Origin of the sequence: Exiguobacterium sp. s142, assembly GCF_018618455.1 — a bacterium.
Classification (GTDB): domain Bacteria; phylum Bacillota; class Bacilli; order Exiguobacteriales; family Exiguobacteriaceae; genus Exiguobacterium; species Exiguobacterium aurantiacum_A.
In genome coordinates this window covers 57,407-115,077 of record NZ_JACSMB010000007.1, presented here as the reverse complement: position 1 = coordinate 115,077, position 57,671 = coordinate 57,407, and the positions used below count along the sequence as shown (strand labels likewise).

Sequence of the window (57,671 nt, the reverse complement as noted above, 5' to 3'; positions counted from 1 at the left end):
AACGCGGCGTTGAAAAAGGCATGGCCGTGACGGCCGCCGGCGGCATGGTCGGACGCGTCATTCAAACGAGCGCCTATACGTCACAAGTTCAGCTCCTGAGCGACAACAACCGGACGAACAACGTCTCGGCGGTCGTCAAGGATGCGGACGGTAAAGCGGCGTACGGAACGATCGACGGCTTCGACAGCGAGACGAACGAACTCTTTTTCACAAAGGTTTCGAACAGCGTCAAGTTGAAAGAAGGCGAGATCGTCTCGACGTCAGGGCTCGGCGGACGTTATCCGGCCGGTCTCGTCATCGGTAAGGTGAAGTCGATCGAGACCGATGAATATGGTGTGTCTCAAGTTGCCCGCATCACGCCAGAGGCGGACTTCAACGAGTTCTCGCAAATGTTTGTCATCGATCGAACGCTAGACGAACCGTTTTTGACGGGTCCCGAGGAAGGAGGAGCAGCGGGTGAGTAACATGAAAGTGTTCATCGCCCTGTTCCTCCTCTTTCTTATTGAAGGGACATGGGCTGCCATCTTTTCATGGCACTACGCGACGCCGTTCGTGTATTTGACGTTGATTGGGTTAATGTACGTCGGTTTGTATGGCCGGTTTGAGTCGGCACTCGGATTCGGTCTCGTATTCGGGTTGTTGTATGACATCGTCTACACCGACTTGCTCGGAATTTACTTATTTACTTTTTCACTCATTCCTCTCTTAGTCAGCTTCGTGTTAAAATATATAGGTGAGAACTTCTTCTCGGTCGTCATCACGTTCACGTTCATGATCCTCGTCTTCTCCTTCGGGATTTACGGTATCATGGCAGCGGTCGGTGGGACGACCATGACCATACAAACACTATTAGTTGAACAGATTCCAGGGACGCTCGTCGTCAATGTGATCGCCGTCGCGATTCTTTATTATCCGATGACGCGATACGTGGCGGTGCGCCCTGTAGCGAAAAGAGGGTAGCCATGATGGAGCGTAAACGACACATTACGATAAAAGGACATCGCAACGGTATTGCAATCCACTTCAATCCACGGAGTGGCGTCGATGAGGTGCTCGGAGAGCTTGAGGCCACGTTACAAGAAATGGAGCCGCCCTCTGGGGAGATTGCACTCAAGTTGCACGCGGGTACTCGTTATTTGGACGAGGAGCTGTCACGTCAAATTCGTGAAGTCGTTGCTCGTCATGGCGTTTTTTATATCGAGGAGCTGTCGAGCGAGGTCATGTTGACCGAAGAGGCGAAAGCGACTTACGGGAAAAAGACGTTCCATTATCATAGCGGGACGATCCGCAGCGGGCAAGTGCTCTCATTTGAGGGTTCGGTGCTCATTATCGGCGACGTCAATCCGGGGTCTGAAGTTCGGGCGACAGGAAGTATCTATTGTTTAGGCACGATACGAGGAAATGTCCGGGCCGGTGTCGAAGGATGGGAGGACGCAGTCATTACCGCAAGTCTGTTGCATCCGCTGTTTCTAGCGATCGGTGAGCACGTGCTCACGCCAGACGACGATACCGAGATGCCAGAGATCGAGATGGGCTGCGCGTATCAGACGAATCATGGCATTGAAATGACGCGTCTCCGCCAAGTCATGTCAGGGCTTAAAGACGCATATGCAATGGAATTACAGAGAGGGTGAGTTTGATGGAGCAAGTAGTAGAGCCTGTACATACAGCAAAAGAAGTGAAGAAAGGTCGGGCCATCGTCGTGACGTCGGGGAAAGGTGGCGTCGGCAAGACGACGACGACCGCTAACCTCGGGACGGGTCTCGCATTGTCCGGACACTCGGTCTGTCTCGTCGATACGGACATCGGTCTACGGAACTTGGATATCATCCTAGGACTCGACAACCGGAGCATCTATAACCTCGTCGACGTCATCAACGGGCAGTGCAAGCTGCACCAAGCGCTCGTCCGTGACAAACGGTTCGAAGAGATGTATCTGCTGCCGGCGGCCCAGTCAAAAGACAAGACGTCGGTCCAACCGGAGCAAGTCAAAGAGATCATCGACCAGTTGAAAACGGAATATGATTTCGTCTTGATCGACTGCCCGGCCGGTATCGAGCAAGGGTTCATGAACGCCATCGCCGGTGCCGACGAGGCTATCGTCGTGACGACGCCTGAGAAGGCGGCCGTCCAAGACGCGGACCGCATCATCGGTATGCTCGAACAAGCGGAACACGTCGCGCCGCCTAAACTCATCGTCAACCGCGTGAAGAATCATCTCGTCGCATCGGGCGACATGCTCGACATCGATGACATCATGCGCATCCTGTCGATCGACCTGCTCGGCGTCGTCGTCGATGATGAAGAAGTCATCGCCGCGGCAAACCGAGGTGTCCCGGTGACGATGAACCCGGACAATAACGCCGGACAAGCGTATCGCAACATCACGCGCCGTATTCTCGGTGAGTCGGTGCCGCTCATGTCCATCCAGACGGACCAACAACCGACCGGATTTTGGGCACGACTCTTATTGAAGTTTGGAATGAAAAAAGCCTAAGGCAACGAAAGTTGCCTTTTTGTGTCGAAAGGAGTGCTCGTATGAAACTCATCTATGAACGGACCCCGTCGATCGAGCGGGCCATGCTCGTCGACGGCGAGCGTCTGCTTGAAGTCGAGGAGCGCTTTGTCGACCAGCTCTCGGTCGGGACGATCCTTGAAGCTGCGATCGAGCGGATCCATCCGTCACTCGGCGCCGCTTTCCTCGTCAACGGCGAGACAACGTTTTTCTTGCCGATCGCCGAGACGCTCCGGGCGCTCGCTGTCTACCCGGAAGTACTGGGCATCGGTCAGGCGGCCGTCGTCGGGGAGAAACGTCTCGTCCAAGTGACGAAAGAGGGCATCGGGGGTAAGCACCACAAAGTGACCGAGAACATTCGGTTCGGAGGGCGCTATCTCGTCTACTTCCCGTATGGACGGCGCCAGTTGTTCAGCCGTAAGCTCGACCTCGCTACGCAGGACCGGTTATCGAAAGTGTTCACGCTCAATGAGGCGGAAGGTGTGTTGTTCCGGACCGAATCAGGACAAGCCAGTCCTGAGGCGCTTCGCGAGGAGCTGGCCTTGTTGCGGGGCCGGGCTACTGACGTCGAGACGGCGCGCCGCGGTCAAGACGAACTGCTCTGTGAGCAGTTCGTCCGGCGCCATTCGGTCGAGTCGGTACTGTTGAACGATAAAGAGGCGCAAGAACGTTTGAAGCGGCTCGACGTCCCGGTCGAACGCCACGTCGGCAAAGGCCGGATGAAAGAAGCCGCGCGTTTAGACACAGCGATCGAGAAGCTCGAGAACCGTGTCGTCTGGCTCGAAGGCGGGTCTTACGTCTTGGTCGAACAAGTCGAGACGATGACCGTCATCGACGTCAACAGCGGCAAGAACGTCGCCGTCAAAGATAAAGGGCGCGCCGCCGACACGATCAATGAGGCGGCACTGTATGCGGTTATGGAACAGCTCCGCCTACGCAATATCGGCGGCATGGTCGTCATCGACTTTTTACGCGGGTCAAAAGATGGACAAGACCGACTTTTGAAACGAATGAAAGAACTCGGGGCCCGTGACCCACGTCGTGTCGAAGTGTACGGCTTCACACGGATGGGACTGTTCGAACTATCGCGCGAGCGGACCGGACGTTCGATTCAAGACCGGATGACGTATAACGGTGCACCGTCGAAGCTGGCCGTGTTCTCACGGCTTGAGCGCACGCTCATGGAGCTAGACGGAAAACAGGAGGCGGTCGTACTGTCGCTTCCTTCGAAGTGGCAAGACGGGGCCTGGGACGCGTCAGGTCTTCATGTGTTCTTTATAGAAGGAGAGCCCGACGTCGCTTTTCATGGTACACTCGAGGAATGTGAGAACTTCGTATCTCGTCATTGACAAGCTTCGCGCGAGAGTGGTAATATCTATAACGTTAGTTCGTTTGGAAGCACCCAAATGGCTACAACCGCACAGAACGGGTTGAAACGGTTTCGCCCTGCCCTGGATGGCGAGTCTGAGTTTAATAAGGAGGTGCACGTATATGTACGCAATCATCAAAACTGGTGGTAAGCAAATCAAAGTTGAAGCAGGTCAAGAGATCTACATCGAAAAACTCGATGCTGATGTCGAGGGTACTGTAGAATTCGGTGAAGTTCTTTTCGTTGGTGGTGACGATGTTAAAGTCGGAGCTCCATTCGTAGAGGGCGCTAAAGTAGTAGCAACTGTCGTTAAACACGGTCGCGCGAAAAAGATCACTGTCTTCAAAATGAAAGCTAAGAAAAACTACCGTCGTAAGCAAGGTCACCGTCAGCCTTACACGAAAGTTCGCATCGAGAAAATCGAAGCGTAATTTCTATGATTCAAGTAACGGTCAGACGAGACGAGACGAAGTCGATTCGTTCCGTCGAAGTGACAGGTCACGCCAACTTTGCTGAACCCGGTTCTGACTTAGTGTGTGCCGGCGTTTCCGCTATCATTTTTGGGGCGTATAACGCTGTTGAGGTACTCGCAGGCCAGTCGCTTCTTGTAGAAATGGCAGACAAAACAGAGGGTGGTTACTTTTATGTCGAGACATATCCTGAACTATCACCGCAGGATATGACTCGCACCCAGCTGTTATTAGAAGGGATGCTCGTGCAACTAGACACGATCGCCCAAAGTTACGGTGATTATATCCAAATTGAACAATAGGAGGTGGACCTCATGTTACAATTGAACCTTCAGTTCTTCGCATCGAAAAAAGGAGTTGGATCGACTAAAAACGGTCGTGACTCGATTTCGAAACGCCTCGGCGCTAAACGCGCTGACGGACAGACAGTTTCAGCTGGATCGATTCTCTACCGTCAACGCGGTACGAAAATTCACCCAGGTGAAAACGTCGGCCGTGGTGGCGACGACACATTGTTTGCTAAAGTTGACGGCGTAGTACGCTTCGAGCGTCTTGGTCGCGACAAGAAACAAGTGAGCGTTTACCCAGTTGCGTAAGTAGAACCACGCAAAAGACTCTAGCCACTTATTTGGTTAGAGTCTTTTTTACTAGGAGAGGATCAAATGGACTCACAGGCAACGCTGAAATTATTATCGACCGTCCGTCACGAATGGATGAATCGGCTTCAGATGATCTCCTTGTATGCGGCGCTCGAGCCTGATAGACTCGAGGAGCTGTACGAACGTTATCGTCAGCACGCCGACGAGGAGAGTGCGCTCGTTCGCTTAAATATGCCGGCGACTAGTCTCGTCATCATACAGGCGAATTGGGAAGGGCGGTTGACCTATAAGGTATCGACCGACCGTGCGTCGTTGGACGACGCACGCGTGGCGGATAAACTTGTCCGTCTTCTGTCAGGAACGGATGGACCGATTCATGTGACGTTCACGGACGGACTGGCGGTTCGCGTCTTCGGCAACGTGCCGGGAGATGTGTTCACGTCAGACGAAGTGCACGAACAGACTGTAGAATGTTCTACGTTTCGTTTAAAAGGAGGGAATTAAATGTTTGTCGATCAGGTGAATATTTTTGTAAAAGCTGGAGACGGTGGTAAAGGAATGGTCGCGTTCCGTCGCGAGAAGTATGTTCCAGACGGTGGACCAGCAGGTGGTGACGGTGGTCACGGTGGCGACGTCGTCTTTGAAGTAGAAGAAGGATTACGGACGCTCGTTGATTTCCGCTTCTCGAAGAAGTTCATCGCCTATAACGGTGAAAAAGGAATGTCGAAAGGGATGCACGGACGTAAAGCGAAGCCGCTCGTCGTCAAAGTCCCGCCAGGCACAATCGTCTTCGATTCAGTGACGGATACTGTCATTGCCGACCTTACCGAGCACGGCCAACGGGCCACGATCGCTAAAGGCGGCCGCGGTGGACGCGGAAACTGTCGATTTGCGACGCCGTCGAACCCGGCACCAGAAATCGCTGAAAACGGGGAACCAGGCCAAGAGCGCGAGTTGCGTCTTGAACTGAAACTCCTCGCCGACGTCGGTCTCGTCGGATTCCCGTCAGTCGGGAAATCGACGCTCTTGTCGGTCGTCTCATCGGCACGTCCGAAAATCGGAGCGTACCACTTCACGACGATCACACCGAACCTCGGTGTCGTCAAAACAGCTGACGACCGTGACTTCGTCATGGCCGACCTTCCTGGACTTATCGAAGGTGCGAGCCAAGGCGTCGGTCTCGGTCACCAGTTCTTGCGTCATATCGAACGGACGAAAGTCATCGTCCATATGATCGATATGAGTGGGATCGAAGGACGTGACCCGTTTGAAGACTACACGACGATCAACCGTGAGCTCGAGTCGTACAATTTACGTCTCCTCGAGCGTCCACAGATCGTCGTCGCCAACAAGATGGATATGCCGGATGCGCCAGAACTTCTTAAAGAGTTCCAACAGAAAGTCGGAGATGACGTCAAAGTCTTCCCGATTTCGGCACTCGCGAAAGAAGGACTTCGCAACTTGCTTATCGAAGTAGCTAATCTCGTCGACGCGACACCTGAATTCCCACTCGAAGAGCTCGAAGCGAAAACGGCCACACCACGTGTCGTCTATCGTTACGAGAAGGAAGAGAAAGGGTATCAGATTCATGTCGATGAGTACCAACGCTTCGTGATCACGGGGCCGCGCATCGAGAAACTATTCAAGATGACGAACTTCGATCACGATGACTCGATCAAACGATTCGCCCGTCAGATGCGTCAAATGGGCGTCGATGAGGACCTTCGTAAGCTAGGTGCTCAAGATGGCGACGTCGTTGCGATCTCTGATTTTGAATTCGAATTTGTCGAATAATTTTTTAAATAGGAAATGGAGTGTGAAGTAAACGTGGACCCTGTGCCCTCGTCTAGTTTAATTCTTTATGCAGTTTTGATTCTTTTGTCAGCTTTCTTCTCTTCAGCAGAGACCGCGCTCTCGAGCGTGAACCGCGTCCGGATGATCCGGATGAGCGAGGATGGGGATAAGCGTGCTAAGCGCGTCCTCCACCTCGTCGACCGGTTTGACGACACGCTCTCGACGATCCTCGTCGGGAACAACGTTGTCAACATCGGTTCAGCGACCGTCGCGACGGCGATTGCCACGTCAATTTTTACCGGTGGGACGGGGTTGTTGATCTCGACGTTCGCGACGACGGTGCTCATCTTGATCTTTGGTGAGATTTTGCCGAAGTCACTTGCAAAAGAGTTTGCAGAGAAGTATTCGCTCTTAATTAGCGGAACGCTCGTCTTCCTCGTCAAAGTGCTGAAACCGATCACGATTGTGTTCACCGGCCTCAAGCGCTTGACGCTTCGCATGATCGGGATGGCCGACAAAGAACCGTCGGTGACGGAAGAAGAGTTGAAAGTGCTCGTCGATATGGGTGAAGAAGAAGGAGTCCTCGGTGAGAAAGAAGCCGAACTGGTGCATAGCGCCTTCTCTTTCAACGACATCACCGTCGATGATGTGTTGACGCCGCGGATCGACATCCTCGCCGTCGACATCGACGATACGCTCGAAGAAATCAAAGACACGATCTTTAGCGGGGGGCATTCTCGTCTCCCGGTGTATAAAGACTCGATTGACAACGTCATCGGGGTGTTGTCGGAACGTGACTTCCTTCGCTCGATGATGCGAGATGAAGTGACAGATGTGCGGGCGCTCATCCGTCCGCTCACGTACGTGTCACCGCAGACAAAATTGATCGAACTGCTTCCAATTCTGCAGCAAAAACAATCACACATGGCTGTCGTCCTCGATGAGTTTGGTGGGACGGCTGGTCTCATCACGCTCGAGGATATGCTTGAAGAGCTCGTCGGCGATATTTGGGACGAGCACGACGAATCGATCGTCTACTTGAGACGGCTTCGAGACGGCGTATACGAGTGTATGGCCGACATGGACGTCGATCAGTTCGCTGACGAGATGGGGATTAAAGAACCTGAAGTAGATGCCAACACGATGGGTGGTTGGATCGTCGAGCTGCTTGGCGACATCCCAGAGAAAGGTGCGCGTGTCACGTATGACGACATGACGTTCACCGTTCTCCACGTCGAAAAACGACGCATTCGCAAACTGTTAGTCGAAACGAGTCAATCCGAATCGGCTGAACAGGCATAAGAAAAGGAGATCGCCACGTGGCGATCTCCTTTTTGTTTAGACGGTATGGTGGCGCTCGACGCGCTCGAGCAACTCGTAAGGACGAACCTTGTAGATTGCGTGCGGGATGTACGTCGGGTCGATCGCATCAATGAGACGCATCTGGAAGTGGTCACGTTTGATGTAGTCCGACACGTTCGACGCATCGATCGGGAAGAAGCCGACCTCGTGTGTCTCGCCTGCTTGCGGACGAAGGTCGCCCGAGACGTAACGCCCATGGAACGAGACGCAGAGGACGCGTGACGACACGTTTTGATAGATCCCGATGATGCCGTCGATCTCGATGTCGGCCCCGGTCTCTTCTTTCACTTCACGATGGATCGCATCGATGATTGATTCGTGTTCTTCGACCTGTCCGCCCGGCATCTCGTACGTGTCGCTCCGGTGCGTGTTTTTGACGAGCAGCACCTCGCCGTCATCGTTCGTGATGTAGGCGGTCACGGAGACGATCGTGCGCGGCGGGGTGTAGTGCCCGGTCGGCATCATGAACTCTTCGCTCGACTTGATGTATAAGTCTTTACCGAGACGGGCCCGCTTCTTCATCGCCTCGCGACGGAGTGCGCTCGAGCGGTAATCGCGTTCGACTTGTTCATAGTGCTCACGGTCGCGGTATTCCCAAAGTGCCATGACCTCGGTTTGGTCCTCGGTCACCCAACGGCCGACGAGCCGTGCGCCGTGCGATACCTGAATCGGATACAGGTATGTATGGAAAAACTCAGTGAATTCTTGCAAGCGTTCGGGACGGATCGTATACGTTTTTCGACGATGGAACATGAAAATTCCTCCTTTGACGGTTGCTGTCTCTGTGCTTTAGAAATAGATTGATTTCCTCACTATGACGTATTCGCCATACGTATCAGTTTACCCTCTATTTAAAAAAAGTCAGCCCGAACTTTTGTTCAGGCTGACTTTTTCATGAAGTTCGGATGTGAGCGGATATAGCGGGCGACAAAGAAGATGCCGATGCCGAGCCCGATATAAGGAAACAGGCCGTGTGTGTATTCGCCGATATATCGCCAATTACTGCCGAGCATCATGCCGACTTTGACGAAGACGAACGACCAGACCGCGAAGACGATCGTTGTCATCGTCAGGAATTTACGGAACGACAACCGCATCACGCCGGCGCTGATGGCGAACAATTGACGCCAAATCACGCTGAGGCAGACGATCCACGCCCCGTACTTCTCAAACCACGACTCGGCTTGAAGCTGTTTCTCCTGCTTGATCCGAAACGAGCGATACAATCGCAGGGCGACCGGTCGTCCGCCGTAGCGGCCAATCCCATACAATGCGACCTGGGTCACGACGAAAGCCGACCAAGCGAGCAAAAAGATGAACAGGAATGACGCGTCAAGGGAACCGACGAGATAACCGCCGTATGCGAGGACGAGCTCGTTTGGGATGACTTGGATGAAGATGCCGAGCGGGATACTGAAGACGCCGCATCCGGCCAAGAGTTGCTCGAGGAAGTGCCACATGACAGATCACTCCTTTCAATACGTAGTAGGGAATTTGTTCCATCCATCAGTATAACGGACAAACTAGGAAAGCAAAAGAAAAGATGTCACAAAGGCGTGACATCTTTTAGTCGAGTTCGGAAACGAGCACGCCGAGGCGCTCAAGTTCAGAGACGGCGGCATCAATCGCGTCCGCACTGTCGGCTTCGAGCGTGTGAATGTGCAGCCCACCCGTCAAATGGGACAGTGGGGCAGCCTGGTTGGCCTCGACGCGTTCGAGGAAGGCCCGGACGTCGCGCCGGCTCTTCACCATCAACTGACCAGTCAGCGACCCGTAGACGGGGTGATCGATGATGACGTCACGAATCGTGACACCTTCGTCGACGATGGCGTTCATCTCGGCTTCCATGTCCTCGGCTTCGTGCCGACAGACGACTTTTCGTGTGTAGGCGGACGGTGACGCCTCGCCGGGTAGATAGACGTAGCCGCGGGCGGTCGCGACGATTTGGTGGCCTTTCGCCTTCAAGAGCGACAAGTCTTGGACGATGACTTGGCGGCTGACCGCGACGCGGCGGGCGAGCTCGGAACCGGTGATCGGTTCCGTACTCGCTTCAATCAATTCCAATAAAGTGCGCCGGCGTTCTTCACCGGCTAAACGTTTGTTCATGGTGTTCAACTCTCCTTGCTAAAGTGACGATGGCATCGGCGAGTGCCGCCGTGGCTTCGGCGGTTGTCTGTTCGCCGAAGGAAATCCGGACGAGCCCGTGGCAGGCGCTCGTCTCATAGCCGAGTGATTCGAGCATGCGGTTCGGTCCGTTTTGACCGGCCCGGCAAGCCGAGCCGGCCGACACTTGGAAGCCGAGTGCGTCGAGTTCGGTCATCCACCATTGGCCGTCTCGTTTGTCCGAGACGAATGAGAGGATGGCCGGACTTTGGTCGTCGAACTCGAGCCAGTCAACATGTGACGATGTCTTCTCTTTCAAGATAGCACGAAACGCTAAGAAATTTCTTTCGTGACGTGTCCGATTCTCGTGCCGATTGGTGAACGCCTTGACGAACGCAGAGATGCCGGGCACGTCAATCGTCCCGGGACGGATGCCGTACTGATGGTGACCCGGGTAGTAGGGTGGAGGCAATAGACGTTCCATATAGAGACCGCCGACTCCTTTCGGCCCGCCGACTTTATGGGCGCTGAACGAGTAAGCGTCGATCCCGTCGACCGAGACCGGTATTTTTCCGAGCGCTTGTACTCCGTCGATATGGAGCAGTACTTTCTTATATTTAAGTTTACAGAGGATGTTATGGAGCGGCAAAATCCAGCCGGTGTCCGAGTTGACGTGCTGAAACGTGACGAGTCCGATATCACGATCGAGCAAGTGGAGGAACTTGTCGTGGTCGAACTGGCCGTCTTTCAGCTTGAGGCGATGGACGATCACACCTTCAGCTTCCCACTCGTCGAGGAGGAGCGAGACCGAGTCGTGCTCTTGCCAGGACGTGATGACCTCGCTGCCTTTCATGCGTTTGCGCAGACTCGTCAGCGCGATGTAATTGCTTTCCGAGCCGCTCCCGGTAAACAACAGCTTCCCTCTCAGCATATCGAGACCGAGCGCCTGCTTGACGAGCCGGCGCGCCTCTGTCAAATAGTCCTCGGCTATGAACCCATGCGTATGAAGCGACGAGGGATTGCCGGGGACGCCTTTGGCCATGGCGACGTAATGGTCAAGGGCGGGTTGGGTCATCGGGTGTGTCGCCGCGTAGTCAAAGTAACCGTTCATCGAAGTATCCCCTTTTCTCATGTTGTCTTCTTCACAAAATTATGCGAAACTAGTTTACAAGTCAACATTACATATGAAATACAGGTGATATACAAATGTCTTTACAGTTAAAACAAGTCGATGTTTTGATTATCGGGGCGGGGTTGGCCGGGGTCACGGTGGCGCTCCATTTGCCGGAGACGTACCGCGTCCTCCTCGTCTCAAAACGTGACGTGACCTCCTCGAACTCTGACCTCGCCCAAGGCGGGATCGCGAGTTCATATTTGGAGCCGTCGAGTCTCGATCACGCACACGATACGCTCGTCGCTTCCAAGATGACGGCGCAAGCGGACCGGGTCGTCACGCTCGTCGAGGACGGCCGTGGTGTCGTTTCAGAGATGGAGCGGTTCGGTGTCGTGTTCGACCGGGACGAGTCCGGGTATAAGATCGGCCGAGAAGGTGCCCACGGGAAACATCGGATCTACCACGTCGGTGGTGACGAGACGGGACGTCATGTGATGACCGCGTTACGAGAACGGCTCCCGCAAAACGTTGAAGTGATGGAACACGTCTTGATCGACGGACTGACAAAAACGGGCGGCCGAGTCGTCGGTGCGACCGGTTTCCAAGGTGACGAACGAATCCATATTCAAGCGGGCGCGGTCGTCTTGGCGACAGGTGGCATCGGCGGGCTCGTCGATTGGACGTCGAACTGTCGGGCCGTGACGGGGGATGGACTCGTCTTGGCGAGCGCTGCCGGTGCCGAACTTTCCAACTTGACCGAGATCCAGTTTCATCCGACACTGCTAGCGGTCGAGACGCCGCACCTCGTGACCGAGGCGCTGCGAGGTGAGGGCGCGGAACTCGTCGATGAGGACGGGTGTCACGTGATGCGGCACCATCCGCTAGGCAGTCTGGCGCCCCGTGATGAAGTGGCGGCCGTGCTCACGCGTCACTGCGGCCCGGTCTATCTCGATACGAGTCGCGTCAAAGACATTGCGGCAAGGTTCCCGAAATTGTGGGCGACGTGTCAGGCCGAACGGATCGACGTCGCTCGCGTCCCGGTCCGGCCGGGTCTGCATTTTCATATGGGCGGGGTGCGGGTCGATGAAACCGGGTCGACGGGTGTGGCCGGGCTTTATGCGGTCGGTGAAGTCGCCGACACGGGTGTTCACGGGATGAACCGGTTGGCTTCTAATTCACTACTTGAATGCTGGGTGTTCGGAAAACGGGTCGCCGCATCGGTGCGACTTGAAGAAGGGCCGTTCACGGTGACTGAAGTGACCGCTTATGAGTTATCGAAGGAGACGTTTCAAGCGTATCGTCGGCGATTAGGCAACTGGCTGACAATCTCGCCTGAGTTTGGAGAAATGAGAAGTTTCTTAGAAAATACCCAACAACTGGCACGGACGAAACACGTGACAAGACAATTGGCAGAACGAACATTACAACTTGAGGCGGGCCGGATTTTAGCACGCTCCTTTATGAGAACGGAGGAGTTCCATGAACAGAACGTTACTGCGCGAACAGCTCACACAATTTCTAAATGAGGATATCGGATTTGGAGACGCCTCGAGCGCGCTCATCGACCCGATCGACGTGGCGACAGCCGTCGTCACCGCCAAGACGGACGGGGTCTTCTCCGGTGTTGACGTCGTGATGGAACTCGCGGCGATGCAACGGCTCGTCGTCGAACAGTGCCGTGACGATGGGACGGATTTGAAAAAAGGGGACGTCATGTTCGCTTTGCGCGGCAAGACGCGGACGATCCTCGAGACGGAACGGATACTGCTCAACCTTGTGCAACATATGTGCGGCATCGCCACGCTGACAAGGCGCTGTGTCGAGGCGCTCGCCGACCCATCGATCCGGGTCACCGACACACGGAAGACGACGCCGGGACTGCGGATGCTTGAAAAATACGCCGTCCGATGTGGTGGGGGATACAACCATCGGCTGCGTCTCGACGACGCCGTCATGATCAAAGACAACCATATTGCGGCACTCGGGGGCATCACGCAGGCCATCGAAACGGCGAGAACTCAAAACGGGCATACGACACCGATCGAAGTCGAGGTCGAGACGATCGAGCAGTTGCGTGAGGCGATCGCGGCAAGTCCTGACATCATCATGCTCGATAACCGGTCACCGGAAGAGTTGAAGGCGTGGGTTGCGCTCGTGCCGTCCCACATCACGACGGAAGCGTCGGGTGGGATCACTGTCGACACAATCGCCGCCTACCGCGGTACGGGCGTCGACGTCATCTCGGTCGGACAGTTGACGAATTCGGTGACGGCTCTCGATTGCAGCTTAAATCTTAAAGGAGGGGTCAAATATGCAGTTACTCGGAACGATGCCAGCACAATACGCTAATATGACGATCGAACAGATGGAAGCACGGATCGAAGCCATTAAAGCACGGCTCGGCAGCCGGCTGTTTCTACCGGCACATCACTATCAAAAGGATGAGGTCGTCCAGTTCGCGGACGCGACCGGAGATTCGCTCCAGCTCGCACGACTCGCCGAACAAATGAATGGGGCCGAGTTTATCGTCTTTTGCGGCGTCCATTTCATGGCCGAGACGGCCGACATGCTGACACGCGACGACCAACTCGTCATCTTGCCGGACATGCGGGCCGGTTGTTCGATGGCGGATATGGCCGATATCGACCAGACCGAGATTGCTTGGGAGGAATTGACCGACTTGTTCGGTGACGACATCATCCCGATCACGTATGTCAATTCGACGGCAGCCATCAAGGCGTTCGTCGGAAAGAACGGCGGTGCGACCGTCACGTCGTCAAACGCACACGACATCGTCCGTTGGGCGCTCGAGACTGGCGAACGGATTATGTTCTTACCAGATCAACACTTAGGGCGCAACACGGCGTTTGATCTCGGTGTACCGCTGGCGGCGATGGCCGTCTGGGACCCGCTTCGTGAGCGTCTCGACTACGAGGGCGACATCGAAGACGTACGGGTCATCCTCTGGAAAGGGCATTGTTCGGTCCACGAGAAGTTCAATGTCGCCCAAATCGAGGCGTTGCGGAAGCATGACCCGGAACGACGCATCATCGTCCATCCCGAGTGTACGTTTGACGTCGTGCAGGCGGCGGACGAGGCCGGGTCGACGTCGTATATCATCGACCAGATCGAGGCGAGCGCTCCGGGGACGAAGTGGGCCGTCGGGACGGAGATGAACTTGGTCAATCGACTAGCAATGACGCATCCCGAGCAAGACATCGTCTCCCTCAACCCGTACATGTGTCCGTGTCTGACGATGAACCGCATCGATTTGCCGCATCTGTTGTGGGCGCTCGAGTCGCTCGAGACGGATCCGGTCAACATCATTCGTGTCGATGAGGAAACGACGAAATGGGCAACGCTCGCCCTCGAGCGGATGTTAGCGAGATAACGGACAGGCGATCGCCTGTCCTTTTTTCACGGCGTTTTCTATGGTACAATGAATGCAGTTTTCCTATGAAGAGGAGATAACAAAGTGATTGAATTCGTAAAAGGATCCGTCGCCTACGTGTGTGCGGAATATATAACGTTGGATGTTTCGGGCGTCGGCTACAAAGTACATGTGCCTAACCCGTTTTTTTATCGTGAACAAGACGAACATGTAATCGTGTTTACGCACCATTACGTCAGAGAAGATCAACAGACGCTGTACGGTTTCCGGTCACGCCGGGAGCGCGAACTGTTCAATAAACTGCTCGGCGTCAACGGCATCGGACCGAAAGGCGCGCTCGCCATCGTCGCCTCGGGCGACATGGACGCGTTGATTGACGCGATCGAGACCGAGAACGAGAAGTACTTGATGAAGTTCCCGGGCGTCGGCAAGAAGACGGCCAAACAAATGGCGCTCGATTTAAAAGGGAAGTTGTCAGAGCTCGCACCGGACTATGTGCCGAACACAGGCCTGTTCGCACAAGGCTCGTCAGAACTTGACGAAGCGTGTGAAGCGCTCGCCGCCCTCGGTTATTCGGAACGTGAGATCACACGTGTCCGCAAAGAACTGAATTCAGAAATATTGACGACAGACGCTTACATAAAGCGCGCCCTGCAATTGTTGTTGAAATAAGGAGGAACCTATGGACGAACGATTGTTGTCACAATCCCACCAACAGTATGAAGACTCTGAAGAGTGGAGCCTGCGTCCGCAACGGTTCGAGCAGTATATCGGACAAGAGAAGGCGAAAGGGAACTTATCCGTCTTTATCCAAGCGGCAAAAATGCGAAGCGAGACGCTCGACCACGTCCTCCTTTACGGGCCACCTGGTCTAGGGAAGACGACGCTCGCACAAATTATCGCCAACGAGATGGGTGTCGGCATCAAGACGACAGCCGGTCCCGCCATCGAACGCCCAGGTGACTTAGCAGCAATCCTGTCGACGCTCGAGCCGGGGGACGTCCTGTTTATTGACGAGATCCATCGGCTCAGCCGGACGATTGAAGAGATCCTGTATCCGGCGATGGAAGACTACTGCCTTGATATCGTCTACGGACAAGGCGAGATGGCGCGCAGCGTCCGCATCGACTTGCCGCCGTTCACGCTCGTCGGCGCGACGACACGGGCCGGCATGTTGTCGGCCCCGCTCCGTGACCGTTTCGGGGTGACGCTCAAGCTCGAGTATTACGAAGCGCACGAACTCGCGGCCATCGTCAGCAGGACGGCCCAGCTGTTCCGTCTGTCGATCTCACCGGAAGCGAGCGGCGCGATCGCCAAACGCGCACGCGGGACGCCACGGATCGCCAACCGGCTGTTGCGTCGTGTCCGTGACTTCGCGCAAGTGGAAGGGACGAAAGAAATCGACCCAGCCATGGCATCGAGTGCGCTCGATCGCCTGCACGTCGACGCCCTCGGGCTCGACGAGGTCGACCATCGGCTCTTGCGGGCCATGGTCGAACGGTTCGGCGGCGGTCCGGTCGGGCTCGAGACGCTCGCCGCGACAATCGGTGAAGACGCCCAGACGATCGAGGACGTCTACGAACCATACTTGTTACAACAAGGCTTCCTCCAGCGGACACCGCGAGGACGCATGATCACACAATACGCTAAGACGCATTTTGGATACGAAGAGGAGTAAATGATGCAAGATATTCAATTGAACGTAAACGACTATGATTTTGACTTGCCAGAAGAACTGATCGCCCAAGTCCCGCTCCTTGATCGGACGAGCTCACGTTTGCTCGTCCTCGACCGGGACACAGGTGACATCGAGCACCGCCACTTCCGTGACGTGCTCGACTATTTACAAGCAGGCGACGCGCTCGTCGTCAACGATTCACGTGTCTTGCCGGCCCGTCTGTTCGGGGCGAAGCAAGAGACGGGCGGCAAAGTCGAGCTGCTGCTCTTGAAGCAGACCGAAGATGACGTCTGGGAAGCGCTCGTCAAACCGGCGAAGAAAGTCCGCGTCGGCGCCATCGTCGAATTCGGGAACGGATTGCTCCGGGCCGAATGCGTCGAAGAGCTCCCGGAAGGCGGACGCCGCTTCAAGTTCGAGTATGACGGGATCTTCTATGAGATTTTAGACGAGCTCGGCACGATGCCGCTCCCGCCTTACATCCGCGAACAGCTTGACGATCAAGACCGCTACCAGACCGTCTACGCCCGCGAACGCGGCAGTGCGGCCGCACCGACGGCAGGTCTTCATTTCACAGAAGAATTGCTCGAGGCTGCCCAGGCGAAAGGGGTCAACTTGATCCCGCTCACGCTTCACGTCGGGCTCGGGACGTTCCGCCCGGTCACGGCCGATACGATCGAAGAGCATACGATGCATAGCGAGTACTTTGAACTGTCCGAGCAATCGGCACGGGCGCTCCGTGACGTCCGCGCGAGCGGAGGCCGCGTCTTCGCGGTCGGGACGACGTCGACACGGACGCTCGAGACAATCATGCGCGATCACGGGGATTTCGTCGAGTCATCGGGCTGGACGGACATCTTTATTTACCCTGGCGTCGAGTTGAAGGCGATCGATGGACTGATCACGAACTTCCATCTGCCGAAGTCAACGCTCGTCATGCTCGTCTCGGCGTTCGCGTCACGCGACATCATCTTACACGCCTACCGGATCGCGGTGGAAAACGAATACCGCTTCTTCAGCTTTGGAGACGCGATGCTCATTACGAGGAAGGAAGAAAACAAATGACCAAACATGCAGTCACATACGAACACATCCACACGTGTAAACAATCAGGAGCGCGGCACGGGATCGTCCATACGCCGCACGGCTCGTTCGAGACGCCTGTCTTCATGCCGGTCGGCACGCAGGCGAGCGTCAAGACGATGGCACCTGAACAAGTGAAAGCGATGGGTGCGAACATCATCTTGTCGAACACGTACCACCTATGGATCCGTCCCGGACACGAGGTCGTCAAGCAAGCGGGCGGACTTCACAAGTTCATGAACTGGGACGGCGCGATCTTGACGGACTCAGGCGGCTTCCAAGTGTTCTCACTCGCTGACCTGCGTAACATTCAAGAAGAAGGCGTCCATTTCCGTAACCATTTGAACGGGGACAAGTTGTTCTTGTCACCAGAAAAGGCGATGGAAATCCAAAACGCGCTCGGTGCGGACATCATGATGGCGTTCGATGAGTGCCCGCCGTTCCCGGCGACGCATGAATACATGAAGAAGTCGGTCGAGCGGACGAGCCGTTGGGCCGAACGTTGCCTCGCGGCGCACGAACGTCCGGAGGACCAGGCGCTGTTCGGCATCATCCAAGGTGGCGAGTACGAAGACCTTCGCCGTCAAAGCGCCGAAGACCTCGTCTCACTCGATTTCCCGGGTTATGCGGTCGGCGGTTTGTCGGTTGGCGAACCGAAGGACGTCATGTATCGGGCGCTCGAGTTCACGACACCGTTCATGCCGGAAGATAAGCCGCGCTACTTGATGGGCGTCGGATCACCGGATGCGTTGATCGAAGGTTCGATTCGCGGGATCGACATGTTCGACTGCGTCTTGCCGACACGGATCGCCCGTAACGGCACGCTCATGACGTCTAAAGGTCGCGTGACGATCAAACACGCCAAACATAAGACGGACTTTGGCCCAATCGATGAGAAGTGCGATTGCTATACGTGTAAGAACTATTCACGGGCATACGTGCACCATTTGATCCGTGCCGATGAGATGTTCGGTCTCCACCTTTGCTCGACGCATAACCTTCATTTCCTCGTGAATTTGATGGAACAAGTCCGTCAAGCGATCCGCGAAGACCGTCTCCTCGATTTCAAAGAAGAGTACTTCGAAGAATATGGATATAACAAACCGAACGCCAAGAATTTCTAATTCTCTGACAGCGATTATGTGACAACGAATCGGTTTCACGGTATAATGAACCTGATATTGAAGGAAAGGGTGAATTCTACAAATGGAAACTCTCGTAGCACTATTACCGATGATCCTTATTTTCGTCGTGTTCTACTTCTTGTTGATCCGTCCACAGACGAAGCGACAAAAGCAAGTACAAACGATGCAAAATGCGCTTGAGCGTGGCGATCATGTCGTGACGATTGGCGGCCTTCACGGTGTCGTCCATCAGATCGAAGACACAGAAGTCACATTGAAATGCGACCAAGCACTTCTCAAGTTCAATCGCAGTGCGATTGCTGAAGTGACGAAAAAAGGAAACTCTTCATTCGCTGAGTAAGCAAATGACGCCTGACCAGTATATGGTCAGGCGTTTTTTCGTGCGGGTAATAGGCGAGGAATGATACGACGAGCCCCTTCTTGCCCGCCGTAGATGGCACGAGCGAACGGGCCGACGATCAAGTCGGCGTAAGCGCCAGTCATGTAGAAGTTGTCCGTCCAAGCGAGTGAGGCGTCGAGTACCGGTGTGCCGCATGGGGTGAGCGGTAAGTCGAGCTGCTCCATGAGCGGCCGTAAAAACGTCTCTTTCGGATGGAGCGGGCGGATCCCCGTGCAGCAGACGATCTCGTCAGACGGCAACGCAATCCCGTCGACGAATAACTGGTCACCGTCACGGACCGCTTCTCCAATGATGTGTCGAATTTCACCAAGTTGCACGAGCCGCTTCACTTTCAAGACGAGGTCGTTCGGGGACGTCCCAGGCTTTCGTTCTTGCTTGACGAAGTCACGTTTCTCGATCCAGTTGTCTTCCAACTGATGGAAAGCGCGTAACCCTTTTGGACCCATGAAACTGCGGTCGGCGTCGAACTGGCTCACCTCGAGCGGGCGCTTCGTGACGAGCGTGACGTCATGGCCTTTACTATGACGCGATATCGTATAATGTAACGCCGTGATCCCGCCGCCGACGACGGTAACGTTCGATTGTTCCGGCTGATCGTTAGCTGAAAAGACGTGTCGGCATGTCGGGATGTCCGCAAAGCCCGGTAGATGCATCGAGCTCGATTGACCGGTCGAAACGATGACCGTCTCGGCGGTAATCCGTCGAGTCGATGTCGTCACTTCGTAGACGTTGCCGGACCGTTTAATCGAGGAGACGGGTTGATTGCCTAAAAAACGAGAATGAAGATTAAAGTCCGCAATCACTTGATCACAGTGATCGTTGAACAACGCTAAAGACGGCCGGCCGAACGTATCCTTGAAATGATAAGAGCCATAGTCGTTCGCCGCCGCGAACTGTTTCAACGCGTATGGATTAGACGATATATGATGGACGCGCGTCGAGCGCAAATGTGACATTTCAATATGAGCGGTTTGAGATTTCCAGTTCTTGAGTAGTTGATCGTGAGCGTCAATTAGCAGAAGCTCTTCTAACGCACCGCCTTGTTCTAAATAAGATACAGCGAGGGTCATACCGTGAACGCCGGCGCCGATGATTAATACCCGTGTTGACAGATCAGTCATGCTTCCACCTCTTAAATAGTAATAGTTACGATTTGTATCATAGGGTAAGTGTCTGCTTTTTGTCAAACTTCATCAATCCCTCGAATCATCGACCTCATTTCCAAAAATCAAATTGATTAGTGAAAACGTTTGCATTAATGTCAAGTTGAGAAGAAATTGGAAATGAGGAAACGGACATGGACGTTAAACGATTATTACAACCGATTAAAAAATGGCAAGGTTGGGCTCGCGTCAAACGACTGAAAGGACGTTCGTCGATCAAACGAACGAAAGGCCGTTCATCGATGCGACGGAAGATGGCGATCGCGCTCGTGCCGACAATCATTGCCTTGCTCCTCGTCGGTGCGCTCGGTTCTTATCAATTAAAAAATGCCACTGCTGAGTACGATCGGGTGTTGAACGAAGGCCTCCGTGACATGTTGATCGCCGAAGATTTGGCGTTGACCGTCACAGATGCCGAGCGCTACTTGAATTATTATTTACTCGTCTCGAACCCGAAGACGTTAATCAGTTTAGAAGCGTCGCAACAAAAGCGCGACGAATTGATGGATGCACTTAAAAAGTCTTCATCTGACGACAAAGTGCTCAGCTGGCTTGGGGATCTAGAGAAGTTTAATCAACTGCTCGACACCGAGATGGCACGTGCCATCGAACTGCGCCAACAACAAGATGAGATCGGATACAAGACGGTACTCAACACGAGCGTGACCCCGACGACCGATCGGGTCCGGATGACGGTCACCGATCTCGTCGCCCATCAAGCGGAGATGCTAGACGATGAGACGGCGGCGGTACAAGCAAACGCCGGCACCTCGATCGTCTGGATGATCATCATCAGTATTATCGGTGTCGCAATCGGGCTGTTGTCGCTCTATGCGCTCCAAAAACTGTTCTTAACACCGATCAACCGTCTCGTCCGTGAAGCACGGGTCGTCGCGGAAGGGGACTTGACCGGGGAGGACATCGCCGTCGAATCGAATGATGAGCTTGGTGATCTCGTGACGGCCTTTAACGAGATGAAACACAACCTCGTCGGGTTGATCCGCCAGGTCGGAGCTGCTTCGGATAAAGTGACGGCGTATTCGGAAGAGCTATACGCGAGCACGGACCACGTCGCGACGACGACTCAAGGCGTGGCTGGACTGTTCGAAGACATGAATATCGCGGCCCAAGTGTCGGCCAAGCGCGCCGAGGAAGGGACGTCTGGCGTCAATCAGGCCGTCACCGGCTTGAATCAAATCGCTGCCGCCTCCCAAGGTGTGAATGAACAGACGATTCATACACTTGAGGCTGCGAGCGGCGGACTTGAGACGATTCAGTTGGCCGAGAGTCAGATGCAAGAGATTCAACGGGCCAACGACCTGACCCAACAGATGGTCGAACGTTTATCGAACCAATCGCTTGAGATTGAAAAGATCACCCGGTCGATCACGGCCATCACCGAACAGACGAACTTGCTCGCTTTGAACGCCGCCATCGAGGCAGCGCGGGCAGGGGAGCACGGGAAAGGGTTCGCGGTCGTCGCCGCTGAAGTCCGAAAACTCGCCGAAGAGTCGAAACAATCGGCCAAGAAGATTCAAGCGGTCGTCGTCGATATCCAACGGGACACGAAACAAGTTGAGGCGGCGTTTGACGTGACGAGCGGGCATGTGACGAACGGCGTCGCCCAAATGGGTGAAGTCGCCGGGGCGTTCCGTGAAATCGTGTCGGTCATTCAAGAGACATCGCGTCAGATGAGTGAAATTGCCGCAGCGACAGAGGAAGTCAGTGCGAATACGACCGAAGTCGCGGTCTCGGTCGAGGACATGTCGACGAACGCGGTCTCGACGCAACGCAGTGTCGAAGAAGCGGGGGCGAACGTGGAAGAACAGCTCGCCGCGATTCAAGAAATCAATGGCATCGCCGAGACGATGAGCCATATGTCGGTCGAGTTGAAAGATCTCGTCCACTTGTTCAAAACAACATGAACGACAAAAATGTCCCTCCGACACGAGTCGGTGGGACATTTTTAAGTGCAGTCACATTAAAAGGATGAGGCTCGCTGCCATGACCATCATTCCGGCGACCATGCCGTAAATCGAGTGATGGGCCCGGCCGTATTCACGGGCGGCCGGTAACAGTTCATCGAGCGAGATGAATACCATGATCCCGCCGACTGATGCGAACAACAAACCGAAGATTGTATCGTTCAAGAATGGCATCAAAATCAAGAAGCCGACGATGGCACCGACCGGTTCCGCTAGACCTGACAGGAACGAGAGTTTTAACGCTTTCTTCCGCGAGCCGGTCGCATAGTAAATCGGCACCGACACGGCAATCCCTTCCGGAATATTGTGCAAGGCGATGGCAATCGCGATGGCGATACCGACGGCCGGATCATCGAGCGCGGAGATGAACGTGGCCAGTCCTTCAGGGAAGTTATGAATCGTGATGGCGAGCGCCATGAACAGACCCATTTTGTGAAGCCGTTGCTTCGTCTCCTGATTTAGCGGAGCGGGCTCATCCTTAGTTGCGGTCGTGGCCAGTTCTTGAGACGATGGGTCGTTTTGCATCGTCTCGACGAACTTGACTTCATGCGGGTTTTCAGGGGAAGGGATCAACTTATCGATTAACGCGATCAGGAGCATCCCTCCAAAAAATGCGAGCACGGTATAAATTGTGCCGGCCTTTTCCCCATGGGCACCGACGAGTTCGACAAGCGCTTTCGGGAAGATTTCAATGAACGAGACGTAAATCATGACCCCAGCCGAGAAGCCGAGCGAGATTGACAGAAAGGCTGTGTTCGTCCGCTTCGCGAAGAAGGCAATCATGCTTCCGATCCCGGTCGCGAGCCCAGCGAATAGTGTCAACAAAAAGGCGAAAACAATTGTACTATCCATTGTAGAGGACTCCTTTGCAAACGTAATATATTTTCGATAATCATAGCATAACGCAAGTTTTGCCCTAATGCAACTTTTAGTCGTTCGGGCAAAAAAGCCAGAAAATCTCGAGGTTGATGTTACAATTTTAGGAAAACGATTGATAAATGTTTAGAATATTTGTAATGTTAACGGGAGAAGTTTTATATAGAACACGTATCTAGAAAGGAAATAGCCGTATGTACAAAAAAGGGAATATCGCGATTTTTGCGGTCATCATGATCGCAACGATCTTGCTCGCCGTGTTCACGACGCCATGGGTCGTCAAGAACACGAACCTTGGACTCGACTTAAAAGGCGGGTTTGAAGTGCTGTACGAAGTCCAGCCACTCGAAGATGGTGATGTCATCGACCAATCGGCGATGAATGCAACCGTTCGCGCTATCAACAACCGTGTCAACGTCTTAGGTGTCTCTGAACCGGATATCCGGATCGAAGACGAGAATCGCATCCGCGTCCAACTCGCGGGCGTATCGAACCAGAACGATGCGCGGGAAGTGCTGTCGTCGACAGCGCAGCTCACGTTCCGTGACATCGATGACAACGTCCTCCTCGATGGGAAAGACCTCGCACCGCGTGGGGCTGCCATCAGTTATGACCAACAAGGGAACCCGGTCGTCGAGTTGACGCTTCAGTCAGCGGAACAGTTCGGCGAAGTGACGTCGCAAATCGCAGAGCGTCCAGCCCCAGAGAACCGTCTCGTCATCTGGTTAGACTTTGAAGAAGGCGATTCATATGAAGAAGAGATTCAAAAAGAGAACTCGAAAATCGTCTCAGATGCTTCGGTCAACGGACCAATTCTATCTGACAAAGCGATCATTTCGGGCGGCGATATCGATGCCGAGAGCGGACAACGCTTAGCCGACATTTTGAACGCCGGCGCGCTTCCAGTCAAGCTTGAAGAGATTTACTCGACGTCAGTATCAGCCCAGTTCGGACAAGACGCGCTCGATAAGACTGTCTTCGCTTCGCTCATCGGGATTGCAGCTGTCTTATTGTTCATGCTGTTCTTCTATCGTTTACCTGGACTCGTCTCGATCATCACGCTCATCTTGTATATCAATTTGATCATGTTGTTCTTCAACGGCATCAACGCCGTCTTGACGCTGCCAGGGATTGCCGCTCTCGTCCTCGGGGTCGGGATGGCAGTTGACGCGAACATCATCACGGCCGAGCGGATTAAAGACGAGCTTCGTTCAGGCAAGTCGGTACTGTCGGCGTTCCGCGCCGGTAACCGCCGTTCGCTCAGTACAATCATCGATGCCAACTTGACGACGCTCATCTCAGCCGCTGTGTTGTTCTACTTTGGGACAAGCTCGGTTCGAGGGTTCGCCATCATGCTCATGATCTCAATTGCGATGACGTTCATCTCGAACGTCTTCATCTCACGTTATTTGATGCACCTCCTCGTCGCTAGTCGCTTGTTCGACAAACGTAAAGGTTGGTTTGGTGTGAAGGAGAGTGAAATCCGTGAACTTTAAGCTCACTGAATTAAACTATGTGAAACATATGCGCACGCTGTTCATCATCTCGTGTGCCGTCGTTATCATCGGTCTCGGTATTTTGTTCTTTCGAGGGTTAAACCTTGGAATCGACTTCGCGTCAGGGACGCGTGTCGAAGTGCAGACGGAGACACAAGTGTCACAACAAGAACTTGAAGCCGCCTTTACCGAAGCGGGCGTCGACGAGTCGATTTCTTCGATTCAGTACGCCGATGGCGGGTCGCTCGCGAACGTGACGTTCGTCGGTCAGCTCGGCCAGGATGAAGTCGCTTCAGTCAAGACTGTATTCACGGAAACGTTTGGAAGTGATCCGAATATTAGTACCGTTTCAGCCGAAGTCGGCCGCGACATCGCCCGTAACGCCATCTATGCGGTCGCCCTCGCGTCGCTCGGAATCATTCTCTACATCACGTTCCGGTTCCAATTCTCGTATGCGGTCGCGACCGTCGTCGCGATGCTACACGATGCGTTCTTCATGATCGTCGCGTTCTCGATTTTTGGGATCGAAGTCAACTTGTACTTCGTCGCCGCGATCTTGACGATCATCGGGTACTCGGTCAACGATACGATCGTCACGTTCGACCGGTTGCGCGAGAATATTCAAGCGTACGAAAAAGAGCGGAAGATCAAGTCGATGGACGTCTACCGCGACATCGTCAACACGTCGATTCAAGAGACGATCGTCCGTTCGGTCAACACGGTCATCACCGTGCTCGTGACTGCGCTCGCTTTGTACATCTTCGGAGCCGAGTCGATTCGCGGCTTCGCGGTCGCGCTTCTCATCGGACTTGTCATGGGGATGTACTCATCGATCTTCATCGCGTCATACCTCTGGCTCATGCTCAAAAAATTAACAATCAATAAAAAGAAACAAGCCACACCCGCCCCTGAGGCGTGATGAGAAGGTCTTCCGATTCGTTCGGAGGACCTTTTTCATATGTCAAGACGGCAAAACACGTCCCCGTTCTGATATAATCAACAGTTGATTGGAGTGAAGGATATGTATCATGCAAAGAAACGGTGGGTGTATCCGGAGACGGATGCGGCCGCGATCGAACAACTACAGACAGAACTAAATATATCGGAACAACTCGCGACGTTGCTCACGCAACGGGGCCATCGAGAGCCTGACGCAGCGAAGGCGTTCCTCCAGATCGAGGACGAACTCGAGTTCCACGACCCGAACTTGTTCGAGCAGATGCCGAAAGTCGTCGAGCGCTTGAAGCGAGCGGCTGACGAAGGCGAGATGGTGCTCATCTACGGGGATTACGACGTCGATGGGGTCAGTGCCTCGGCCGTCATGTGGCATGCGTTGACTGAGATCGGGGTCATGGCCGAGTGCTATATCCCGAACCGGTTCACGGAAGGCTACGGGCCGAACAAAGAAGCGTTCAGTTGGGCGGCAAGTGAAGGGTTCACGCTCGTCATCACGGTCGACTGCGGGATCTCGGGGATCGAAGAAGCGGCGCTGTTGAAAGAACTGAACGTCGACTTGATCATCACCGACCACCACGAGCCGAAAGCGACGCTACCTGACGCGTTTGCGATCATTCATCCACACATCGATCCGTCGTATCCATACGACAAGCTCGCCGGAGCCGGAGTCGCCCTTAAAGTGGCACACGCCGTGCTCGGGCGGATGCCTGACGAGCTGCTCGACTTGGCTGTCCTCGGGACGATCGCCGATCTCGTACCGCTCGACGGAGAAAACCGTCTGCTCGCGAAGCTTGGTCTCAAGGCGCTCGATGAATCGAAGCGGCCCGGGATTTTAGCGCTACGCGAAGTGTGTGCCTTGACGGACAGCACGCTCAACGAAGAGTCGGTCGGGTTCGCGTTCGGTCCCCGCATCAATGCGGCCGGACGACTTGACTCGGCGATGCCAGCCCTCCAGATGCTGCTCGCCGAAAGTGTCGAAGAAGCACTCGTCTTAGCGAATCAACTCGATAAACAAAACAAAGAGCGTCAAGACATCGTCAAGACGATCGCGAAAGAAGCGACCGAACTCGTCGAAGCATCGATGACAGACGACCGTGTCCTCGTCGTCGCGAGCGAACGTTGGAATCCGGGTGTCGTCGGCATCGTCGCCTCACGTCTCGTCGAGGCGTACTATCGACCGGTCATCCTGCTCTGCCACGATCCGAAGACGGGGAAAGCGAAGGGTTCGGGCCGCTCGATCGATGGTTTTGACTTATTTAAAGAGCTTTCTAAAAACGAAGATATTCTCCCGCACTTCGGGGGACACCCGGCAGCGGCCGGGATGACGCTCATGTCAGAGAATGTGGCGGAGCTGAGACGACGCTTGAACGAGCAAGCGGAATCGATTCCGGACGAGACGTTCGTCGCCCGCGTGAACGTCGATTTGAAGCTCGACGTCAGTGACGTATCGCTCGACTTGATCGCAGAGATCGGCAAGCTCGCCCCGTTTGGGATGGGCAACCCGTCACCGCGCGTCGTCGTCGCGGACGCGAAACTGCGCGATATCCGTCAAATCGGGCGCGACAACACGCATCTTAAAGTTCAGCTTGCTGGAGACAAGCGCGAACTCGACGGCATCGGCTTCGGGTTCGGTCACGTCGTCTCGGAAATCTCGAAGATGGCACTCGTTTCGGTCATGGGGAGTCTCCAAGTGAACGAATGGAACGGGATGCGCAAGCCGCAACTCATGATTCAAGACATCCGTGTTGATGGGTTCCAAGTGTTCGATTATCGAGGCAAGAAAAACTCGATTGATGAATTGAGACAGCTTCCGAGTGACGCGACATCGTACGTGTCGTTCAGAGGCGAGTCGAACGAATTTTCACTCCACGATTTCAAAACGCCGGTCAAACGGTTCGTCGTCTTGCTCGATTTACCGGACGACGAGACGGCGCTGTCCGACCTGCTCAACGAAGACGTCGAGCGCGTCTATTGCGCGTTCGGCCAAGCGGGCAATTCGTTTTTCGAGAAATTGCCGAGCCGGGAAGATTTCCGAACGTATTACGTCCATATGGCCACGTGCGAACGGAAACACCTGCGTGAAAACTTGATTCGTTTGTCAATCGAACGAAAATGGACAAAAAATACGATTCAATTTATGCATCAAGTATTCTCTGAACTCGAATTTCTTGTTACAATGGAAGACGGACTGCCTGGAGTGAATCCAGAAGCACCGAAACGTGATTTGACCGAAGCGCCTTGTTACAAACGTCGCGTCGGACGAGAACAACTCGAAGAACGTTTCGTCTATGCGTCGTTGGCAGAGCTGAAAGAGCGGTTACAATCATTGCGATCGAACAAGATGCAGGAGGCTTACACATAAAATGGATTTCAAACAGCATATTAAAGAAGTAGCGGATTACCCGAAAGAAGGGATCAGCTTTAAAGACATCACGTCGCTTATGCAAGACGGACCTGCCTATAAGAAAGCGGTCGACGAATTGATCGTCTACGCGCAGGAACGTGGCGCTGAACTCATCGCCGGACCAGAAGCACGCGGGTTCGTCGTCGGATGCCCGGCGGCTTACGCCCTCGAACTCGGCTTCGTCCCGGTACGTAAAGAAGGCAAGTTGCCGCGCGAGACGGTTCGCGTATCGTACGGTCTTGAATACGGCACGGACATTTTGACGATGCACAAAGATTCAATCAAGCCAGGTCAGCAAGTCGTCATCCTCGACGATTTACTGGCGACGGGTGGTACAATCGAAGCGACGATCAAAATGATCGAACAACTCGGTGGTGTCGTTGCTGGAATCGGGTTCTTGATCGAACTCGACGGCCTCGGTGGACGCGAACGTCTCGAAGGATACGACGTGTTCTCGCTCATCCGCTACGAAGACTGAGGAAACGGGAAGCTCATGCTTCCCGTTTTTTGAATAGTTTTTGAGGAAAACAACCTACAACCTTTGACAGTTCGTCAGATTTTTTTGATAATGGTAATAAAAAATAGAACAACTTGTACGCAAACTACTACCATGCTGCGACGAATCCGAGACGTTGGGAGCGGTAAGAAAAAGGGTGTCGAATGTTATGACCAAAAAACAAATCGTAAGTATTGAGGATCTTCTCGACGCGCTCGGGAAGTATATGGATGAGCATGATGTTGCCGAAGTGAAACGCGCTTACGAATACGCAAAACTTCATCATACCGGTCAGTTCCGACGTTCAGGTGAACCCTACATCCTGCACCCGGTGCAAGTGGCCGGTATTCTCGTCGACATCGGCTTAGATGCGACGACGATTGTCGGTGCCTTGTTGCACGACGTTGTCGAGGACACGGATGTCACGCTCAAAGAACTAACTGACGAATTTGGGGTTGAAGTCGCCATGCTTGTCGATGGTGTGACGAAGCTTGGGAAGATCAAGTATAAGTCAAAGAAAGAAGAACTCGCGGAGAATCACCGTAAGATGATCATCGCGATGGCTGAAGACGTGCGCGTCATCTTGATCAAACTCGCCGACCGCTTGCACAACATGCGGACGTTGCAGCATATGCCGAAAGAGAAGCAAGTCCAAAAAGCCGAGGAGACGCTTGAAATCTTTGCGCCGCTCGCGCACCGGATGGGGATCTCGACGATCAAGTGGGAGCTCGAAGATATTTCGTTACGCTATATCAACCCGCAGCAATACTATAAGATCGTCTCGATGATGAAACAGAAACGGACAGAGCGTGAAGCGCTCGTCTCATCGGTCATCACCGAAGTGAACGCCGTTCTCGATGAAGTGAGTATCGAAGCCGATGTCAACGGTCGACCGAAACATATATACTCGATTTACAATAAGATCGTGAAGCATAATAAAGAGTTCAATGAAATTTACGACTTGATGGCGGTCCGGATCATCGTTGATTCGATCCGTGATTGCTACGCTGTCCTCGGGATCATTCATACGCAGTACAAGCCGATGCCGGGTCGTTTCAAGGACTATATCGCTATGCCGAAACCGAACATGTATCAATCGCTTCACACGACGGTGATCGGACCGAAGGGTGAGCCGCTCGAGGTGCAGATCCGGACGAAGGACATGCACTTCATCGCCGAGTTCGGGATTGCCGCGCACTGGGCTTATAAAGAAGGCAAAAACGTCGCGACGAACGGGTTTGATGAAAAAATCGCCCATCTTCGTGAAATTTTAGAGTTGCAAAAAGATACGACCGACGCCGAAGAGTTCATGGAGTCGCTCAAAGTCGACTTCTTCAGCGACATGTTGTACGTCTTCACGCCAAAAGGTGACGTGTTCGAGTTGCCGAAAGGCTCGGTCCCAATCGACTATGCGTACCGCATCCATACTGAGATCGGTCATCGGATGACCGGTGCGAAAGTGAACGGACGCATGGTGCCGCTCGACCATAAACTTGAGACGGGTGACATCATTGAGATCATCACGTCGAAACATAGTTATGGACCGAGCAAGGACTGGCTCAAACTCGCCGTCTCGAGTCAGGCGAAGAATAAGATCCGCCAATGGTTCAAGCGCCAACAACGTGAAGAGAACGTCGAGAAAGGCAAAGAACTCGTCGACGTCGAGATCAAGAAGCTCGGCTTCGAACCGAAAGAAGTCATCGATGACCAGTCGATCAGTATCGTCGTCGAGAAGTTCAACTTCGGGAACGAAGAAGAGATGTACGCCGCCGTCGGCTATCACGGCATCACCGCGGCCCAAGTCGCGCACAAGTTGACGGAGAAGCAACGGAAAGAGCCGAAACTCGAACTGTCTGACGCGATCAACGAACTAAAAGTCAGCCAGTCACCGAAGAAGAAGACGGCCGAGGCCGGCGTCTCGGTCAAAGGGATCGACAATATGCTCATCCGGATGAGCCGGTGCTGTAACCCGGTGCCGGGCGACGAGATCGTCGGGTATATCACCCGCGGTCGCGGCGTCTCGATCCACCGGAAAGACTGCTTGAACATCATCAACGAGCAACACCCGGAACGCCTCTTGACCGTCGAGTGGGAAGCGGGCCAGGCGAAAGAGAAGAACTACAACGTCGATATCGAGATCACCGGTTATGACCGGTCGGGACTGTTGAACGACGTGCTCCAAGCCGTCTCAGCGACGAACACGAACATCATCGCCGTCAGCGGACGTGGGGACCAAAACAAACAAGCCCGCATCTCGATGACGATCTCGATTCCGAACGTGAACCATTTGCAAAAAGTCGTCGACCGGATCAAACAGATCTCGGACGTATACTCGGTCAGCCGAGTCATGATGACGTAACGAAAGGAAGATTTTAAGTGCGTGTATTGTTGCAACGAGTGAAGGAAGCATCTGTCAAAGTCGATGAACAGACGGTCGGACAAATCGACGCCGGCTATCTGCTCCTCGTCGGGGTGACCCATGAGGATACCGAGCAGGAAGTGAACTGGCTCGCCGATAAAGTGGCGGGGCTCCGTGTGTTCGAAGACGCGGACGAGAAGATGAACTTGTCGATTCAAGACGTCGCCGGCAAAGTGTTGTCAGTGTCGCAGTTCACGCTGTACGGCGATACGTCGAAAGGCCGCCGTCCCGCGTTCACGCAGGCTGCGAAACCCGATATCGCCGAACGTCTTTACGAACAGTTCAACGACCGTTTGCGGACGCACGGACTCGTCGTCGAGACCGGAAAGTTCGGGGCGATGATGGACGTCGGGCTCGTAAATGACGGTCCGGTCACGCTCATGCTTGAAAAAAACGCTTGACAGAAGGCGCCAAAATTCGGCATCATGAACCATATAACCTAACACCTACGATAAAGAGAAGTACGGTCACCCCACCAGCAAAGAGAGCGATGCCGAGGCTGAAAGCATCGACTGGATGATGACCCGAACGACACTTTGGAGGTGCTTCCTTGAACGTTTAGTAGGGGAAGCCGTTTCATCGGGCGTTAACCGATTTCGAGTGGCAGAGTATCGATTTTGGCTCTGCAACGAGGGTGGTACCACGGGAAACTTTAACAGGCTCTCGTCCCTTTGCGGACGAGGGCCTTTTTGTATTCTAAGGAGGGAATTTTGATGAAAGCACCACGCGGTACACAAGACCTGCTCCCGGGCACGGTCGAGACTTGGCAGTATGTCGAAGACAAGTTACGCGACATTAGTGCCCGCTACAACTATAAAGAGATTCGCACACCGATTTTTGAAACGACGGACCTGTTCACACGCAGCGTCGGCGAGACGACGGACATCGTCCAAAAAGAGATGTTCACGCTCGTCAAAAAAGGCAAGGACGAGTACACGCTCCGTCCGGAAGGAACGGCCTCAGTCGTTCGCGCTTTCGTCACGAACAAACTGTTCGGCAGTCCCGATCAACCGACAAAGCTGTACTATATGGGACCGATGTTCCGTTACGAGCGTCCGCAAAAAGGCCGTTTCCGCCAGTTGCACCAGTACGGTGTCGAGGCGATCGGCAGCAGTGACCCGGCCGTCGACGCCGAAGTGATCAGCCTCGCCTACACGATCTACAAATCGTTCGGCTTACAAAAAATCAAAGTCGTCGTCAACTCGCTCGGTGACGCCGAGAGCCGTAACGCCCACCGCGAAGCGCTCATCCGTCACTTCGAGCCGGTCGCACACGAATTGTGCCAGGACTGTCAGACGCGCTTGCACCAAAACCCGCTTCGCGTCCTCGACTGTAAAGTCGATCGCGATCACCCGGCGATGAAGTCGGCACCGTCGATTCTCGACTTTTTGAACGAAGAGTCGAAAGCGTACTTCGACAAAGTGCTCGAGCACTTGGACGCGCTCGGTGTCGCCTACGAGGTCGATCCGACACTCGTGCGTGGACTTGACTACTACACGCACACGGCGTTTGAAATTATGTCAGAAGCAGAAGGATTCGGCGCCATCACGACGCTTTGTGGCGGCGGACGTTATAACGGGCTCGTCCAAGACATCGGTGGCCCGGACATGCCAGGTATCGGATTCGGCATCGGGCTTGAGCGACTCATCCTCGCGCTCGAGAACGAGAACGTGCTCCCTGAGCTTGCGACCGGGCTTGATGTCTTCGTCGTCGCCCAAGGCGGTAAAGACGTCGAGACGACGGCGACGCGCTTGTTGCAACTCCTCCGTATGGAAGGGTTCAAAGCCGATCGCGATTACCTCGGACGTAAGTTCAAAGGTCAATTCAAACAAGCCGACCGCTTAAATGCGGCATTCACCGTCATCCTCGGAGACGATGAAGTCGAACGCGGCTCGGCCTCGCTCAAAGTCATGGCAACTGGAGAACAAGTCGACGTGCCACTCTCGGCCGTCGCAGACAAAATTCGTGAACTATCGGAAGGAGCAGGACAATGATCGGACGCACACATATGAACGGCCGCGTGACAGAGTCACTGATCGGCCAAGAAGTACAATTGAAAGGTTGGGTCCAAAAACGACGCGACCTCGGAGGACTCATCTTCATCGACCTTCGTGACCGCACAGGCATCGTCCAAGTCGTCGTGCGCCCTGAGAACGAAGCGGTGCACAAGCTCGCGGAATCAATCCGTAGCGAGTACGTCTTAGACATCAAAGGGACCGTCCTCGAACGTGAAAACAAAAACCCGAACATGCCGACAGGGAACATCGAAGTCATCGCTTCAGAGATCAACATCTTGAACGCGGCGAAGATGACACCGATCCCAATCGGCGACGAAGCGGAAAATGTCTCAGAAGACCTTCGCCTCAAATACCGTTACCTCGACCTGCGTCGTCCGGCACTCCAAGAGACGTTCCGTCTCCGCTCGAAGGCGTCGAACACGATCCGTAACTTCTTGACAGAAGAAGAGTTCCTCGAAGTCGAGACGCCGATCTTGACGAAGTCGACACCGGAAGGCGCCCGTGACTATCTCGTCCCGAGCCGTGTCCACGGTGGCGAGTTCTACGCGCTCCCACAATCACCGCAGCTGTTCAAACAGTTGCTCATGGTCGCTGGGTTCGACCGTTACTTCCAAATCGCCCGCTGTTTCCGTGACGAAGACCTCCGGGCCGACCGTCAACCGGAATTCACACAAGTCGACATCGAGACGAGCTTCATGGACGTCGAAGACTTGATGGCGATGATGGAAGCGATGATGGGGCAAGTGATGGAAGCGACGCTCGGTCGCACAGACACACCGGCCAAGTTCGAGCGCATGACGCACGAGGAAGCGATGCGTCGCTTCGGTTCGGATAAGCCGGACACACGTTTCGGTCTCGAACTCATCGACGTCGCCGACGCTGTCACAGGCGCAGGCTTCAAAGTGTTCGATATGGCGCTCGAGTCGAACGGACACGTCAAAGCGATCAACGTCAAAGGCGAGGCCGACAAGTTCTCGCGTAAAGACATCGACAAACTTCAAGAGTTCACGGCCGTCTACGGCGCGAAAGGCCTTGCTTGGCTTAAAGTGACGGCTGAAGGCTTGAACGGACCGATCGCGAAGTTCTTCGACGAGACGTACGCACAGAAGTTGATTGAAGCGACGAACGCGGAAGCGGGCGATCTTCTCTTGTTCGTGGCGGCAAAACCAACTGTCGTCGCCGACAGCCTCGGCGCCCTTCGTGTCAAGCTCGGTCATGAGCTCGGACTCATCGACGAGTCGAAGTTCAACTTCCTTTGGGTGACGGACTTCCCGCTCGTCACGTTCGAAGAAGAAGACGGCCGCTTCTACGCCAACCACCACCCGTTCACGATGCCAAACCGTGACGACCTCCATCTTCTCGAGACTGACCCAGCAAGCGTGCGCGCGCTCGCCTACGACCTCGTCTTGAACGGTTATGAGCTCGGTGGCGGATCGCAGCGGATTTATGAGCGTGACATTCAAGAGCGCATGTTCAAACTGCTCGGCTTCACGGTCGAAGAGTCGGTCGCCCAGTTCGGCTTCTTGCTCGAAGCGTTCGAATACGGCACACCGCCGCACGCGGGTATCGCGCTCGGTCTCGACCGTCTCGTCATGATCCTCGCGGGTCGTTCGAACCTTCGTGACACGATCGCCTTCCCGAAAACGGCGTCGGCGAGCTGTCTATTGACGCAAGCACCAAGCCCGGTCGCGGACGCGCAACTCGAAGAGTTGTCAATCCGGACAGCGGTGAAAGAGAAGAAACAAGGATAAACAAAAGGAGGCTCGCCGCGGCGAACCTCCTTTTTAGTCATTCTGCTGTTCCATCTTCTTTGCGGTCCGTTGAAGTGCCAACCCGAACGCGAACAGCGATACGATCACGGCCGTCATCGTATAGACGGAGTCGGTGAAAGCGAGGTAGATGCCGAACAAACCGAGGCCGAAGCTGAGGAGGAACCAAAGCATCAACTTCGGGTGCTCCTGGAGCGCTTGTTTCATGCGCTCGGCACGTTCAGCTGGCAACCGGTCCCATCGGTCACGAGCAGGTTCGAGTTGAACACTTGGCCGTTGCTCTTCAAGACGAGCGACCGTTTGTCGTCGCGAAAGTCGATGATCATGTCCTCATCGAGAAACACTTTCGTCCAGTTCTTGATGAGGATTGGCCCGACGTTTGAATCGATCTCGACGTCTTCTGGCGTCGTCTCGGTCACGTAACGGATCTCGAAGATGCCGCTATTGCCGCAACCGCAGCCTTCCGTCTCATAAAACAAATGCATCTGTCCGTCACGGTCGCCTTTTAAGGCGTTAATGCGCTTGTTCGCGCGGTCTGTAATCTGTACGTTCATTGTTATCACTCCTTACGTCCATTATACATCGTCTGAAAAAAGATTGAAAAAGACGTGCTTCCCATTTTCCACTTCCTGCAAAAAAGCGTAAACTATTTGTTTAGAAGGGGGAAAGGAAATGATCTCACGTTTTTTTAGTTATTACCGTCCACATAAGAAGTTATTCATCCTTGATTTCACGTTCGCCATCCTCGTCGGCCTGCTCGAGCTTGGCTTCCCGCTCGCCGTGAAATGGTTCATCGACGTTCTGTTACCGGGCGGCGAATGGAACTGGATCATTATCATCAGTATCGGCCTGCTTATTCTGTACATACTCGCCATGATGATGCAGTACGTCGTCAACTATTGGGGACATAAGCTCGGGATCAATATCGAGACCGATATGCGCGAAGAACTGTTCACGCACATCCATAAGCAATCGTTCCGCTTCTTCGACAACCATAAGACCGGTCACTTGATGAGCCGGGTCACGAACGACTTGTTCGACATCGGCGAAGTGGCACACCACGGACCGGAAGACTTCTTCATCGCCATCATGACGCTGCTCGGCGCGTTCGGGATCATGTTCTCGATCAATCCGCAACTTGCGCTCGTGACGGTCATCGCCGTTCCGTTCCTCGTCATCATGATCACGTACGCCAATAAAAACATGAACAAGGCGTGGCAGAAGATGTACGGCAACATCAGTGAAGTGAACGCCCGCGTCGAAGACAGCGTCTCTGGCGCGCGTGTCGTCCAGTCGTTCACGAACGAGACGTTCGAGATCAACCGGTTCCAACAAGACAACAACTTCTATCGCGGTTCGAAGATCGAAGCGTATCGGGTCATGAGTAAGTCGCTCGCCGGGATCTATATCACGACACGGCTCATGACATTGCTCGTCCTCGTCTACGGGGCGTACTTGACGTATGAAAACGAATTGACATACGGTGAGCTCGTCGGTTTCATCTTGTATATGAACTTGCTCATCAAACCGGTCGAGAAGATCACGGCGCTCCTCGAGATGTATCCGAAAGGGATGGCCGGCTTCAAACGGTTCACAGAACTGATCGATGAGGCACCGGACATCGAGAACCGTCCGGACGCGGTCGAGGTCAGTTCACTGAAAGGGAACATCGCTTTCCACGATGTCTCGTTCGGCTACTCGGACTACCGAGAAGTGTTGACGCATATCGACCTCGACATCACGACCGGGTCGACGGTCGCCCTCGTCGGGACGAGCGGTGCCGGCAAGACGACGATCTGTTCGCTCATCCCACGCTTTTATGACGTGACGGGTGGGGCCATCACGATCGACGGGATCGACATCCGTGACATGACGAAAGAGAGTCTGCGTCGCCAAATCGGGATCGTGCAGCAGGACGTGTTCTTGTTCGCCGGGACGCTCCGCGAGAACATCGCCTACGGTAAGCTCGAGGCGAGCGACGCGGAAGTCATGCACGCGGTCGAGAAGGCACATTTGAACTCGCTCGTCGACGAACTCGAGCACGGGCTCGACACACAGATCGGAGAGCGGGGACTGAAACTGTCGGGCGGACAGAAACAACGGATTGCCATCGCCCGCATGTTCTTAAAGAACCCGCCGATCTTAATATTAGATGAAGCGACGTCCGCCCTCGACACCGAGACGGAAGCGATTATCCAAGAGTCGCTTACGGAACTCGCGGCCGACCGGACGACGCTCATCATCGCTCACCGTCTTGCGACCGTGAAGAATGCCGACCGCATCCTCGTCGTCACCGCCGACGGCATCGTCGAGGACGGGACACACGACGAGTTGAGTGCCAAAGGCGGCGTCTTCGCCGGGCTGCTCAGACGGCAGCAGCTATAACTAGTCGGACAGCCACCAGTGATTCAAGTCTTGGTGGCTGTTTTGCGTAAAATGGGTATAAACAAGCATCAGTGTGTGTGAGGAGGAAATGAATTGATGAAAGCAGTTCAAGTTATCGGATACGGTGACGTCGATCAATTACAGGTCGTCGACGTCCCGGTCCCGACACCGAAAGACGATGAGGTGCTCGTGCGCGTACAGGCGTGCGGCATCAACAATACGGAGATATGGATGCGAGAAGGGGCGTACGGGACGGATCAAGAGTCGGGCTGGCGTCCGGAGGGAGTCCAGTTTCCCCGGATTCCAGGATCAGATATTACCGGAGAAATTGTCGGAGTCGGGAATCAAGTGGATGAAGGGATGATCGGCCGGCGTGTCGTCTTGTTTCCGTTCACGTCGAGTGGGGCTGACGGTGCGGAGCATATCGCTCCCGACATGTCGTTCATCGGCTCGGAATATGACGGCGGTTATGCGGAATATGTCGTCTGGCCGGCCGAGCTTTGTTATGACATGCCGCTCGACAGTTTCGTCGACAGCGCCGTCTTCTCGGTGAGCGGGTTGACGGCGTGGCACATGAACGAGCAAATTCAAATCCGTCCTGGTGAGACGGTCGTCGTCACCGGTGCGAGCGGCGGTGTCGGCTCGTTGAACGTGCAGATTGCAGCGCACGTGTTCGGAGCGAACGTCATCGCCATCATCGGCGATTTGAAAGACGCACCGAAACTGAAAGCGCTCGGGGCGAGCCACGTCGTTTCCTATCGGTCGAAGACGCTCGCGGACGAGATTTTAGCAGCGAACGGTGGACCGGTCGATGCCGTGCTCGACGTCGTCGGGGATGCGTTGTTCGCAACGTCGCTCGATGTATTGAAGAACGGCGGTAAGTTTTGCATATCCGGATCGGCCGGGGGACAACGGACCGATCTCGATTTCCGTACGCTCTACTTGAAGCACATTACGATGTATGGATCGGTGCTCGGGACACGAGCGGAATTCAAAGCGATGCTCCAAGCGATTTCGAGCGGTCAAATCAAGCCTGTCGTCGACCGCACATTCCCGTTAGAAGAGGCCCGGGCGGCGCAAACGTATTTCAAACAGCAAGGCAAGGTCGGTAAGATCGTCCTCGTCCCGTAACAGCAAAGAGAGGAAATCGGACCCCTTGAGTCCGATTTCCTCTCTTAAATTCAGGCGATATCGGCTTTCGCCCGGTCGATGACCGAGACGAGCCGGCGGAACTGTTCGAGCCAAAACTGGAAGAACGGACCGATCAAGAAAATCGACAGCACCGTCCCGAAAAAAACGGGACCGCCGAGCACCCAGCCGATCAAGCAAGCGGAAAGCTCCATCCACGTCCGCATCATGCGGACCGACGTATTGAAACGGTCGGCCAAGGCGAGCGTCAGTCCGTCACGCGGGCCGGCGCCGTAACCGATGGCGACATACAGCCCGGCGCCCATGCCAATGACGAAGATGCCGAGAACGAGCCAGGCGATATTGAGTGCGGTTCCGTCGAGCGTCGGCAACAAGTGGTGGTCAAGGATCAAGTTCATGAACACACCGACGAAGACGGCGTTGACGAGCGTCCCGAACTGGGGTCGGATGCGGTCCAATATGTATTTGCATAAGACGAGCAACAGGCCGACGAGGAGAATGATCGTCCCGACCGAGATCGGCGTGTGCCGGGCGAGCCCGAGATGGAGCACGTCCCACGTCGAGACGCCGAGGTCGGCCGTGATCATCATCGACGACCCGAGGGCGAGCAGGAACAAACCACCCATGAACAACGCCCACTTCAAACTGATTCGTAAAGATTGTATCCATACCGCCTGCATGTTGGTCGCCTCGATTCCCTAAAATGTTCCATCATCATATCATAATTGGTTTCAAGGCAAGAAAAAAACGCCTCAGCTTGGCTGAGACGTCATTGATTATTTTTTAGGTGTTTCTGCTTTTTTTGCTTTGTTCTTTTTATAATAATTGTAGACGAACGGAGCGACCGCCGTCGCGACTTTGATGAGTGTACCAAATTTTCCTTTTCTAGCCATGTTGTTGCACCCCTTTCTCTTCTCTAAAGAGTTATATTCCACACGTTGCGGAAATGAAAACATATTTCGAACAGGTTCGACACGATTGATGGCAGATGCATCACGCATAATAGAGCCAGGAGGCGAAGGATATGAAGACGATTATTTGGTATCAGAACGATTTACGGATCGATGACCATCGGCCGCTCGAAGAGGCGCAGAAACATGATGAAGCGATCGAGGGGCATTACTTTATAAGGGAAGGCGAGCTGAACGAAAATCGGTTCGGCGTCATCCCGCTCGGGGCCAGACGGCTTCAATTTTTAAAAGAGTCGTTAGAAGACTTGGCCGGATCGCTCGATGCGCTCGGGATCCCGCTCTACGTGCATGTCGGTCATCCGCTCGACATCCTCGACCCGACAGACCGGCTGTTGTTTCAACGGTCGATCGGGTTGAACGAACGCTTGCTTGAAAAAGATGTCATCGCACGTTGGCAAGGGGAGTGGCAATCGTTCGACGGATTCACGCTGTACCCACGCACCGAAATCCCGTTTAAAAAAATGCCGTTTTTGTTCACCGAGTTCCGAAAAGCGGTCGAGGACGATGCCCGTCCTGAACAGCTGGTCGAACGGACGAGCTCAGGTCAGTCGCGTCCGCTCCCGTTTCCTGTCCCGTTCGAGCGTCCGACGCTTGACGCCCGGTCCTCTTTTCCGTTTCAAGGCGGCGAGACGTCGGGGCTGAAACGTCTGAGCGACTATTTGGCAGGTCCCGTCCGCACGTATAAAGAGACGCGGAACGGCTTTGGGGTCGACGACTCATCCAAGTTGTCGGCTTTTCTTGCCAACGGGTCGCTCTCGCCGCGGCGTGTGCTCCATGAACTAGAACTTCATGAACGACAGCACGGGGCGAACGAGTCGACATATTGGCTCTATTTTGAACTGTTGTGGCGCGAGTTTTTCCAATGGATCGCGCTCGAGCAAGGGAAGCGGTTGTTCCGTCGCCAAGGGATACGTTCGAAGGACAAGGCGTGGAAAGTGGACGAGGATGTGATTCATCGGTGGCAGCAAGGCGAGACGGGCGTCGCGTTCGTCGACGCGTTCATGCACGAGTTGAACGCGACGGGATGGATGTCGAACCGGGGCCGGCAAATCGTCGCGAGCTATTTCGCCAAAGAGCTCGGGCAAGATTGGCGCTATGGTGCGGCCTACTTCGAAGCGATGCTCATCGACTATGACGTCGCCAGCAATTATGGCAATTGGGCGTATCAGGCCGGTGTCGGCAACGATTCACGCGACCGGCGTTTCAACGTCTCACGCCAACAAGATACGTATGACCCGACGCGTGCGTTTCGTGACACGTGGATGTGACGAAACCGTCACCGGAAATCGAGGTTTCTGATTGACTTCTTTTTACAGGTAGTGCTATAGTAAGGGCAACAGATGGGATACCTGAGGTGTACGAGAGCCGCCTTCGTTATTTTGAGCCAACACTTTGAATACGGGAGATCGAACTGCCAGCCGGATCAACTGCCTCATCACGTGCAGGAGGACTTGTGAAGGGGACGCTAGATCACCCACCTGCTTAAGCAGGTTCAAAAGCAGGGCATCGTCACGGCACTCCGGGCCCCATCGATTTTATTGTAAAAACGTCGCTAGACGTCTTTTTTTTGATTATAATTCCGAGTAAAATAGTGTGAAAAAATAGTATTAATTTGGAGGAAGATTATGTTACACCAGTTTTCGCGTAATGAGTTGGCCATCGGTCAAGAAGGTATTGAAACGTTGAAAGGAAAGACGGTCGCCATTCTTGGCGTCGGCGGTGTCGGCTCGTTCGCAGCAGAAGCGCTTGCCCGGAGCGGGGTCGGTCGGATCGTGCTCGTCGATAAAGACGATATCGACATCACGAACGTCAATCGTCAAATCCACGCGCTCCTGTCGACAGTCGGACAACCGAAAGTCGAGGCGATGGGGGCGCGTCTACTCGATATCAATCCGGACGTCGAACTCGTCCAGTTGAAGATGTTTTATACGGAAGAGACGTTCGAAGAGTTCTTCGCTCAAAACATCGATTTTGTCATCGACGCGTCAGATACAATTATCTATAAGATCCATTTGATCGTCGAGTGTAAACGTCGTGGTATCCCGGTCATTTCAAGTATGGGAATGGCCAATAAGATGGACCCAACCCGGATTCAAGTCATCGACATTAAAGACACGTCATACGATCCGATCGCGAAGATGGTGCGGACGCGTCTGCGTAAACATAACATCTATAAAGGCGTGCCGGTCGTGTTCTCGGACGAGTCACCGATCGTGACGCGCGAGGACGTGAACGAGGTCGTCGGTAAGAAAGACGCCCCGATCCGTAAAGCGAAGATGCCACCGAGCTCGAACGCGTTCGTGCCGTCTGTCGCAGGACTCGTCGCCGCCGGGTACGTCGTCAATCAAATGCTCGAGACGGCTGGTGTCGAGATCAATCGCATCCAGAACTGAGAAAACGACGCCGACTCGAATGAGTCAGCGTCGTTTTTCCCAATAGTCGAGCCGTTTTTGGAGTTGTTGCTCGAAGCCACGGCTCGTCGGTGTATAATATTTAGGACGTTTCCGGGCCAAATTTTCCGGCCAGTAGTTTTGCGGGACGTACCCGTCTTTCTCGTCGTGTGGATATTTGTAGCCGGCGCCATTACCGAGCTCGCGTGCCCCAGGGCTATGCGCGTCGCGGAGATGGACCGGGACGGGACCACCTTCGACCGTCCGGACGTGATGGATCGCCTTGTCGATTGCGGTGATGACGGCGTTCGACTTCGGTGCCGTCGCAAGATAGAGGACGGCCTCGGCCATCGGGATGCGCGCTTCCGGGAACCCGATATGTTCGCTCGCCCGTGCGGCTGCGTCGACGATGACGAGCGCGTTCGGGTCACTCAGACCGATATCTTCGGCCGCGTGAACGTACAGCCGGCGCATGATAAAGCGCGGCGATTCGCCCGCCTCGATCATGACGGCGAGCCAGTACAGGGCGGCGTCCGGGTCCGAGCCGCGGATCGACTTGATGAACGCCGAGATGACGTCATAGTGTCGGTCGCCCGTCTTATCGTATTTGATGGCTTTTTGTTGGATCGACTCTTCGGCGACGTCGAGCGTGATTTGAATCTTGCCGTCGACTTCCGGCGTCGTCAAGACGGCCAGTTCGAGCGCGTTCAATAAGACACGGTAGTCACCGTCCGCCATTTTGATATAATGGTCAACAGCCGCGTCTTCGATTTCAACCGGGTAGTTGCCGAGCCCTTTCTTGTCGGCGAGCGCACGCTCAAGCACGACCCGGAGCTCGTCTTGTCCAGGCGGCTCGAGCCGAAACACGGTCGCGCGCGACAATAGCGCCGCATTGACCTCGAAACTTGGATTTTCGGTCGTCGCCCCGATCAAGACGAGCTTGCCGGCCTCTAGCGCCGGGAGCAACGCGTCTTGCTGCAGTTTATTGAAACGATGGATCTCGTCTAAAAATAAAATCGTCCGCTCTTGCTCGAAATCAAACCGAGATTCGGCTGCACGGATGACGCTCCGAAGCTCATCTAGTTTTGCCGTGACGGCGTTCAATTGAACAAACGTCGCTTTCGTATAGTTTGAAATGACACGAGCGAGCGTCGTCTTGCCAGTGCCGGGCGGACCATAAAGAATAATGGTGCCGAGCCGGTCGGCTTCGATGGCGCGGCGCAACAGCTTGCCTTCACCGATGATGTGGCGTTGACCGATGACTTCGTCTAACGTCTCCGGGCGCATCCGGTTGGCGAGCAGCCCGCTATTCGATTGTTGAAATAAATCACTCATACGTACACGTTCCTTTCGACAAACGTTTGTTCGAACAGTATAACAGAAGGAGAAACCAATATGAAAATATCTACTAAAGGCCGTTATGGTTTAACGATTATGATCGCGCTTGCCCGTGAGACAGACAACAAACCGCTCAGTTTGAAGAAAATCGCGGCGCGCCATGAACTGCCAGAACATTACTTGGAACAATTGATCGGCCCGCTCCGTAACGGCGGTCTCGTCAAAAGTGTCCGCGGTGCCTACGGCGGTTATCAGCTCGTCAAATCACCGCGCGATATCACGGCCGGTGAGATCATTCGATTGCTCGAAGGTCCGCTGACGATCGTCGAAGACTCGGAGACGGACGACGCCGTGAAGCGAAAACTTTGGGACAAGATCAAAGCGGCGATCGAGACGGTGTTAGAAGAAACAACACTCGCCGATCTCGCGGAAGAAGATTCAGAAGGCTACATGTTCTATATTTAACGATGAGGTGAACGGATATGAACTATTTTGACCACGCGGCCACGACGCCGATGCGTCCCGAGGTGCTCGAGGCGATGACTCCCTATTTTTTAGAGCAGTACGGCAATCCGTCGAGCATACATGGTGTCGGCCGGAAAGCACGGGCAGCACTCGACGCGTCACGACGGACGCTCGCGACATGGATCGGTGCGACGCCAAACGAGATCGTCTTCACGTCGGGCGGGACCGAGTCAGACAATTACGCCTTGTTCGGCGCGGCTTATGCGAACCGACATAAAGGGAAGCATGTGATCACGACGAAAGTCGAGCACCACGCCGTCTTGCATGCGATGGGGCAACTCGAGCGTGAAGGGTTCGACGTGACGTACTTAGACGTCGACGAGTCCGGTGCCGTATCGGTCGCTGCGCTTAAAGACGCGCTCCGTGACGATACGATCCTCGTCTCGGTCATGTACGGCAACAACGAGGTCGGCACGCTCCAACCGATTGCTGACATCGGGATGTTGCTAGCCGGCCGGGATACGTTGTTCCATACGGACGCGGTCCAGGTGCTCGGCACAGAAGCGATCGACGTGCACGCGCTCGGCGTCGACTTGTTGTCGGCGTCGGCGCATAAAGTGAACGGTCCGAAAGGTATCGGTTTTCTTTTTATAAAAACAGGTGTAAAATTAGCGACGCGTTCTTTTGGAGGACAACAAGAACGGAAACGTCGAGCCGGCACGGAAAACGTTCCGGGTGCCGTCGGATTTAGCCGAGCGGCCGAACTGGTCATAGCCGAACGGAACGAGCGGGTGACAGCTTACCGAGAGATGGCTGACACGTTGCTACACACGCTTGATGAACTTGGCGTCGAGTACGAAGTGAACGGGGCGAACCGCTTGCCGCACATCGTCAACTTGTACCTGCCGGGCATCGAGCTTGAGCCGTTCCTGATCATGATGGACATGCGTGGTTATGCCATTTCGAGCGGCAGTGCCTGCACGGCTGGAACGATTGAGCCGTCGCACGTGCTGACGGCCATGTACGGTCAATCTGACCGGACGAAACAATCGGTCCGCATCAGTTTTGGACTGGGCAACACGGTCGATGACGTGACACGGCTCGCCGAACGACTACATGAGGTCGTCTCGACATTTATGAACGGAGTGAGATAGATGAACTTACGAACAAAAACCCCTGAAGACACGACGGTCGTCGTCGGGATGTCAGGCGGCGTCGATTCTTCGGTGACGGCCCATCTGTTAAAAGAGCAAGGGTATAACGTCATCGGAATCTTTATGAAAAACTGGGACGATACGGATGAGTCTGGATTCTGCACGGCGACAGAAGACTATGAGGACGTCATCGCGGTCGCCAACCAAATCGGGATCCCGTACTACGCGGTCAACTTCGAGAAAGAATATTGGGACCGCGTCTTTGAATATTTCTTGGCCGAGTATCGCCTCGGGCGGACGCCGAACCCGGACGTCATGTGTAACAAAGAGATCAAGTTCAAGGCGTTCCTTGATCATGCACTCCGCCTCGGGGCCGACTTCGTCGCGACAGGGCATTACGCCCGCGTCGAGTTCGTCGACGGCGAGCACCGCCTGTTGCGTGGGAAAGATGACAACAAGGATCAAACGTACTTCTTGAACCAATTGTCGCAAGACCAACTCGCGCGGACGATGTTCCCGATCGGGCACATGGACAAAAAAGACGTCCGTGTCATCGCCGAGACTGCTGGACTCGCGACGGCGAAGAAGAAAGATTCGACTGGCATCTGCTTCATCGGAGAGCGGAACTTCAAAGAGTTCCTCGGTCAATACTTGCCGTCACAACCAGGTGAGATGCAGACGCTCGACGGGATTGTGAAAGGACGCCACGACGGGCTCATGTATTACACGCTCGGTCAGCGGCACGGCCTCGGCATCGGCGGAGACGGAGAGCCGTGGTTCGTCGTCGGGAAAGACGTCGAAAAGAACATCCTCTACGTCGGCCAAGGCTTCCATCACGACGCGCTCTATTCAGACGCGCTCTTTGCGTCACAATTGTCGTGGACCGGCTCGGCTCCTGAGGCGGAATTCCGGGCGACGGCGAAGTTCCGCTATCGTCAACAAGACGTGCCGGTAACGATCGCGCCGCTCGAAGGTGGCGAAGTACTCGTCAAATTTGATGAGCCACAACGTGCCATCACGCCAGGACAAGCCGTCGTCTTTTATGACGGCGATATCTGTCTAGGTGGGGCGACGATCGACAAAGCGTATATTAACGGGAAACAACTCGACTATATCGGATGAGGTGATGACAGTGAACGCAAACGAACAAGGCATCCAAGCGATGCAGCAAGGTGAATTTGAACAAGCGGCCAAACATTTCAACGACGCCATCGAGGCGAACCCGACGGACCCGACCGGTTACGTCAACATGGGCACACTGCTTCAAGCGATCGGTGACCATGAACGGGCGGTCGTCTTTTACGACAAGGCTCTCGAACTCGACAGTGCGTTCGGTGCGGCCCATTACGCGAAAGGCGCGCTCGCCTATGAGCTCGAACAAGTCGACTTGGCCGAGGCGTCGCTGCGACAAGCGCTTCTTTCCGGCATGAATGATGCAGACTTGCACTTCATGCTCGGCTTGACGTACAAGGCTATGGGTGACTTCGTCCGCGCGTTGCCGCGACTTCGGGAAGCGAAAACGCAAGCGCCGGAAGACGTCGAGATCACGTTCCAATACGGTCTCGCGCTCGCGCAAAACGAGCAGCTCGACATGGCGGTCGACGCACTCGAAGACACGCTCGACTTGGATGCGTCGCATACGGACGCCCGCTATAACTTGGCCATCGCCTACGCATTCCTCGGTGAGCAGGACAAGACGTACGCCGAACTCGAACGCGTACTTGAACTACAACCGGACCATGAGCTCGCGCGTGACGCGAAAGCGAAAATGGATGAATTGCTCGGAAACTGATTACGAAAAGCGCCTCTCGCTATTTTTGCGAGAGGCGCTTTTCGTCCCGTTGTCAGTTCACAAGTTCTCCGGCGAACCAGACGAACAAGTTCAACGTCGTCAACAAAAGCGTGCAGGCGAGCACAATGTAGCTCCACACGACGCGTTTCCCTGATTTAGCCCGGCGTATACCATCCGTCAAAATGAGGAAGGTCACACCGAATGAGACGAATGTTAATGCGGCAAAAGAAGTCGGGCGATCGAGCGTCGGAAACGCATCAATCATGAAATACAATACAAACGTGAGCACTCCGAGACCAATCATGAGCAGAAGAGGGAAGAATCGCATCTGGCACAACCTTTTCCATTTTCTCTCATCTTATCATGAAGAGAGAACAGTCGAAAACAGCCGTCATAGCTGTTTCGTCGTGATCTTCACCGGCTCGCCGGCAAACTCGCCGTACGCCTCGTCCATATTTTTTGTATACAGTTCGATGACGTTCTTACTCGGGTCTTTAAAGTAGGCCGAGCGCTCTTTGCCGTTGACCGTCTCGTCCTCGTCCCACGTCCGCAGCTTCGTCGGAATCGCTGCCGCCTCGAGCACTTCGAGTGCTTGATCGAACGATTTCATCGGCACAAAAAAGGCGCAATGGACGTGGGCGCCGCCTTCGTCATACAGCGTGTCCCATTCGGTCACTTGTTGCTGGCGATTTTCTTCCTCGTCTGTCGTAAAATCACGCTTCAGCCATAGACCGAGCCGCGTATTGCCGCCGACGTACAGCCATGTCGCCCATGGTTCGTTCGCCCCTTCTTGCGACGCGCTCGGTTCGGCGTCATCGCCGACCCATTGCTCGACGACCGGCAGACCGAGCTTGCCGTGCCAAAAATCGACGGCCTCGGTCATGTCGGTCACTTCTAAGACGAGTTCACATAGTCCACTGATTGGTAGCCGTTTCGTCATCATTGTTTCCTCCTTCATGGTTTCACTTCGACAGTTCCCGCTTTGATTCAACGAAAAACGTGCATAGCTTGTTTCAGGTTCGGGGAAAAGAAGGGGAACGCTAGAAAGGGGAGACATCATGCGCATACTTAGTCTATTCAGTGTCGTCGTATTCTTCATTGTCGAATGGTTCATGCTCGGACGTTTATTTACAGCGGTCGATGACCGGCTTGCCAGCGGGGAGTGGACGAACAACGTGCTGTACCGGGTCGTCATCGAGTCCGAGCGGGCGACATCGACGCTTTTGTTATTGTTTGTGACGTTCCTCGTCGTCGGGATCCTCATGCATTGGCTATTGTCGTCAAACCGGTCGTGGACCAAGACGCTCGGGACGGTCGGGGTGGCGTGGGTCGTCCCAGCACTGCTCGCGCTCACCGCTTGGTTCATCCCGAACCCGTACGTTCAACTCGTCATCATCGTCTTGCAGCTCTCGTTCATCCCGCTCATCCCGTTCGTCGGACAGACGGTACGGCTCGGTCACGTCGTTCTCAACTGGGGTGTCCACGTAGCGGCCGCCGGGCTCGTCTTCTTCATTCAACGACCGTCACTCGAGCAGCTGTTCCGCATCGAGCGGACCGAGCTATTTGATCGGCTCGAAGGATACGTCAACTCAGGTGAACTCGAACGGTTCGAGCGGTTGCTGGAGACCGTCGACTTGGAACAACTCGAACGCATCTTAAATCGGGTCGATATCGACCAATTGATTCGGCTGCTCGAGCGGCTTAACCTCGATCAACTCGAGCAAATCTTGAATCTATTCAGTTAGTCCATTTGTTCTACCGTTCGAACTCGGGCTATAATGGGGAATGGAAAACTAGCTGGAGGTGGCTCGAATGATAGCAGCACCTTACGAGTTGACAGGAAAAGTCATCCGCGTCCTGTTTCAATCGGAAGAAGAAGCGCATACCATTGCGCTCGTACGTATAAAAGAGAAAAATTTTGAGACAGACGAGACCGAAATGGTCATCGCCGGCGTCGGTGTCGGCATTGAGAAAGGCGAGACGTACAAAGCGCACGGCCGTCTCGTCGACCATCCACGGTTTGGCAAACAGATGAAAGCGGATTGGATCCGTCGCGTTGTCCCGATGACGAAGCGGGCCGCTGTCCGTTTTTTGACGAACGGATCGTTCCCAGGGATCGGCCAAAAGACGGCACAAAAAATCGCGGACACGCTCGGTGACGATTGTATCGACCAGATCGTCAAGCATCCCGATGTCTTATCGAAAATCGAAGGGTTGAAAGAAAAACAAGCCCGCGTCATCACCGAGCGGTTGAACGTCTTATACGGGGTCGACCAGCTGTTGCTGTTTTTAGCCCCGTTCGACGTGACCCCGCGACTCGCTTCGAAGATTCATAAAGAGTATGAAGGCCGCGCCATGGAGACGATTGAAAAGAATCCATACGCGCTCATGTATGACGTGCCAGGTATCGGCTTCAAGACGGCCGACGCCATCGCCGCTCACTTCGGGATTCAAGGCATCCATCCGGAGCGGATCGCGGCGGCGGTATTGTATGTGCTCGAACTCGAGCAAGGGAACGGACACTTGTTCGTCACGGCCGATCAACTCGCGAGCGAGATGCCGCGCATCATCGGCGGCGACCCGGGCGAGGCACTCAACGGCGCGCTCGAGACGCTCGTCAAGGATGAACGGATCATCGTCGAGGACGGTGTCGTCTATCATCCACGCATCTACCGGGCTGAACGAAAAGCAGCCGAAGAACTGGCCCGGATCATGTCGACATCGACGACGGAAGACGTCGATATGACGACGATCTTCGACGCGGTCGGCCGGGTCGAGGAGATGTTCTCGATCGAGTACGCCAAACAACAGCGCGAAGCAATCGAGCTCGCTTTGAAGTCCCCGCTCATGGTGCTCACCGGCGGACCGGGAACAGGGAAGACGACTGTCGTCCGCGGCATCATCCACGCCCTCAGCGACGTGTTCGATTGGAAACTCGAGCCGGTACCGAACCAACCGTTCCCGTTCGTCCTCGCCGCACCGACCGGCCGCGCCGCCAAGCGGCTCAGTGAATCGACCGGGCTACCGGCCTCGACGATTCACCGGTTGCTCAAGTTCGACGGCAGCTCGTTCCAAGTCGATGACACGAACCCGCTCGTCGGCAAAGTGTTAATCGTTGACGAGGCCTCGATGATCGATATCTTCTTGTTCCGCAGCCTGCTGCGGGCCGTGCCGAACGGGATGAAGATCTTGTTCGTCGGTGACCGTGATCAACTCCCGTCGGTCGGACCGGGCCAAGTGCTCGCCGACTTGATGGCGACCGGCGGCATCCCTGTCGTCCGGCTCGACGTCGTCCACCGGCAGGCGTCCGAGTCGAGTATCCTGCGCCTCGCGCACGCACTCAACGCGAAACAAATGCCGGACGACTTGCTCGCGGCGTTGCCGGACCGCCGGTTTTATACGGCGAACCAAGAGACGGCGCTGCAGGCGATCTGTCAGATGGCCGGCGCCGCGCTGCGAAAAGGCTATTCGCCGTTCGACATCCAAGTGCTCGCCCCAACGTATCGCGGGGTATGCGGCATCGATGGGTTGAACGAGGCGCTCCAAAACGTGTTCAATCCGAAGTCGGCAGCAAGGGAAGTAAAACACGGCAATCGGACGTACCGGAGCGGCGACAAAGTGCTCCAACTCGTCAACAACGCCGAAGAGAACGTCTATAACGGTGATATCGGCGAGATCACGAACATCTTCTTCGCCAAAGAGAACGTCGACAAAGTCGATAAGATCTACATCCGCTTCGACCAGACCGAGGTCGAATACAATCGCAGCGAGTGGGACCAGTTCACCCACGCCTATGCGATCACGATCCATAAGTCGCAAGGCTCCGAGTTTCCGATCGTACTCATGCCCGTCTTCTTCAACGGCGGCTTCCGCTCGTCGCGCAACTTGATCTATACGGCCGTCACGCGGGCGAAGAAGAGTTTGCTCTTGTTCGGCGACGTCCGGGCGCTCGAGGCGGCGACGCGGGAAGAAGAGCCGGTGCGGCGGACAAAACTCGTCGAACGGCTTGGCGGCAAGTCTTGACGTCTGGTTTCTGACATGTGATAATGACCAATAGAAAACTGAAACGATTAAAGACGATGAAGGAAATGAGTACGTCGTAACCGCCTCACCAGAGACATCTTCCTAGGCTGTGAGAAGATGGGGGTCGGTCGACCGAAGCTAGTCTGGAGTCCCCACTCACCCTGGGCGTCTCATCCGCGTTATCGGATGTTTCGAGGCACGGTAAATCCGTGCGAACGAGGGTGGTACCACGAAGCGATGCTTTCGTCCCTTTCCACAGGGACGGGCATCGCTTTTTTTTCGTTTCGTTCAGAATAAGGAGGAATTGTTGATGAAACCGCTCAAACCATTAACTGGCGCCGAGATTCGCCAAATGTATTTAGATTTCTTTAAGTCAAAAGGACACGCGGTCGAGCCGAGTGCCTCACTCGTACCGGTCGAAGACCCGACACTTCTTTGGATCAACTCAGGCGTCGCGACGCTTAAAAAATATTTTGACGGCCGTGTCATTCCGGCAAACCCGCGTATCGTCAACGCCCAGAAGTCGATTCGGACGAACGATATCGAGAACGTCGGGAAGACAGCGCGTCACCATACGTTTTTCGAGATGCTCGGGAACTTCTCGGTCGGTGAATATTTCCGCGAAGACGCCATCAAATGGGGTTGGGAATTACTCACGAGCGACGACTGGTACGGGCTTGACCCGGACTTCTTGTCGGTAACGATTCACCCGGACGACGAGGAAGCGAAACAAATTTGGCTCGAGTTAGGTGTTCCTGCTGACCGGATCATCCCGCTCAAAGAAAACTTCTGGGAGATCGGCGAAGGCCCGTCTGGCCCGAATACGGAGATCTTCTTCGATCGCGGCCCGGCGTTCGGTGACGACCCGACCGACCCGGAACTTTATCCAGGCGGCGAAAACGAGCGTTACCTTGAAATTTGGAACATCGTCTTCAGCCAGTTCAACCATGACGGTCACGGTAACTACACCGAGCTTCCGCGTAAAAACATTGATACAGGGATGGGACTCGAGCGAATGGCGAGTGTGCTTCAAGACGTGCCGACGAACTTCGACACCGACTTGTTCATGCCGATCATTCGCGAGACAGAAAAAATCAGCGGTGAGACGTATCGGGCTAACAACAGTAAAGACGTGGCGTTCAAAGTCATCGCCGACCACATCCGGACCGTATCGTTCGCGATCGGGGACGGGGCACTCCCGTCAAACGAAGGCCGCGGCTACGTGTTGCGCCGTCTGCTCCGTCGTGCCGTCCGTTACGCGAAGATGCTTGGGATCGAGCGTCCGTTCATGTTTGAACTCGTCGACGTCGTCGGCGACATCATGGTCGACTTCTATCCAGAAGTGAGTGAGAAAAAGGACTTCATCAAAAAAGTCATCAAGAACGAAGAGGAGCGCTTCCACGAGACGCTTCACGACGGCCTTGCGATCTTGAACGAAGTCGCGAAAGCACAAAAAGCAACTGGATCGAACGTGATCAGCGGAGAAGACGCGTTCCGTCTATACGACACGTACGGTTTCCCGCTCGAGTTGACGATCGAATACGCAGAAGACCACAAGTTGACGGTCGATGAGGATGGATTCAAGCAAGCGATGAACGCACAACGTGAACGGGCCCGTACGGCACGTGCTGACGTCGAGTCGATGCAAATTCAATCCGGTGTCCTCGCTGACATCACGCTCCCGTCATCATTCGTCGGGTACACGGACCTTGAGTCTGAAGCGAAAATCGTCAGCTTGATTCATAACGGCGAGCTTGCGGACGTTGTCGCGGCAGGAGAAGAGGCGCAAGTCATCCTTGACCACACGCCGTTCTACGCCGAGAGCGGCGGTCAGGTCGGCGACAAAGGCCGAATCGTCGGGACGGACTTCGTCTTGCGCGTCACGGGTGTATCGAAAGCACCGAACGGTCAAAACTTGCATACGGTCGTCGTCGATTCAGGGATCGCCAAGGCTGAGGTCGCGGTGACGGCTACGGTCGATAAAGACGAACGCCAAGCGATCATCAAGAACCATACGGCGACGCACTTGTTGCACCGCGCTTTGAAAGACACGCTCGGTGAGCACGTCAATCAAGCCGGATCTCTCGTGACACCGGACCGTCTCCGCTTCGACTTCTCGCACTTCGGTCAAGTGACAGCGGAAGAACTCCAGTCGATCGAACGTCAAGTGAACGAGAAGATTTGGGCATCGATCGGTGTCGATATCGAAGAGATGAACATCGCCGACGCGAAAGCGAAGGGAGCGATGGCGCTGTTCGGAGAGAAGTACGGGGACGTCGTCCGCGTCGTCGCGGCCGGTGATTACTCGGTCGAGCTATGCGGAGGTTGCCACGTCGCCAACACGGCTGAAATCGGGTTGTTCAAAATTTTGTCTGAGTCAGGTATCGGGGCCGGGACTCGCCGGATCGAGGCAGTCACAGGCGCTGGCGCGTATGAAGTCATGAACCAACACATCGAGACGCTTGAAGCGGCTGCGAAACTGTTGAAGACGAAACCGTTCGAAGTGCCTACTCGCGTCCAAGCGCTTCAAGTTGAAATGAAAGAGACGGAACGCGCGACCGAGTCGCTGAAAGCCAAACTTGCGAACATCGAGGCGTCAACGCTCACGGATTCGATCGAGACGTACGGCGACGTCCAATTGATCGCCAAACGTGTCGACGGACAGGATATGGATGCGCTCCGGGGCATGGTCGACGAGTTGAAAGGAAAACTTGGATCAGCCGTCATCATTCTCGGATCAGCGAACGGTGACAAGGTCAACCTCGTCGCAGGTGTGACGAAAGACTTGAACGACCGCGGTTTCCACGCCGGGAAATTGATTAAAGAAGTCGCGACTCGTTGCGGTGGAGGCGGCGGCGGCCGTCCTGATATGGCGCAAGCCGGAGGTCGTGATGCGACAAAACTAGACGAAGCATTGAAGTTTGCTTCACATTACGTTCAATCACTGGCATAATAGAATGTGAAGTGCAAACGGAAAGAGGTGGATTCTTGTGAGCCAAATGGATCGCACGATGCAATTCAATTTTCCAGAAGATGATAATCGAGCCAATACTCGAGAGACACTGATCACGGTGTATCAAGCACTCGAGGAAAAAGGCTACCAACCGATCAATCAAATCGTCGGATACTTGTTGTCAGGTGACCCTGCCTACATTCCGCGTCATAACGATGCGCGAAACTTGATTCGCAAAATTGAGCGAGATGAACTGCTCGAAGAGTTGGTCAAATCGTATTTGAACGATCGGAAAGAGGACTAATATGAAGCGAGTTATGGGGCTTGATGTCGGTTCGAAGACGATTGGGGTCGCAGTGAGCGATCTCATGGGTTGGACGGCGCAAGGTGTGGAGACGGTCTATTGGACGGAACCCGACTTTGAACAGGCTGTTCGTTTGCTCCGACCGATTATCGAGCAGTACGATGTGAAAGAAGTCGTCGTTGGTCTTCCGAAGAACATGAACGCAACGATCGGTCCTCGGGGTGAGGCGTCACAGGCGTTTGCCGCCGCCCTCACCGAGGCGACCGGTTTGCCGACGGTTCTTGTCGACGAACGTTTAACGACGATGCAAGCGGAGCGGATGCTCATTTCAGCAGACGTCAGCCGTAAAAAGAGAAAGGCCGTCATCGATAAGATGGCAGCCGTCATGATTTTACAAAATTACCTGGATCGTCCAGGGAAATAAGGAGGAACTACGCATGGCAGAAATCCGTCGTGAAGAAGAAATGTACCGTATTCCAGATGAAAATGGAGACGAGCATTTATTTGCAGAAATTTTCCGTATGACGAGCGACCGTTCGAAAAAGACGTTTGTCGTCCTCGAACCAGTCGGTAACCCGGAAACAGAAGATGAAGATACAATCGAAGTTTACGCGTTTGAAATCGAAGAACTTGAAGATGGTGAGTTCATCTTGAAACTCGTCGAAGATGATGACGACTTTGAAGAAGTGATGGAAGCGTTCGACATCGTCAACGACGAAGTCGGATTAGACTAATAAATGGACGGGCGGCTAGGGTAAACCCTCGTCGCCCATCTTCATACAGAAGAACAGGGGAGAACACGCATGAACCATCCATCGATGCCTGATGAGAAGCGTGCGCGTAGCCGGATCGTTCGACGCATCACGGTTATTATCCTTGCTGTCTTTCTTCTTGTCATCGCCACGGGCGCCGCTGTCTCGTATGCATTCGTAAAGCGGTCACTTGAGCCGATCGATCCCGCTTCGTCCGAAACGGTCGAAGTCGAGGTTCCGCTCGGTGCAGGCTCAGGTTATATTGGCGAACTACTCGAAGAGAATGGACTTGTGAGGAATAGCACGATTTTCCGTTTATACACACGGTTTAAAAATGAGTCATCGTTCCAAGCGGGGACGTATACGCTGTCGCCGTCACAGTCACTTGACGAGTTGATCGCCACGCTGAAGACGGGTAAAGTGATCGTCGTACCTGACATCAAACTCGTCATTCCAGAAGGATTCACAATCGATCAAGTCATCGCGCGGCTCGCCAACGTGGCTGAAATTCCAAAAGAAGAGATTTCGGCACAGCTGAGCGATCAGGAATATATCCGTTCACTCGTTGCCGAACACGAGATGTTGACCGAAGAAGTGTTAGCAGAAGGGATTTATCACCCGCTCGAGGGCTACTTGTTCCCGGCCACGTATGAGTTCGACAAAGGTGTCACGCTCACACAAATCATCGATGAGATGCTTAAGCCGACCGAACAGCTTTATCTCGAGTATGCTGATACTGTCGAGGCGTCAGGACGTACGTTCCACGAGACGCTCGCCCTCGCTTCCGTCATCGAAAAAGAAGCGGTATCGACAGAAGACCGTCAAGAGATTGCCGGCGTGTTTGAGAACCGGCTTGCGGACGGGATGAAGTTGCAGTCCGACCCGACCGTTTGGTACGGAACGGGTGAGACGTCAATTTTCACGTCGTTCAATGATTTGCAAAACGATTCACTGTATAACACATACCGTTACGCAGGGATCCCGATTGGTCCGATTGCCTCGGTCAGTCGTGATGCGTTCGTAGCGACGCTCAACCCGAACGATACAGACAACGTTTATTTCTACGCACGGCCGCCTCGCGAAGGTTTCCCTAGCGGAGAAGTTCTGTTTGAAGTGACATATGAGGCACATCAACAGAACGTCAACAAATATCGCCCCGAATGGGAAGCGTTCGAAGAAGCGAACAACTGATAGATATGCGACCGGAGGCCTTGGCTTCCGGTCGTTTGAATGAATAGAGAGTAAGAGGTGTAAGACGTGGAACATTCATCCTATGAAGGATACGTGGAGGACTTGATTTTAAACCGGTCACCGCTCTTAGCGGAGATGGAAGAGTTTGCGCGCGTTCATCACGTGCCGATCATGGACTTGACCGGCTCAGAGGTGTTATTATCGTTACTCGCGATGCAACGGCCGCAGCGTATACTTGAAGTCGGGACGGCGATCGGATACAGTGCGATCCGCATGGCTGAGCTGTTGCCAGAGGCCGAGATCGTCACAATCGAACGCAACGCACGTCGTTACGAGGAAGCGCTCGGCTTTATCGGACGGTCGGACGTCTCGGACCGGATCACCGTCATTCACGGCGATGCGGTCGAACTGATTGGGTCGATCGAAGGACCGTTTGATGCGGTTTTCATCGATGCAGCCAAAGGCCAATATCAAAAATTCTTTGATGGGTATGGCGCTTTAGTACCAATTGGTGGTACTATTTACAGCGATAATTTGTTTTTGAGAGGAGACGTCCTGCTCGAAGACGTGTCAGTTCTTGACCGTCGGAGACGCCGGCTCGTCCGTCTCGTAAAACAGTTTACTGAGCAATTGATGGCACGGACCGATTATCACACCGCGATTTTGCCTCTCGGTGATGGCCTAGCAATCAGTCGTAAATTACGATGAGGAGGATTTAACTTTGATGCAACATAAACCCGTCATTATCGGTGTGGCCGGTGGGACTGGATCTGGAAAGACGACCGTCGCCCGTGCACTCGTGGATGCGTTCAAAGGACAATCGGTCGTCATGATCGAGCAAGATGCCTACTATAAAGACCAGTCAGAAATGACGATGGAAGAGCGATATAAGACGAACTATGACCACCCGTTCGCATTCGACAACGATTTGTTGATCGAACAGATCAAGCAGTTGCAAAATCATCAAGCGATCGAGAAGCCGGTTTACGATTATGCGGCCCATACACGTTCGGACGAGACGATTTTGATCCAACCGGTCGACGTCGTCATCGTCGAAGGGATTTTAGCACTCGAGGACGACCGTCTTCGTGAGTTGATGGATATTAAAGTGTTCGTCGACACAGACGCCGACGTCCGGATTTTACGCCGGATGCAACGCGATCTTAACGAGCGGGGACGCTCGATCGATTCGGTCGTCGCCCAATATACGAACGTCGTCCGTCCGATGCACTTGCAATTTTGCGAGCCGACGAAGCGTTACGCGGACATCATCGTCCCTGAAGGCGGCGAGAATTTTGTCGCCATCGATCTGCTCGTGACGAAGATCCGCTGGGTGCTCACGGAACGCAATCGGGCCTACTAAAATAAATCGTTTTCAATTCTGATTTGCTGTAATATACTAGGAGACAATGAAGGAGTGACGGATATGGCTGAAAAGCAACATTACATGACGTTAGAAGGACAAGACAAGATTGAACATGAATTGAATGAACTGAAGACGGTACGCCGTAAAGAAGTCGTTGAAAGTATTAAGATTGCCCGTGACTTCGGAGACTTGTCTGAGAACGCTGAGTACGATGCAGCGAAAGAAGAGCAGGCTATGGTCGAAGGACGCATCGCACAACTTGAAGAGATGCTTCGTAACGCCGTCATCATCAAAGGCGATGTCGCGGACAACTCAATGGTCGCAATCGGGAAGACGGTGACGTTCTTCATTCAAGCAGACAATGAAGACGAAACATATACAATCGTCGGCAGTGCCGAGGCTGACCCGTTCACAGGGAAAATTTCGAACGAATCACCGATCGCGAAAGCGCTTCTCGGTCGTACCGTCGGAGACATCGTGAACGTGCAGACACCTGGCGGCGACATGGTCGTCGAAATTAAAGAAATCAAATAATGACTAAAAGAGCGGCATCCAATTGGAGGTCGCTCTCTTTCTGAGGAGGCTATCACATGAAAATCGGAATCATCGGGGCGATGGAAGAAGAAGTGAACTTGCTTCGTAACGAATTGACAGAACGGACGGATACAGAGATTGCGAACTATCACTTCTATGAAGGATACCTTGGCAACGTCCAGGTCGTCATTTTAAAGTCAGGGATCGGAAAAGTGAACGCGGCCATCGGGACGACGCTCTTGCTCGACAAGTTCAAACCAGACGTCGTCATCAACACCGGTTCTGCCGGGGGCTTCAAGAA

At 54.3% G+C, this 57,671-nt stretch carries 59 protein-coding genes, 1 other RNA gene and 2 other annotated features (2 of these 62 running past the window's edge); of the genes, 48 read left to right on the top strand and 12 right to left on the bottom strand.

What is annotated here, in order from left to right; all coding sequences use genetic code 11:
• The 11 genes from mreC to KNP77_RS08605 form a co-directional block, all read left to right on the top strand.
• A protein-coding gene (mreC, locus tag KNP77_RS08655) for a rod shape-determining protein MreC (protein ID WP_131504801.1) crosses the window boundary here: on the top strand, positions 1–464 show its 3' portion. It extends 427 nt beyond the left edge of the window; only the last 464 of its 891 coding nucleotides appear in the window; its start codon lies beyond the left edge, outside the window; the stop codon is at positions 462–464.
• Position 465: 1 nt separating this feature from the next.
• Complete coding sequence (gene mreD, locus KNP77_RS08650; RefSeq protein WP_131441070.1) at positions 466–960, top strand: rod shape-determining protein MreD; 495 nt, start codon at positions 466–468, stop codon at positions 958–960.
• Between the two features lie 5 nt (positions 961–965).
• On the top strand, positions 966–1,634 hold the full coding sequence (locus KNP77_RS08645; protein WP_236636142.1) for a septum site-determining protein MinC: 669 nt from the start codon (positions 966–968) through the stop codon (positions 1,632–1,634).
• Between the two features lie 5 nt (positions 1,635–1,639).
• Positions 1,640–2,497 carry a septum site-determining protein MinD gene (gene minD, locus KNP77_RS08640; protein WP_131458810.1) on the top strand — a complete coding sequence of 286 codons (858 nt, stop codon included), beginning with the start codon at positions 1,640–1,642 and terminating at the stop codon, positions 2,495–2,497.
• A 41-nt stretch (positions 2,498–2,538) separates the two neighbouring features.
• Positions 2,539–3,864 carry a ribonuclease E/G gene (locus tag KNP77_RS08635; protein WP_214890090.1) on the top strand — a complete coding sequence of 442 codons (1,326 nt, stop codon included), beginning with the start codon at positions 2,539–2,541 and terminating at the stop codon, positions 3,862–3,864.
• A 55-nt stretch (positions 3,865–3,919) separates the two neighbouring features.
• Positions 3,920–3,991, top strand: a sequence feature (ribosomal protein L21 leader region).
• 15 nt (positions 3,992–4,006) lie between these two features.
• Positions 4,007–4,315, top strand: coding sequence for a 50S ribosomal protein L21 (gene rplU, locus KNP77_RS08630; protein WP_070327691.1), 309 nt, complete (start codon positions 4,007–4,009; stop codon positions 4,313–4,315).
• 5 nt (positions 4,316–4,320) lie between these two features.
• Complete coding sequence (locus KNP77_RS08625; RefSeq protein WP_070327690.1) at positions 4,321–4,656, top strand: ribosomal-processing cysteine protease Prp; 336 nt, start codon at positions 4,321–4,323, stop codon at positions 4,654–4,656.
• A 12-nt stretch (positions 4,657–4,668) separates the two neighbouring features.
• Positions 4,669–4,950, top strand: a complete 282-nt coding sequence (rpmA, locus tag KNP77_RS08620; RefSeq protein WP_016508537.1) for a 50S ribosomal protein L27 — start codon at positions 4,669–4,671, stop codon at positions 4,948–4,950.
• Between the two features lie 66 nt (positions 4,951–5,016).
• Positions 5,017–5,457 carry a Spo0B domain-containing protein gene (locus KNP77_RS08615; protein ID WP_070327689.1) on the top strand — a complete coding sequence of 147 codons (441 nt, stop codon included), beginning with the start codon at positions 5,017–5,019 and terminating at the stop codon, positions 5,455–5,457.
• The gene (gene obgE / locus KNP77_RS08610; RefSeq protein WP_070327688.1) at positions 5,458–6,747 is read left to right on the top strand and encodes a GTPase ObgE; all 1,290 of its coding nucleotides are present in this window, start codon (positions 5,458–5,460) and stop codon (positions 6,745–6,747) included.
• A 75-nt stretch (positions 6,748–6,822) separates the two neighbouring features.
• Positions 6,823–8,049, top strand: coding sequence for a hemolysin family protein (locus KNP77_RS08605; protein ID WP_131504799.1), 1,227 nt, complete (start codon positions 6,823–6,825; stop codon positions 8,047–8,049).
• 36 nt (positions 8,050–8,085) lie between these two features.
• Here the strand turns inward: KNP77_RS08605 and KNP77_RS08600 are convergent, their stop codons facing one another.
• From KNP77_RS08600 to KNP77_RS08585, 4 genes are all read right to left on the bottom strand, one after another.
• A complete protein-coding gene (locus KNP77_RS08600; protein ID WP_070327686.1) occupies positions 8,086–8,862 on the bottom strand; it encodes an NUDIX domain-containing protein in 777 nt (258 codons plus the stop codon).
• 125 nt (positions 8,863–8,987) lie between these two features.
• Entirely contained in the window at positions 8,988–9,569 is a 582-nt protein-coding gene (locus KNP77_RS08595) for a DedA family protein (RefSeq protein WP_071399444.1), read from the bottom strand.
• A 106-nt stretch (positions 9,570–9,675) separates the two neighbouring features.
• A complete protein-coding gene (locus KNP77_RS08590; RefSeq protein ID WP_070327684.1) occupies positions 9,676–10,215 on the bottom strand; it encodes a transcription repressor NadR in 540 nt (179 codons plus the stop codon).
• Positions 10,193–11,323, bottom strand: a complete 1,131-nt coding sequence (locus KNP77_RS08585; protein WP_233589612.1) for a cysteine desulfurase family protein — start codon at positions 11,321–11,323, stop codon at positions 10,193–10,195. The genes KNP77_RS08590 and KNP77_RS08585 overlap by 23 nt, the downstream gene beginning before the upstream one ends.
• Before the next feature lie 95 nt (positions 11,324–11,418).
• Between KNP77_RS08585 and KNP77_RS08580 the strand changes: the two genes are divergently transcribed.
• From KNP77_RS08580 to yajC, 8 genes are all read left to right on the top strand, one after another.
• On the top strand, positions 11,419–12,852 hold the full coding sequence (locus KNP77_RS08580; protein ID WP_251138999.1) for an L-aspartate oxidase: 1,434 nt from the start codon (positions 11,419–11,421) through the stop codon (positions 12,850–12,852).
• Complete coding sequence (nadC, locus tag KNP77_RS08575) at positions 12,806–13,675, top strand: carboxylating nicotinate-nucleotide diphosphorylase (protein ID WP_214890076.1); 870 nt, start codon at positions 12,806–12,808, stop codon at positions 13,673–13,675. Before KNP77_RS08580 ends, nadC begins: the two co-directional genes overlap by 47 nt.
• Positions 13,638–14,717, top strand: a complete 1,080-nt coding sequence (gene nadA / locus KNP77_RS08570) for a quinolinate synthase NadA (protein WP_131443440.1) — start codon at positions 13,638–13,640, stop codon at positions 14,715–14,717. Before nadC ends, nadA begins: the two co-directional genes overlap by 38 nt.
• Positions 14,718–14,801: 84 nt before the next feature.
• Entirely contained in the window at positions 14,802–15,389 is a 588-nt protein-coding gene (gene ruvA / locus KNP77_RS08565) for a Holliday junction branch migration protein RuvA (RefSeq protein WP_070327680.1), read from the top strand.
• 10 nt (positions 15,390–15,399) lie between these two features.
• On the top strand, positions 15,400–16,395 hold the full coding sequence (gene ruvB / locus KNP77_RS08560) for a Holliday junction branch migration DNA helicase RuvB (RefSeq protein WP_071399448.1): 996 nt from the start codon (positions 15,400–15,402) through the stop codon (positions 16,393–16,395).
• A gap of 18 nt (positions 16,396–16,413) precedes the next feature.
• On the top strand, positions 16,414–17,457 hold the full coding sequence (gene queA / locus KNP77_RS08555) for a tRNA preQ1(34) S-adenosylmethionine ribosyltransferase-isomerase QueA (protein ID WP_214890133.1): 1,044 nt from the start codon (positions 16,414–16,416) through the stop codon (positions 17,455–17,457).
• Positions 17,454–18,599 (top strand): tRNA guanosine(34) transglycosylase Tgt, encoded by a 1,146-nt coding sequence (gene tgt / locus KNP77_RS08550; protein WP_070327677.1) that lies wholly within the window; start codon positions 17,454–17,456, stop codon positions 18,597–18,599. Before queA ends, tgt begins: the two co-directional genes overlap by 4 nt.
• A gap of 82 nt (positions 18,600–18,681) precedes the next feature.
• The gene (gene yajC, locus KNP77_RS08545; protein ID WP_070327676.1) at positions 18,682–18,960 is read left to right on the top strand and encodes a preprotein translocase subunit YajC; all 279 of its coding nucleotides are present in this window, start codon (positions 18,682–18,684) and stop codon (positions 18,958–18,960) included.
• Between the two features lie 26 nt (positions 18,961–18,986).
• Here yajC and KNP77_RS08540 read toward each other — a convergent pair whose 3' ends face one another.
• Entirely contained in the window at positions 18,987–20,141 is a 1,155-nt protein-coding gene (locus KNP77_RS08540; RefSeq protein ID WP_214890073.1) for an FAD-dependent oxidoreductase, read from the bottom strand.
• Positions 20,142–20,317: 176 nt separating this feature from the next.
• On the opposite strand from KNP77_RS08540, the gene KNP77_RS08535 reads away from it, so the two are divergent.
• Positions 20,318–22,108: a methyl-accepting chemotaxis protein gene (locus KNP77_RS08535; protein WP_214890070.1), complete on the top strand. Its 1,791-nt coding sequence runs from the start codon at positions 20,318–20,320 to the stop codon at positions 22,106–22,108.
• Between the two features lie 51 nt (positions 22,109–22,159).
• Here KNP77_RS08535 and zupT read toward each other — a convergent pair whose 3' ends face one another.
• Positions 22,160–23,020 (bottom strand): zinc transporter ZupT, encoded by an 861-nt coding sequence (gene zupT / locus KNP77_RS08530; protein ID WP_214890067.1) that lies wholly within the window; start codon positions 23,018–23,020, stop codon positions 22,160–22,162.
• Positions 23,021–23,238: 218 nt separating this feature from the next.
• Between zupT and secD the strand changes: the two genes are divergently transcribed.
• The 8 genes from secD to aspS all read left to right on the top strand — a co-directional run bounded on the left by secD (position 23,239) and on the right by aspS (position 34,585).
• Complete coding sequence (gene secD / locus KNP77_RS16150; protein WP_214890064.1) at positions 23,239–24,540, top strand: protein translocase subunit SecD; 1,302 nt, start codon at positions 23,239–23,241, stop codon at positions 24,538–24,540.
• Positions 24,530–25,459, top strand: coding sequence for a protein translocase subunit SecF (secF, locus tag KNP77_RS16145; RefSeq protein WP_214890062.1), 930 nt, complete (start codon positions 24,530–24,532; stop codon positions 25,457–25,459). Before secD ends, secF begins: the two co-directional genes overlap by 11 nt.
• A gap of 102 nt (positions 25,460–25,561) precedes the next feature.
• On the top strand, positions 25,562–27,859 hold the full coding sequence (recJ, locus tag KNP77_RS08515; protein WP_070327671.1) for a single-stranded-DNA-specific exonuclease RecJ: 2,298 nt from the start codon (positions 25,562–25,564) through the stop codon (positions 27,857–27,859).
• A gap of 1 nt (position 27,860) precedes the next feature.
• Positions 27,861–28,379, top strand: a complete 519-nt coding sequence (locus KNP77_RS08510; protein WP_016508814.1) for an adenine phosphoribosyltransferase — start codon at positions 27,861–27,863, stop codon at positions 28,377–28,379.
• Positions 28,380–28,566: 187 nt separating this feature from the next.
• A complete protein-coding gene (locus KNP77_RS08505) occupies positions 28,567–30,756 on the top strand; it encodes a RelA/SpoT family protein (RefSeq protein WP_070327670.1) in 2,190 nt (729 codons plus the stop codon).
• Between the two features lie 17 nt (positions 30,757–30,773).
• A complete protein-coding gene (gene dtd, locus KNP77_RS08500; RefSeq protein WP_131457355.1) occupies positions 30,774–31,217 on the top strand; it encodes a D-aminoacyl-tRNA deacylase in 444 nt (147 codons plus the stop codon).
• 38 nt (positions 31,218–31,255) lie between these two features.
• Positions 31,256–31,490: a binding site (T-box leader), on the top strand.
• Between the two features lie 39 nt (positions 31,491–31,529).
• On the top strand, positions 31,530–32,810 hold the full coding sequence (hisS, locus tag KNP77_RS08495) for a histidine--tRNA ligase (RefSeq protein WP_131489889.1): 1,281 nt from the start codon (positions 31,530–31,532) through the stop codon (positions 32,808–32,810).
• Positions 32,807–34,585 (top strand): aspartate--tRNA ligase, encoded by a 1,779-nt coding sequence (gene aspS / locus KNP77_RS08490; RefSeq protein WP_131489888.1) that lies wholly within the window; start codon positions 32,807–32,809, stop codon positions 34,583–34,585. Before hisS ends, aspS begins: the two co-directional genes overlap by 4 nt.
• A gap of 33 nt (positions 34,586–34,618) precedes the next feature.
• Here the strand turns inward: aspS and KNP77_RS08485 are convergent, their stop codons facing one another.
• Positions 34,619–34,810 (bottom strand): hypothetical protein, encoded by a 192-nt coding sequence (locus KNP77_RS08485; protein WP_214890060.1) that lies wholly within the window; start codon positions 34,808–34,810, stop codon positions 34,619–34,621.
• On the bottom strand, positions 34,807–35,157 hold the full coding sequence (locus KNP77_RS08480; protein ID WP_214890058.1) for an iron-sulfur cluster biosynthesis family protein: 351 nt from the start codon (positions 35,155–35,157) through the stop codon (positions 34,807–34,809). The genes KNP77_RS08485 and KNP77_RS08480 overlap by 4 nt, the downstream gene beginning before the upstream one ends.
• 118 nt (positions 35,158–35,275) lie before the next feature.
• Here KNP77_RS08480 and KNP77_RS08475 point away from each other — a divergent pair, with 118 nt between their 5' ends.
• A complete protein-coding gene (locus KNP77_RS08475) occupies positions 35,276–36,988 on the top strand; it encodes an ABC transporter ATP-binding protein (RefSeq protein ID WP_131465443.1) in 1,713 nt (570 codons plus the stop codon).
• Positions 36,989–37,084: 96 nt separating this feature from the next.
• The gene (locus KNP77_RS08470; protein WP_131457346.1) at positions 37,085–38,119 is read left to right on the top strand and encodes a zinc-binding dehydrogenase; all 1,035 of its coding nucleotides are present in this window, start codon (positions 37,085–37,087) and stop codon (positions 38,117–38,119) included.
• 50 nt (positions 38,120–38,169) lie between these two features.
• On the opposite strand, the gene KNP77_RS08465 is transcribed toward KNP77_RS08470, so the two are convergent.
• Positions 38,170–38,817 (bottom strand): YczE/YyaS/YitT family protein, encoded by a 648-nt coding sequence (locus KNP77_RS08465; protein ID WP_070327662.1) that lies wholly within the window; start codon positions 38,815–38,817, stop codon positions 38,170–38,172.
• A 344-nt stretch (positions 38,818–39,161) separates the two neighbouring features.
• Between KNP77_RS08465 and KNP77_RS08460 the strand changes: the two genes are divergently transcribed.
• The 3 genes from KNP77_RS08460 (at position 39,162) to KNP77_RS08450 (ending at position 41,501) form a co-directional block, all read left to right on the top strand.
• The gene (locus tag KNP77_RS08460) at positions 39,162–40,376 is read left to right on the top strand and encodes a DASH family cryptochrome (protein ID WP_214890056.1); all 1,215 of its coding nucleotides are present in this window, start codon (positions 39,162–39,164) and stop codon (positions 40,374–40,376) included.
• 75 nt (positions 40,377–40,451) lie between these two features.
• Positions 40,452–40,638, top strand: a non-coding RNA gene (gene ssrS / locus KNP77_RS08455) — 6S RNA.
• A gap of 95 nt (positions 40,639–40,733) precedes the next feature.
• On the top strand, positions 40,734–41,501 hold the full coding sequence (locus KNP77_RS08450; RefSeq protein ID WP_131465437.1) for a tRNA threonylcarbamoyladenosine dehydratase: 768 nt from the start codon (positions 40,734–40,736) through the stop codon (positions 41,499–41,501).
• A 24-nt stretch (positions 41,502–41,525) separates the two neighbouring features.
• Here the strand turns inward: KNP77_RS08450 and KNP77_RS08445 are convergent, their stop codons facing one another.
• Entirely contained in the window at positions 41,526–42,833 is a 1,308-nt protein-coding gene (locus tag KNP77_RS08445; RefSeq protein ID WP_214890054.1) for a replication-associated recombination protein A, read from the bottom strand.
• A 60-nt stretch (positions 42,834–42,893) separates the two neighbouring features.
• Here KNP77_RS08445 and cymR point away from each other — a divergent pair, with 60 nt between their 5' ends.
• Genes cymR through KNP77_RS08425 form a run of 4 tightly spaced genes read left to right on the top strand, consistent with a single transcriptional unit; the run spans position 42,894 to position 46,247 of the window.
• A complete protein-coding gene (gene cymR / locus KNP77_RS08440) occupies positions 42,894–43,301 on the top strand; it encodes a cysteine metabolism transcriptional regulator CymR (RefSeq protein WP_131465435.1) in 408 nt (135 codons plus the stop codon).
• Between the two features lie 17 nt (positions 43,302–43,318).
• A complete protein-coding gene (locus KNP77_RS08435) occupies positions 43,319–44,455 on the top strand; it encodes a cysteine desulfurase family protein (protein ID WP_214890051.1) in 1,137 nt (378 codons plus the stop codon).
• Positions 44,456–45,577, top strand: coding sequence for a tRNA 2-thiouridine(34) synthase MnmA (mnmA, locus tag KNP77_RS08430; RefSeq protein WP_214890048.1), 1,122 nt, complete (start codon positions 44,456–44,458; stop codon positions 45,575–45,577).
• Positions 45,578–45,581: 4 nt separating this feature from the next.
• Complete coding sequence (locus KNP77_RS08425) at positions 45,582–46,247, top strand: tetratricopeptide repeat protein (protein WP_214890046.1); 666 nt, start codon at positions 45,582–45,584, stop codon at positions 46,245–46,247.
• A 52-nt stretch (positions 46,248–46,299) separates the two neighbouring features.
• Here KNP77_RS08425 and KNP77_RS08420 read toward each other — a convergent pair whose 3' ends face one another.
• Positions 46,300–46,551, bottom strand: a complete 252-nt coding sequence (locus tag KNP77_RS08420; RefSeq protein WP_131440876.1) for a hypothetical protein — start codon at positions 46,549–46,551, stop codon at positions 46,300–46,302.
• An 87-nt stretch (positions 46,552–46,638) separates the two neighbouring features.
• Positions 46,639–47,187, bottom strand: a complete 549-nt coding sequence (locus KNP77_RS08415) for a VOC family protein (protein WP_251138998.1) — start codon at positions 47,185–47,187, stop codon at positions 46,639–46,641.
• A gap of 118 nt (positions 47,188–47,305) precedes the next feature.
• Between KNP77_RS08415 and KNP77_RS08410 the strand changes: the two genes are divergently transcribed.
• From KNP77_RS08410 to mtnN, 11 genes are all read left to right on the top strand, one after another.
• On the top strand, positions 47,306–47,992 hold the full coding sequence (locus KNP77_RS08410; RefSeq protein ID WP_131465427.1) for a magnesium and cobalt transport protein CorA: 687 nt from the start codon (positions 47,306–47,308) through the stop codon (positions 47,990–47,992).
• Positions 47,993–48,059: 67 nt separating this feature from the next.
• Positions 48,060–50,270: an SF1B family DNA helicase RecD2 gene (gene recD2 / locus KNP77_RS08405; RefSeq protein WP_201739225.1), complete on the top strand. Its 2,211-nt coding sequence runs from the start codon at positions 48,060–48,062 to the stop codon at positions 50,268–50,270.
• 310 nt (positions 50,271–50,580) lie between these two features.
• Entirely contained in the window at positions 50,581–53,223 is a 2,643-nt protein-coding gene (gene alaS / locus KNP77_RS08400) for an alanine--tRNA ligase (RefSeq protein WP_214890039.1), read from the top strand.
• Between the two features lie 37 nt (positions 53,224–53,260).
• The gene (locus tag KNP77_RS08395) at positions 53,261–53,527 is read left to right on the top strand and encodes an IreB family regulatory phosphoprotein (RefSeq protein WP_035386073.1); all 267 of its coding nucleotides are present in this window, start codon (positions 53,261–53,263) and stop codon (positions 53,525–53,527) included.
• Position 53,528: 1 nt separating this feature from the next.
• Positions 53,529–53,951: a Holliday junction resolvase RuvX gene (ruvX, locus tag KNP77_RS08390; RefSeq protein WP_070327649.1), complete on the top strand. Its 423-nt coding sequence runs from the start codon at positions 53,529–53,531 to the stop codon at positions 53,949–53,951.
• Between the two features lie 13 nt (positions 53,952–53,964).
• Positions 53,965–54,261 (top strand): DUF1292 domain-containing protein, encoded by a 297-nt coding sequence (locus tag KNP77_RS08385; protein ID WP_024369916.1) that lies wholly within the window; start codon positions 53,965–53,967, stop codon positions 54,259–54,261.
• 69 nt (positions 54,262–54,330) lie between these two features.
• Positions 54,331–55,470, top strand: coding sequence for an endolytic transglycosylase MltG (gene mltG / locus KNP77_RS08380; RefSeq protein WP_131465423.1), 1,140 nt, complete (start codon positions 54,331–54,333; stop codon positions 55,468–55,470).
• Positions 55,471–55,536: 66 nt separating this feature from the next.
• Positions 55,537–56,178 (top strand): O-methyltransferase, encoded by a 642-nt coding sequence (locus KNP77_RS08375; protein ID WP_131465421.1) that lies wholly within the window; start codon positions 55,537–55,539, stop codon positions 56,176–56,178.
• 16 nt (positions 56,179–56,194) lie between these two features.
• Positions 56,195–56,833, top strand: coding sequence for a uridine kinase (gene udk / locus KNP77_RS08370; protein WP_070327647.1), 639 nt, complete (start codon positions 56,195–56,197; stop codon positions 56,831–56,833).
• Positions 56,834–56,896: 63 nt separating this feature from the next.
• On the top strand, positions 56,897–57,370 hold the full coding sequence (gene greA / locus KNP77_RS08365; protein WP_214890036.1) for a transcription elongation factor GreA: 474 nt from the start codon (positions 56,897–56,899) through the stop codon (positions 57,368–57,370).
• 56 nt (positions 57,371–57,426) lie between these two features.
• On the top strand, positions 57,427–57,671 hold the 5' portion of the coding sequence (mtnN, locus tag KNP77_RS08360; RefSeq protein WP_070327645.1) for a 5'-methylthioadenosine/S-adenosylhomocysteine nucleosidase. The gene runs 460 nt beyond the window's last position; 245 of the gene's 705 nt are visible here — the first part of the coding sequence; it begins with the start codon at positions 57,427–57,429; the stop codon falls past the right edge of the window.

Coding starts and splice junctions, on each gene's coding strand:
- mreD (WP_131441070.1), top strand. CDS start 466: ATGAAAGTGTTCATCGCCCTGTTCCTCCTCTTTCTTATTGAAGGGACA.
- KNP77_RS08645 (WP_236636142.1), top strand. CDS start 966: ATGGAGCGTAAACGACACATTACGATAAAAGGACATCGCAACGGTATT.
- minD (WP_131458810.1), top strand. CDS start 1,640: ATGGAGCAAGTAGTAGAGCCTGTACATACAGCAAAAGAAGTGAAGAAA.
- KNP77_RS08635 (WP_214890090.1), top strand. CDS start 2,539: ATGAAACTCATCTATGAACGGACCCCGTCGATCGAGCGGGCCATGCTC.
- rplU (WP_070327691.1), top strand. CDS start 4,007: ATGTACGCAATCATCAAAACTGGTGGTAAGCAAATCAAAGTTGAAGCA.
- KNP77_RS08625 (WP_070327690.1), top strand. CDS start 4,321: ATGATTCAAGTAACGGTCAGACGAGACGAGACGAAGTCGATTCGTTCC.
- rpmA (WP_016508537.1), top strand. CDS start 4,669: ATGTTACAATTGAACCTTCAGTTCTTCGCATCGAAAAAAGGAGTTGGA.
- KNP77_RS08615 (WP_070327689.1), top strand. CDS start 5,017: ATGGACTCACAGGCAACGCTGAAATTATTATCGACCGTCCGTCACGAA.
- obgE (WP_070327688.1), top strand. CDS start 5,458: ATGTTTGTCGATCAGGTGAATATTTTTGTAAAAGCTGGAGACGGTGGT.
- KNP77_RS08600 (WP_070327686.1), bottom strand. CDS start 8,862: ATGTTCCATCGTCGAAAAACGTATACGATCCGTCCCGAACGCTTGCAA.
- KNP77_RS08595 (WP_071399444.1), bottom strand. CDS start 9,569: ATGTGGCACTTCCTCGAGCAACTCTTGGCCGGATGCGGCGTCTTCAGT.
- KNP77_RS08590 (WP_070327684.1), bottom strand. CDS start 10,215: ATGAACAAACGTTTAGCCGGTGAAGAACGCCGGCGCACTTTATTGGAA.
- KNP77_RS08585 (WP_233589612.1), bottom strand. CDS start 11,323: ATGAACGGTTACTTTGACTACGCGGCGACACACCCGATGACCCAACCC.
- KNP77_RS08580 (WP_251138999.1), top strand. CDS start 11,419: ATGTCTTTACAGTTAAAACAAGTCGATGTTTTGATTATCGGGGCGGGG.
- nadC (WP_214890076.1), top strand. CDS start 12,806: ATGAACAGAACGTTACTGCGCGAACAGCTCACACAATTTCTAAATGAG.
- nadA (WP_131443440.1), top strand. CDS start 13,638: ATGCAGTTACTCGGAACGATGCCAGCACAATACGCTAATATGACGATC.
- ruvB (WP_071399448.1), top strand. CDS start 15,400: ATGGACGAACGATTGTTGTCACAATCCCACCAACAGTATGAAGACTCT.
- tgt (WP_070327677.1), top strand. CDS start 17,454: ATGACCAAACATGCAGTCACATACGAACACATCCACACGTGTAAACAA.
- yajC (WP_070327676.1), top strand. CDS start 18,682: ATGGAAACTCTCGTAGCACTATTACCGATGATCCTTATTTTCGTCGTG.
- KNP77_RS08540 (WP_214890073.1), bottom strand. CDS start 20,141: ATGACTGATCTGTCAACACGGGTATTAATCATCGGCGCCGGCGTTCAC.
- KNP77_RS08535 (WP_214890070.1), top strand. CDS start 20,318: ATGGACGTTAAACGATTATTACAACCGATTAAAAAATGGCAAGGTTGG.
- zupT (WP_214890067.1), bottom strand. CDS start 23,020: ATGGATAGTACAATTGTTTTCGCCTTTTTGTTGACACTATTCGCTGGG.
- secD (WP_214890064.1), top strand. CDS start 23,239: ATGTACAAAAAAGGGAATATCGCGATTTTTGCGGTCATCATGATCGCA.
- recJ (WP_070327671.1), top strand. CDS start 25,562: ATGTATCATGCAAAGAAACGGTGGGTGTATCCGGAGACGGATGCGGCC.
- KNP77_RS08510 (WP_016508814.1), top strand. CDS start 27,861: ATGGATTTCAAACAGCATATTAAAGAAGTAGCGGATTACCCGAAAGAA.
- KNP77_RS08505 (WP_070327670.1), top strand. CDS start 28,567: ATGACCAAAAAACAAATCGTAAGTATTGAGGATCTTCTCGACGCGCTC.
- hisS (WP_131489889.1), top strand. CDS start 31,530: ATGAAAGCACCACGCGGTACACAAGACCTGCTCCCGGGCACGGTCGAG.
- aspS (WP_131489888.1), top strand. CDS start 32,807: ATGATCGGACGCACACATATGAACGGCCGCGTGACAGAGTCACTGATC.
- KNP77_RS08485 (WP_214890060.1), bottom strand. CDS start 34,810: ATGAAACAAGCGCTCCAGGAGCACCCGAAGTTGATGCTTTGGTTCCTC.
- KNP77_RS08480 (WP_214890058.1), bottom strand. CDS start 35,157: ATGAACGTACAGATTACAGACCGCGCGAACAAGCGCATTAACGCCTTA.
- KNP77_RS08475 (WP_131465443.1), top strand. CDS start 35,276: ATGATCTCACGTTTTTTTAGTTATTACCGTCCACATAAGAAGTTATTC.
- KNP77_RS08470 (WP_131457346.1), top strand. CDS start 37,085: ATGAAAGCAGTTCAAGTTATCGGATACGGTGACGTCGATCAATTACAG.
- KNP77_RS08465 (WP_070327662.1), bottom strand. CDS start 38,817: ATGCAGGCGGTATGGATACAATCTTTACGAATCAGTTTGAAGTGGGCG.
- KNP77_RS08460 (WP_214890056.1), top strand. CDS start 39,162: ATGAAGACGATTATTTGGTATCAGAACGATTTACGGATCGATGACCAT.
- KNP77_RS08450 (WP_131465437.1), top strand. CDS start 40,734: ATGTTACACCAGTTTTCGCGTAATGAGTTGGCCATCGGTCAAGAAGGT.
- KNP77_RS08445 (WP_214890054.1), bottom strand. CDS start 42,833: ATGAGTGATTTATTTCAACAATCGAATAGCGGGCTGCTCGCCAACCGG.
- cymR (WP_131465435.1), top strand. CDS start 42,894: ATGAAAATATCTACTAAAGGCCGTTATGGTTTAACGATTATGATCGCG.
- KNP77_RS08435 (WP_214890051.1), top strand. CDS start 43,319: ATGAACTATTTTGACCACGCGGCCACGACGCCGATGCGTCCCGAGGTG.
- mnmA (WP_214890048.1), top strand. CDS start 44,456: ATGAACTTACGAACAAAAACCCCTGAAGACACGACGGTCGTCGTCGGG.
- KNP77_RS08425 (WP_214890046.1), top strand. CDS start 45,582: ATGACAGTGAACGCAAACGAACAAGGCATCCAAGCGATGCAGCAAGGT.
- KNP77_RS08420 (WP_131440876.1), bottom strand. CDS start 46,551: ATGATTGGTCTCGGAGTGCTCACGTTTGTATTGTATTTCATGATTGAT.
- KNP77_RS08415 (WP_251138998.1), bottom strand. CDS start 47,187: ATGACGAAACGGCTACCAATCAGTGGACTATGTGAACTCGTCTTAGAA.
- KNP77_RS08410 (WP_131465427.1), top strand. CDS start 47,306: ATGCGCATACTTAGTCTATTCAGTGTCGTCGTATTCTTCATTGTCGAA.
- recD2 (WP_201739225.1), top strand. CDS start 48,060: ATGATAGCAGCACCTTACGAGTTGACAGGAAAAGTCATCCGCGTCCTG.
- alaS (WP_214890039.1), top strand. CDS start 50,581: ATGAAACCGCTCAAACCATTAACTGGCGCCGAGATTCGCCAAATGTAT.
- ruvX (WP_070327649.1), top strand. CDS start 53,529: ATGAAGCGAGTTATGGGGCTTGATGTCGGTTCGAAGACGATTGGGGTC.
- KNP77_RS08385 (WP_024369916.1), top strand. CDS start 53,965: ATGGCAGAAATCCGTCGTGAAGAAGAAATGTACCGTATTCCAGATGAA.
- mltG (WP_131465423.1), top strand. CDS start 54,331: ATGAACCATCCATCGATGCCTGATGAGAAGCGTGCGCGTAGCCGGATC.
- udk (WP_070327647.1), top strand. CDS start 56,195: ATGCAACATAAACCCGTCATTATCGGTGTGGCCGGTGGGACTGGATCT.
- greA (WP_214890036.1), top strand. CDS start 56,897: ATGGCTGAAAAGCAACATTACATGACGTTAGAAGGACAAGACAAGATT.